Annotated in this window: 43 protein-coding genes, 2 tRNA genes, 3 rRNA genes, 1 other RNA gene and 1 pseudogene (2 of these 50 only partly in view); 20 read left to right on the top strand and 30 right to left on the bottom strand. The window is 43.3% G+C overall.

Annotated features, from left to right (window positions below):
- From carB to WDM69_RS06990, 6 genes are all read right to left on the bottom strand, one after another.
- Nucleotides 1-838, bottom strand: the 5' end (the start) of a protein-coding gene (gene carB / locus WDM69_RS07015) for a carbamoyl-phosphate synthase large subunit (RefSeq protein ID WP_338755199.1). The gene continues 2420 nt to the left of window position 1, outside the view; only the first 838 of its 3258 coding nucleotides appear in the window; its start codon is at nt 836-838; its stop codon lies beyond the left edge, outside the window.
- A 38-nt stretch (nt 839-876) separates the two neighbouring features.
- Nucleotides 877-1386 (bottom strand): isoprenylcysteine carboxyl methyltransferase family protein, encoded by a 510-nt coding sequence (locus WDM69_RS07010; RefSeq protein WP_083101971.1) that lies wholly within the window; start codon nt 1384-1386, stop codon nt 877-879.
- Nucleotides 1387-1470: 84 nt separating this feature from the next.
- Nucleotides 1471-2142 (bottom strand): Fic family protein, encoded by a 672-nt coding sequence (locus WDM69_RS07005; protein WP_338755198.1) that lies wholly within the window; start codon nt 2140-2142, stop codon nt 1471-1473.
- Nucleotides 2139-3083, bottom strand: a complete 945-nt coding sequence (locus tag WDM69_RS07000; protein WP_338755197.1) for a restriction endonuclease — start codon at nt 3081-3083, stop codon at nt 2139-2141. Before WDM69_RS07000 ends, WDM69_RS07005 begins: the two co-directional genes overlap by 4 nt.
- A 91-nt stretch (nt 3084-3174) precedes the next feature.
- Entirely contained in the window at nt 3175-4404 is a 1230-nt protein-coding gene (gene carA, locus WDM69_RS06995) for a glutamine-hydrolyzing carbamoyl-phosphate synthase small subunit (RefSeq protein ID WP_338755196.1), read from the bottom strand.
- A gap of 269 nt (nt 4405-4673) precedes the next feature.
- On the bottom strand, nt 4674-5765 hold the full coding sequence (locus WDM69_RS06990; protein WP_338755195.1) for a DUF475 domain-containing protein: 1092 nt from the start codon (nt 5763-5765) through the stop codon (nt 4674-4676).
- A gap of 104 nt (nt 5766-5869) precedes the next feature.
- Here WDM69_RS06990 and WDM69_RS06985 point away from each other — a divergent pair, with 104 nt between their 5' ends.
- On the top strand, nt 5870-6424 hold the full coding sequence (locus WDM69_RS06985) for a gamma carbonic anhydrase family protein (protein WP_078308028.1): 555 nt from the start codon (nt 5870-5872) through the stop codon (nt 6422-6424).
- Here the strand turns inward: WDM69_RS06985 and WDM69_RS06980 are convergent.
- Complete coding sequence (locus tag WDM69_RS06980; RefSeq protein WP_338755194.1) at nt 6402-7211, bottom strand: hypothetical protein; 810 nt, start codon at nt 7209-7211, stop codon at nt 6402-6404. The two genes, WDM69_RS06985 and WDM69_RS06980, sit on opposite strands and share 23 nt — an antisense overlap.
- A 230-nt stretch (nt 7212-7441) precedes the next feature.
- On the opposite strand from WDM69_RS06980, the gene WDM69_RS06975 reads away from it, so the two are divergent.
- The gene (locus WDM69_RS06975; RefSeq protein ID WP_078308133.1) at nt 7442-8143 is read left to right on the top strand and encodes an HAD family hydrolase; all 702 of its coding nucleotides are present in this window, start codon (nt 7442-7444) and stop codon (nt 8141-8143) included.
- A gap of 90 nt (nt 8144-8233) precedes the next feature.
- Nucleotides 8234-9329, top strand: a protein-coding gene (prfB, locus tag WDM69_RS06970; protein WP_338755193.1) for a peptide chain release factor 2 whose coding sequence is annotated in 2 segments (ribosomal slippage) — nt 8234-8305 and nt 8307-9329 — 1095 coding nt in all. Because the reading frame shifts where the segments join, the coding sequence is not laid out codon by codon here.
- On the opposite strand, the gene scpB is transcribed toward prfB, so the two are convergent.
- The 11 genes and pseudogenes from scpB to dnaQ form a co-directional block, all read right to left on the bottom strand.
- Nucleotides 9318-9869, bottom strand: coding sequence for an SMC-Scp complex subunit ScpB (gene scpB, locus WDM69_RS06965; RefSeq protein WP_411350818.1), 552 nt, complete (start codon nt 9867-9869; stop codon nt 9318-9320). The two genes, prfB and scpB, sit on opposite strands and share 12 nt — an antisense overlap.
- Nucleotides 9870-9952: 83 nt before the next feature.
- Complete coding sequence (locus WDM69_RS06960) at nt 9953-10768, bottom strand: segregation and condensation protein A (RefSeq protein ID WP_078308130.1); 816 nt, start codon at nt 10766-10768, stop codon at nt 9953-9955.
- A 29-nt stretch (nt 10769-10797) separates the two neighbouring features.
- A complete protein-coding gene (trpS, locus tag WDM69_RS06955; RefSeq protein WP_078308022.1) occupies nt 10798-11841 on the bottom strand; it encodes a tryptophan--tRNA ligase in 1044 nt (347 codons plus the stop codon).
- A 137-nt stretch (nt 11842-11978) separates the two neighbouring features.
- Nucleotides 11979-12962, bottom strand: coding sequence for a lysophospholipid acyltransferase family protein (locus tag WDM69_RS06950; protein ID WP_169832910.1), 984 nt, complete (start codon nt 12960-12962; stop codon nt 11979-11981).
- Nucleotides 12963-13129: 167 nt separating this feature from the next.
- The gene (locus WDM69_RS06945; protein ID WP_338755192.1) at nt 13130-14338 is read right to left on the bottom strand and encodes a metallophosphoesterase; all 1209 of its coding nucleotides are present in this window, start codon (nt 14336-14338) and stop codon (nt 13130-13132) included.
- Nucleotides 14339-14433: 95 nt separating this feature from the next.
- Nucleotides 14434-14784 (bottom strand): DUF3144 domain-containing protein, encoded by a 351-nt coding sequence (locus WDM69_RS06940; RefSeq protein WP_078308016.1) that lies wholly within the window; start codon nt 14782-14784, stop codon nt 14434-14436.
- A gap of 88 nt (nt 14785-14872) precedes the next feature.
- Entirely contained in the window at nt 14873-16039 is a 1167-nt protein-coding gene (metK, locus tag WDM69_RS06935) for a methionine adenosyltransferase (RefSeq protein ID WP_078308014.1), read from the bottom strand.
- A 164-nt stretch (nt 16040-16203) separates the two neighbouring features.
- Nucleotides 16204-16848 carry an endonuclease III gene (nth, locus tag WDM69_RS06930; protein ID WP_240494939.1) on the bottom strand — a complete coding sequence of 215 codons (645 nt, stop codon included), beginning with the start codon at nt 16846-16848 and terminating at the stop codon, nt 16204-16206.
- A 79-nt stretch (nt 16849-16927) separates the two neighbouring features.
- The gene (locus tag WDM69_RS06925; RefSeq protein WP_205760123.1) at nt 16928-17791 is read right to left on the bottom strand and encodes an RnfABCDGE type electron transport complex subunit B; all 864 of its coding nucleotides are present in this window, start codon (nt 17789-17791) and stop codon (nt 16928-16930) included.
- A gap of 50 nt (nt 17792-17841) precedes the next feature.
- Complete coding sequence (locus WDM69_RS06920) at nt 17842-19533, bottom strand: hypothetical protein (protein ID WP_078308008.1); 1692 nt, start codon at nt 19531-19533, stop codon at nt 17842-17844.
- Between the two features lie 165 nt (nt 19534-19698).
- Nucleotides 19699-21299 (bottom strand): annotated as a pseudogene (dnaQ, locus tag WDM69_RS06915) (DNA polymerase III subunit epsilon).
- A gap of 212 nt (nt 21300-21511) precedes the next feature.
- On the opposite strand from dnaQ, the gene WDM69_RS06910 reads away from it, so the two are divergent.
- Together WDM69_RS06910 and WDM69_RS06905 are read left to right on the top strand one after the other, a co-directional pair.
- Complete coding sequence (locus WDM69_RS06910; RefSeq protein WP_078308002.1) at nt 21512-22081, top strand: hypothetical protein; 570 nt, start codon at nt 21512-21514, stop codon at nt 22079-22081.
- Nucleotides 22082-22107: 26 nt separating this feature from the next.
- Nucleotides 22108-22437 (top strand): hypothetical protein, encoded by a 330-nt coding sequence (locus WDM69_RS06905; RefSeq protein WP_078308000.1) that lies wholly within the window; start codon nt 22108-22110, stop codon nt 22435-22437.
- Between the two features lie 55 nt (nt 22438-22492).
- Here the strand turns inward: WDM69_RS06905 and uvrB are convergent, their stop codons facing one another.
- Together uvrB and WDM69_RS06895 are read right to left on the bottom strand one after the other, a co-directional pair.
- Nucleotides 22493-24622 (bottom strand): excinuclease ABC subunit UvrB, encoded by a 2130-nt coding sequence (uvrB, locus tag WDM69_RS06900; RefSeq protein WP_338755191.1) that lies wholly within the window; start codon nt 24620-24622, stop codon nt 22493-22495.
- Between the two features lie 79 nt (nt 24623-24701).
- Nucleotides 24702-25343, bottom strand: coding sequence for a DUF2059 domain-containing protein (locus WDM69_RS06895; RefSeq protein ID WP_338755190.1), 642 nt, complete (start codon nt 25341-25343; stop codon nt 24702-24704).
- Nucleotides 25344-26130: 787 nt separating this feature from the next.
- Between WDM69_RS06895 and WDM69_RS06890 the strand changes: the two genes are divergently transcribed.
- The 4 genes from WDM69_RS06890 to WDM69_RS06875 all read left to right on the top strand — a co-directional run bounded on the left by WDM69_RS06890 (nt 26131) and on the right by WDM69_RS06875 (nt 32228).
- Nucleotides 26131-28317 carry a RelA/SpoT family protein gene (locus WDM69_RS06890; protein WP_420845517.1) on the top strand — a complete coding sequence of 729 codons (2187 nt, stop codon included), beginning with the start codon at nt 26131-26133 and terminating at the stop codon, nt 28315-28317.
- 236 nt (nt 28318-28553) lie between these two features.
- Entirely contained in the window at nt 28554-28949 is a 396-nt protein-coding gene (locus WDM69_RS06885) for a Rid family detoxifying hydrolase (protein ID WP_078307994.1), read from the top strand.
- Between the two features lie 51 nt (nt 28950-29000).
- Nucleotides 29001-31433 carry a primosomal protein N' gene (locus WDM69_RS06880; protein WP_338755189.1) on the top strand — a complete coding sequence of 811 codons (2433 nt, stop codon included), beginning with the start codon at nt 29001-29003 and terminating at the stop codon, nt 31431-31433.
- Nucleotides 31434-31586: 153 nt separating this feature from the next.
- The gene (locus WDM69_RS06875) at nt 31587-32228 is read left to right on the top strand and encodes a peroxiredoxin (RefSeq protein WP_338755188.1); all 642 of its coding nucleotides are present in this window, start codon (nt 31587-31589) and stop codon (nt 32226-32228) included.
- Between the two features lie 72 nt (nt 32229-32300).
- Here the strand turns inward: WDM69_RS06875 and ruvC are convergent, their stop codons facing one another.
- A complete protein-coding gene (gene ruvC, locus WDM69_RS06870) occupies nt 32301-32897 on the bottom strand; it encodes a crossover junction endodeoxyribonuclease RuvC (RefSeq protein WP_078307989.1) in 597 nt (198 codons plus the stop codon).
- A gap of 244 nt (nt 32898-33141) precedes the next feature.
- On the opposite strand from ruvC, the gene WDM69_RS06865 reads away from it, so the two are divergent.
- Nucleotides 33142-33777 (top strand): FxsA family protein, encoded by a 636-nt coding sequence (locus tag WDM69_RS06865; RefSeq protein WP_078307987.1) that lies wholly within the window; start codon nt 33142-33144, stop codon nt 33775-33777.
- A 147-nt stretch (nt 33778-33924) separates the two neighbouring features.
- On the opposite strand, the gene ssrS is transcribed toward WDM69_RS06865, so the two are convergent.
- Nucleotides 33925-34119, bottom strand: a non-coding RNA gene (ssrS, locus tag WDM69_RS06860) — 6S RNA.
- Between the two features lie 203 nt (nt 34120-34322).
- On the opposite strand from ssrS, the gene gpmI reads away from it, so the two are divergent.
- On the top strand, nt 34323-35936 hold the full coding sequence (gene gpmI / locus WDM69_RS06855) for a 2,3-bisphosphoglycerate-independent phosphoglycerate mutase (RefSeq protein WP_422393276.1): 1614 nt from the start codon (nt 34323-34325) through the stop codon (nt 35934-35936).
- A gap of 73 nt (nt 35937-36009) precedes the next feature.
- Complete coding sequence (locus WDM69_RS06850; protein ID WP_338755186.1) at nt 36010-37617, top strand: S41 family peptidase; 1608 nt, start codon at nt 36010-36012, stop codon at nt 37615-37617.
- A gap of 85 nt (nt 37618-37702) precedes the next feature.
- Here the strand turns inward: WDM69_RS06850 and WDM69_RS06845 are convergent, their stop codons facing one another.
- The 3 genes from WDM69_RS06845 to WDM69_RS06835 all read right to left on the bottom strand — a co-directional run bounded on the left by WDM69_RS06845 (nt 37703) and on the right by WDM69_RS06835 (nt 42238).
- Nucleotides 37703-39595: a sigma 54-interacting transcriptional regulator gene (locus tag WDM69_RS06845; protein ID WP_338755185.1), complete on the bottom strand. Its 1893-nt coding sequence runs from the start codon at nt 39593-39595 to the stop codon at nt 37703-37705.
- A 56-nt stretch (nt 39596-39651) separates the two neighbouring features.
- Nucleotides 39652-41520, bottom strand: a complete 1869-nt coding sequence (locus WDM69_RS06840; RefSeq protein WP_338755184.1) for a HAMP domain-containing sensor histidine kinase — start codon at nt 41518-41520, stop codon at nt 39652-39654.
- 82 nt (nt 41521-41602) lie between these two features.
- Entirely contained in the window at nt 41603-42238 is a 636-nt protein-coding gene (locus tag WDM69_RS06835; protein WP_078307981.1) for a response regulator, read from the bottom strand.
- A 567-nt stretch (nt 42239-42805) separates the two neighbouring features.
- Between WDM69_RS06835 and WDM69_RS06830 the strand changes: the two genes are divergently transcribed.
- Nucleotides 42806-43915, top strand: a complete 1110-nt coding sequence (locus WDM69_RS06830; RefSeq protein ID WP_338755183.1) for a serine hydrolase — start codon at nt 42806-42808, stop codon at nt 43913-43915.
- Nucleotides 43916-43984: 69 nt separating this feature from the next.
- On the opposite strand, the gene WDM69_RS06825 is transcribed toward WDM69_RS06830, so the two are convergent.
- Nucleotides 43985-44314 carry a TraR/DksA family transcriptional regulator gene (locus tag WDM69_RS06825; protein ID WP_078308117.1) on the bottom strand — a complete coding sequence of 110 codons (330 nt, stop codon included), beginning with the start codon at nt 44312-44314 and terminating at the stop codon, nt 43985-43987.
- Between the two features lie 238 nt (nt 44315-44552).
- On the opposite strand from WDM69_RS06825, the gene WDM69_RS06820 reads away from it, so the two are divergent.
- The 7 genes from WDM69_RS06820 (at nt 44553) to rrf (ending at nt 52664) form a co-directional block, all read left to right on the top strand.
- Complete coding sequence (locus WDM69_RS06820) at nt 44553-45455, top strand: 23S rRNA (adenine(2030)-N(6))-methyltransferase RlmJ (protein WP_078307977.1); 903 nt, start codon at nt 44553-44555, stop codon at nt 45453-45455.
- A 152-nt stretch (nt 45456-45607) separates the two neighbouring features.
- A complete protein-coding gene (gene pssA / locus WDM69_RS06815; protein ID WP_078307975.1) occupies nt 45608-46489 on the top strand; it encodes a CDP-diacylglycerol--serine O-phosphatidyltransferase in 882 nt (293 codons plus the stop codon).
- Between the two features lie 692 nt (nt 46490-47181).
- A 16S ribosomal RNA gene (locus WDM69_RS06810) occupies nt 47182-48712 on the top strand.
- 129 nt (nt 48713-48841) lie between these two features.
- Nucleotides 48842-48918 (top strand) — tRNA-Ile (locus tag WDM69_RS06805).
- A gap of 5 nt (nt 48919-48923) precedes the next feature.
- Nucleotides 48924-48999, top strand: a tRNA-Ala gene (locus tag WDM69_RS06800).
- 263 nt (nt 49000-49262) lie between these two features.
- Nucleotides 49263-52424 (top strand): 23S ribosomal RNA (locus WDM69_RS06795).
- Nucleotides 52425-52550: 126 nt separating this feature from the next.
- A 5S ribosomal RNA gene (gene rrf / locus WDM69_RS06790) occupies nt 52551-52664 on the top strand.
- The 16S, 23S and 5S rRNA genes sit together here with 2 tRNA genes alongside, the layout of an rRNA operon.
- A gap of 45 nt (nt 52665-52709) precedes the next feature.
- Here the strand turns inward: rrf and fhuB are convergent.
- The 4 genes from fhuB to WDM69_RS06770 form a co-directional block, all read right to left on the bottom strand.
- Nucleotides 52710-54680, bottom strand: coding sequence for a Fe(3+)-hydroxamate ABC transporter permease FhuB (gene fhuB, locus WDM69_RS06785; protein ID WP_338755901.1), 1971 nt, complete (start codon nt 54678-54680; stop codon nt 52710-52712).
- Nucleotides 54681-54756: 76 nt separating this feature from the next.
- Nucleotides 54757-55719: an ABC transporter substrate-binding protein gene (locus tag WDM69_RS06780; protein WP_338755182.1), complete on the bottom strand. Its 963-nt coding sequence runs from the start codon at nt 55717-55719 to the stop codon at nt 54757-54759.
- Nucleotides 55716-56489 carry an ABC transporter ATP-binding protein gene (locus tag WDM69_RS06775; RefSeq protein ID WP_078306944.1) on the bottom strand — a complete coding sequence of 258 codons (774 nt, stop codon included), beginning with the start codon at nt 56487-56489 and terminating at the stop codon, nt 55716-55718. The genes WDM69_RS06780 and WDM69_RS06775 overlap by 4 nt, the downstream gene beginning before the upstream one ends.
- A 172-nt stretch (nt 56490-56661) precedes the next feature.
- Nucleotides 56662-57671, bottom strand: partial view of a DUF2470 domain-containing protein gene (locus WDM69_RS06770; protein WP_338755181.1) — the 3' portion only. It continues 70 nt past the right edge of the window; only the last 1010 of its 1080 coding nucleotides appear in the window; its start codon lies off the right edge, out of view; the stop codon is at nt 56662-56664.

Genomic DNA, 57671 nt, shown 5'->3' with positions numbered 1-57671 from the left:
CTGTCTCCACACCAATCTCACGCAACACAGCGATGGACGCATTACGCATGATTTGGTATTCTTTGTCGGTTAAGGTTTGGGCAGGGGCGACGGTGATGGAATCGCCTGTATGTACGCCCATGGGGTCAAAGTTTTCAATGGAACAGACGATGATGCAGTTGTCGTTTTTATCACGCACCACCTCCATCTCATACTCTTTCCAACCGATTAAACTCTCATCAATGAGCAGCTGATGGGTGGGTGATAAGTCAAACCCACGCTCACAAATCTCAATAAACTCCTCACGGTTATAAGCAATGCCACCCCCAGAACCCCCCATGGTGAATGATGGGCGGATAATGCACGGAAAACCAACCTTAGCTTGAATGGCAAAAGCATCGTCCATGCTCTGTGCAATTTCTGCTTTGGGGCATTCCAGACCGATTTTTTTCATGGCTTTATCAAACAATTCACGGTCTTCGGCTTTTTCAATGGCTTCTTTGGTTGCCCCAATCAGCTCACAGCCATATTTGGCAAGCACGCCATGTTTGTCAAGGTCAAGCGCACAGTTAAGTGCCGTCTGTCCGCCCATGGTTGGCAAAATGGCATCAGGACGCTCTTTGGCAATGATTTGCTCTACCGTCTGCCAGGTAATCGGTTCAATATAAGTGGCATCAGCCATGGACGGGTCGGTCATGATGGTGGCAGGATTTGAGTTTACCAAAATCACCCGATAGCCTTCTTCTTTTAAGGCTTTACAGGCTTGGGCGCCTGAATAGTCAAATTCACAGGCTTGCCCGATGACAATGGGGCCTGCCCCGATGATAAGAATGGATTTAATGTCGGTACGCTTTGGCATGGTGGCTCTCTTTGTTGATAAATTATTGATAAAATGGGTTAAAAAAGTGTTGCCATCGCTTGTTCTTCTTGACGGATACGCTTAAATAAGACCAGCAAATAAATGGGCAAGCCAATCAATAACACATACCACGCTTGACACAATAAGGCGATGCCAATTAATTCAGGTATGATGTTTAAAAAATAATTGGGGTGGCGAAATGTTTTAAATAACCACGAACGATTAATTTGATGTTCTGGTAAAATATAGATTTTAACCGTCCAAATCTCCCCCAACTGCTTGATAATCAATGCCAATATCACAAATGAAGCACTTACCATCAGCGTACCAACCAAGGATATGCCATTAAAAGCAGTGTCAAAAAGCCATACCGAGATAAAACACGCCAGATAATAAAGCGTATGAACCACCGCAAGCACCGTGGAATTGGTTTTTCCGTATTGTTTCGCCCCTTTGGCAATCAAAGCTTTTTCATGTTTAATGGAGACGGCTAAAAATAACAGTCTGATGATAAAAAATAGGATTAAAATGCTTAAAATCATTGTCATTGATGTTTTTTCCATTGAAATTAAAAATATAAATCGGATTAATGGTATTTTAATGAATGATGTTTTGGTTTAATGAATGATATTTTAGACCGTCATGCCATATAAACAATTCTCATAAGTCCACACCACAATCTTGTTATCATCATTGTTTTCATAAAATGCTGATAATAATGTGTGCCATGTTTCAAGCTGATTTTCATTGATATTTAACACGCCACAACCTGCCATGATAAGTTCGTAATTGGCACAAATCATTGCTGTGCGTTTATTACCGTCCCAAAATAATTGATGTCGCATCATATAATACATGGTTTTTAAAATACGATGCGTGTTTGATATGGGTAAGTGATTCAATTCATTTAACGCTTGTTCAACCTTATTTTTAAGCGGAATGTCTGGCACAAAACTCACGCCACTAATGCCAACATTGCCAGTTCTTAGCTCACCCCACGCCAAACTTTCATTGTATGCCACAAAGCCATTGACTTTGCACGCAAATGCCAGGTCAAATTGACTGTCCGATGATAAAATAAATTGCCACGCATTTTTTAGATTTAACAGCACTTGCATGTCATGGGTTGAAATGCCGCTCACACTCATGCCATCAATAATGGTTTTGGTCTGGGGAAAAGTGGTATTGACCTTTTCCAAGCGTGACATGCTGTGAATGACTTCAACGATGTTTTTTTTCGCCAAAAACCGATTTTGTTCAAGGCTTAGGTTGAATTTGTCAGCAAACATGATGGGCACATTCATTCAAAAAAATCTTCATCAATTTCACAAATTTCAAGTACTTCTTTGACTTGAATGCCCACTTTATATTTAATCATTAAACCAACCAGCTCTTGCCCATCAATCAGGACAATTCTGCCCAATAATTTTTGAGAAAATCCTTGGGCGGATTTGGTAAATGATGATGTGGTGATAAATACACCCCGTTCCACGCCATTGCCCTGTAATGCCCCTGAAAAGGATTGTAATTCTTTTGAACCAATCATGTTATCACTGGCATATCTTTTGGCTTGAATGTAGATATTTTGAATGCCTAATGGGTCTTGTTTGATGACCCCATCAATGCCACCATCGTGTGATTTGCCAGTATGTTCAAACAAATTTTCTTTACCGCCATATCCCATGGCAAGCAATAACTTTAATACTGATTTTTCAAAAAATAAAGGCGTGCCTTGTTGCAATTTATTTAACAGTTCAACCGAAATTTCTGTTTCAAGATTTTTAATGGCATTTTTAGCTTGGGTTTCAAAATCCATGTCATCATTATCATCAGTTTTAATGGCGGATTTGCCTGATGATTTTTCTTTATGTTTAATCTCTGCTCTACTTTTTAAATAACTTTTCCAATTAGGTAAATCAGCTTCATCATACAGTTTTTCGCTAATTTCTGTTTTATCTTGCCAAAGCTGTGCCATTTTTAAACCAATGGGTGTGATTTGATAGGTGGCTTTACTGATGCGATTTAAGATGCCTGCTTTGGTTAAAGAGGTGATTGACCAAGCGATGGCATTTTCCACTTTTGGCTGACCATGATTAAAGCGTAGGGTCAAAATTTCCTCAGAAAATTCCCCCAATTGAATGACGCCTTGATAAATCTCTTGGCGTTTACGAACTTTATTATCACCCATCAGTTTTAATGTTAAAGCACGGCATTTATCACGGTATTCACGATTATTAAAATTCATAACAGTTTTCCAAAAGAGCAAGTTATTTTAGATGGTGCGTTTTATAAAGCAAATGCACCCAATTTACCGTCCAAAATGTCACTGCCCAAATTCACACTTTCGCCTTTTGCATTTCCATAATAAATCTATCAAACAAAGCTGAACAATCATGCGGGCCGGGGCTGGCTTCTGGGTGTCCTTGAAAGCCAAATGCAGGTTTATCGGTCAACTCAATGCCTTGATTTGTGCCATCAAACAGTGAGCGATGCGTGGCTTTAACATTGGCAGGTAAGGTCGCTTCATCAATGGCAAAGCCATGATTTTGAGAAGTAATCATCACCGTGCCATCTGCCAAATTTTGCACAGGGTGGTTTGCCCCATGATGCCCTGATTTCATTTTGATGGTTTTTGCCCCACTGGCCAGCCCCAATAATTGATGCCCCAAGCAGATACCAAAAGTTGGAATGTCCGTTTGCTCAATGATGTGTCTGATATTGTCAATGGCATAGGTGCAGGCGGCAGGGTCAGCAGGGCCGTTGGAGAGAAAAATGCCATCAGGATTTTTTGCCAAAACCTCGCTAATTGGTGTTTGGGCAGGGACAACCGTCACATGACAACCCCTATCCACCAACATGCGTAGAATGTTGGTTTTTGTGCCAAAATCATAGGCTACCACATGAAATTTTTTATCAATGTGTTTGCCAAGCTGTTTAAAATAACCCCCTGTTGGGCTGTCTGTTTTGCCATATTTGGCGGTGGTGGCAGGGTTGTCAGCAAGTTCCCAAGTGCCTTGTGTCCATTCAAATCCTTGTGGGTGGCAGCACTCTTTTGCCAAATCAAGCCCCGTCAGACCTGCAAACTCTTTGGCAAGTTGCACCGCTTTGTTTTCATCATCAGCTGTGATGTCCGTGTCGCTGTCTATGGTATAAATACAACCGTGCTGAGCTCCTTTATCACGCAAAATTCGGGTCAGCTTTCGGGTGTCAATTTCGGCGATGGCAACGGTGTCATGGCGTTGTAGAAAGTCGGTGAGTGATTCATCATTGCGAAAACTTGAACTGATGATGGTGGCATCACGGATAATCAGCCCTGATGCCCAAATGCGATGTTCACTGCCAGACTCGCCGTCTTCGCTGTTGGTGCCTGTGTTGCCAATGTGTGGGTAGGTTAAGGTAACCAGCTGTTTGGCATAGCTTGGGTCGGTTAGGATTTCTTGATAGCCTGTCATGGCGGTGTTAAATACCACTTCGCCAACGCTACTGCCCATTGCACCAATGCTGATGCCGTGAAAAATTGTACCGTCAGCGAGGGCTAAAATGGCTTTGGTTGTCGCTTTGGTCATGTCTCATCTCCCGTTGACGAATAAAGGGGGTAAAAAAAATAATAAAGGGCATAAAAATAGGGTCATTTAAAAACAGGGGCAGTTTATGGTCAGTCATGATTGGTTTGTTTTTTGGTAAATTTTGTTAAAATTTACCCACAAAAAAACGAGAAGACTATAAAAAAAGCAACCCTAATCCAGTATGAATACGTGGACAGGCGGTTTGCTTTTTCATAGGTCAACTCGCTGTTTTAGATTTTGCGTATTATAGCGACAATCACACCTTTTGGCTACCCATCAGACAACTTTTTATTATATGCAATCGAATGCCACAATGACAAACCAATAAACACAATGCCGATACTGCCTGTTACCAGCTCAGGAATGTGAAAACGAGCTGACAACAGCATGATGATTGCCAACGCACCGATGGCATAGTGAGCCCCATGCTCCAGATAAACATATTCACTCAGCGTGCCTTTATCCACCAAAAAAATGGTCATCGAACGCACAAACATCGCCCCAATCGCCAAGCCTAACATGATGATGATCACGTCATTGGTGATGGCGAATGCTCCAATCACCCCATCAAAACTAAACGACGCATCTAAAATCTCCAAATAAACAAAGCCAACCATGCCCCCCTTTAAAATTGCAGGAGACAGTCCAGCTGTGCCATGATTTTGCTTACCCGTATTGGCATCAGTGTCATTCTCCGTATGAACATCATGGTTGTCATTGCCTTCTAGTAACGCAGACAGTACTGACACCGCCAAATAAATCAACACGCCCCATACCCCAGCACTGAGAACCACGGCTTGCTTGCTGTCATCTACCAAAGTCAATGACAGCATTAACACACACAATGCCACAAAAATAGCAATGGCATCAACACTGCTAAATTGTAAAAACTTACGCTCAAGCCAAGCAAACCATAAATGTTCTTTATCCCCAAACATAAACTTTAAAAACACCAATAATAAGAACATGCCTCCAAAGGCACTGATTTCAGCGTGGTGAGCATTGAGTTTATCGGCATAAACATCAGGTTGCTTCAGTGCCAACTGCATGACTTCCATCAACCCTAAGTCTGCTGTTACTGCCACAATGACAATGGGAAACACCAATCGCATGCCAAACACCGCAATCAAAATACCCACGGTTAAAAATATCTTTTTCCAAAAAGCATTCCACCCTTTTAGTACCGACGCATTGACCACCGCATTATCAAAAGACAAAGAAATCTCCAATATCGCTAGCATCAGCGTCACCGATAACGCAGTGATAAGCCCTGCCATGCCACCATGAGAAAACCCCCACCAGCTGGCGACCAACAAGCAAATGAGCGTAAAAATGATGTCAAAACCAAAGTGTTTTAGCATAAAAAATCTCGTCAAATAAACTTATAAAATAAATTTGGCAGAATTTTAGCATGACGATATGATAACAAAGATAAGATTTGTTATATATTTTTAAGGAAATCATCATGTTATACACGTTTAAAGACCTTTCACCAACGCTGGCCACCCCATTTAACGGCTGGATAGCACCGACCGCTCGAATCATCGGTGATGTTGCCATCGAGCAAGATGTCAGCGTGTGGTTTGGGGCGGTCATTCGTGGGGATAATGACCACATTCACCTTGGTAAAGGCAGTAATGTGCAAGAAAACAGCGTCATTCATACCGATGTGGGCATACCTGTTAATGTCGGTCGTTATGTGACCATCGGACACATGGCGATGTTACATGGCTGTGAAGTGGGAGATAACAGCTTAATTGGCATTGGTTCGGTGGTGCTGAATCATGCTAAAATAGGCAAAAACTGTGTCATTGGGGCAAAATCGCTGGTTACAGAAAACAAAATCATTCCTGACAATTCGTTGGTCATGGGCAGTCCTGCCAAAGTGGTTAAAACCTTAAGTGAAGAGCAAATCACCATGTTGCAACAATCTGCCAAGCAATACATACAAAAGGCCAGACAGTTTGCTCAGACACTCACGCCCATGCCATCTGACATCATGCCATCATCATCAACATAACATAGCCTAAGCAGGATAACATAAGCCCAAAACCAATGGCTTTAAAAATCCCTGCATCATCATTGTTGCCAGGGAAATTATCCGACCCGAAGACATGAAACAGCTGCATGGCATGCCCGCCAGCATGATTGCCAGCGAACAATCCCAACAGCACGCCCATCACTGCCAAAATGGGGGTAAATAGCCACTGAATTGTTGATATGGTGGTGGTTAAAGAACCAATGACCATCAACATCACGTCAATCAGTCCACCAACCATGCCTAACATCACGCCACAGATAAACGCATAAAACAAATGGTCGGTCACACCTTGTTGTTCTTGTTGTTGGGTGTGGGACTGTCGTCTTCTGGCAGATGCGTTGACCACAGCAGGGCTGTTGCTCACATGTTTAGGCATGGTGGAAGTGGACGGGGTATAAGTAGAGACCGATAGAGCAGAAGCGGATAAAGTAGAATCAGATAACGTGGAAGCCTTTGATTTTGATGTGCTGGGGGCTGTTGAATTCATTAAGCTGGTTGATGCAAAGCTGGTTGATGCAAAGCTGGTTGATGAAAAGGTGCTTGGTAAAGCCACGATTTTCCCCGTAGGTTGCCCCACAGAGTACTTTATAAATGGTTGATTTGAACGGGTGTCTTTATTTTGTGTAAAATCAATCTCAATGTCGACCATGTCGTTATCAACCATGTTTTTATCAACCATGTCAACAACTGTCGGTAAAATGGGTTGCTCTAAATCGGTAGGATTGTGCTGGGTATGATGGTGGCTGGTGTGGTTTAATGAATTCATGATGTTGAGCGTTTAATCAGCTAGATGATAAATGTTGAGTAATTTGATTGTATCCTATTTGCCAAATGATTTGCTAAATTTTTTGCTAAAAAGTAAGCAGAATTATTTTTTTTGTTGACTAAATTTAATGATTTCTTCTGTTATTATGAATCGTTATGAATACACGATAAAGCGTCTTAGAAAACATCATGTTGATGTTTGCTGATAAAACTGATAAAAGGAGCGCCGTCATGCCAGAAAGACACAAACCGCATTCAAGCTCTGTATTGGCATTGTTTGATTTAGACCACACCATTTTAGACATTGATAGCGACCATGCTTGGGGGGAATATCTGGTTAAAAAAGGGTTGGTGGACGAAGCCAGCTACCGCACCGCCAATCAAGCGTTTTATGAACAGTATGTGGCAGGCACGTTAGATGCCACCGAATATAACGAGTTTGTCGCCCAATTTTTGGCAAGTCTGCCGTTACCTGAGTTGTGTCGCATTCGAGCCGATTATCTGCAAAGTGAAATCTTACCCCATGTTCGCCCACAAGCCCTTAATGCCATGCGTTGGCATCAAGGGCAAGGGCATGACGTGGTCATCATTTCTGCAACCAATGACTTTGTGGTCAGTGTCATTGCCGACGCAGTGGGCGTGTCAGCTGATAAGGTGTTGGCCACCCCACTGGAAATCTGCAACGAACGGTACACAGGCAAGCTCACCGATAAACCCAACTTTCAAACAGGCAAGCTATATCATTTACAAAAATGGCTAGATACCAAGGCAAAAAAAGGCATCACCTTTGATAAAACGTATGCCTATTCGGATTCAAAAAACGACTTGCCATTATTAAAATGGGCGGACGTGCCTGTGTGCATAACTCCTGATGATGTGTTGCAAGCCCATGCCTTGGCTCATGGCTGGGCGGTGGAAGATTGGTCGATTTAGCAAAAGCTTGCCAATTTTGCTACACTATGTCTTTTTTATTTACCCGTTTTTATTTAACCCCCTTTTTATTTGATATTTTGGAATGGCATTATGGAAATCAACAGTTATCAAGAGCAAATTAAAGACTTAAGCCAACGTGGGCAAGCGTTACGGGGGTATCTTTGACATTGCTGGTAAACAAGAGCGGTTAGAAGAGGTGAATTTGGAGCTAGAAAATCCAAATATTTGGCATGACCCTGACCTTGCCACCAAAATCAGTAAAGAAAAAGCCCAGTTAGATGGCGTGATTGACGTCATTAACCAGTTAGACAGCATTTTAGAAGATGCCAAAGCCATGCTAGAGTTGGCAGTAGAAGCGAAAGAAGCAAGCTTGCTAAAAGACGTACAAGCCGAGTTGGACAAAGCCCAAACCCGAGTAGAAGATTTGGAATTTAAACGCATGTTTAATGGTGATATGGACGCTAATCATTGTTATTTAGACATTCAGTCAGGCTCTGGCGGTACAGAAGCCCAAGACTGGGCTCAAATGCTGTTAAGAATGTACACCCGCTGGAGTGATTCTCACGGCTTTAAAGTTGATGTGGTGGAAGTGTCAGATGGTAGCGTGGCAGGCATCAAGTCAGCAACTTTGCATATTAAGGGCGATTATGCCTTTGGTTGGTTGCGTACCGAAACAGGGGTACACCGTTTGGTGCGTAAATCACCCTTTGACAGCAACAATGGTCGCCATACATCTTTTGCATCGGTGTTTGTGTCCCCAGAAATTGATGACAACATCGACATTGACATCAATCCAGCAGATTTACGCATAGACACTTACCGTTCAAGCGGAGCAGGTGGTCAGCACGTCAACACCACTGACTCAGCGGTACGCATCACCCATGAGCCTACAGGCATTGTGGCGGCGTGTCAAAATGAGCGTAGTCAACATGCCAATAAAGACACCGCCATGAAAATGCTCAGAGCCAAACTTTATGAACGAGAAATGCAAAAACGCATGGAAACTCAGCAAGCCTTAGAAGACAGTAAATCTGATATTGGTTGGGGAAGTCAAATCCGCTCTTATGTGCTTGATGATTCACGCATCAAAGATTTACGCACAGGTGTTGAAAGCTTTAACACAGGAGCGGTGCTAGATGGTGATTTAGACCAGTTTATTGAAGCGAGTCTAAAATCAGGGTTGTGAGGCTTGCATATCAGGCAGTGGTGGCAGTTGAGCCAAACTATCTAATCCAAATGCCACCAAAAATTCATCGGTTGTGTGTAATAAGGCAGGGCGACCGATGCTTTCACGATGACCTTTTTCAATAATCCATCTTTTATCAAACAACTGACGCAAAATATGTGACGATACCGTTACCCCACGCACCATTTCAATATCACCACGAGTCACAGGCTGTCTATAGGCAATCACGCTTAAGGTCTCAAGTAGGGCTTGGCTTAAGTTTTCTTGGCGTTGTGGAAAGACTTTTTGGATAATTGGGCTAAATTCGTTGGCGATTTGCAATCGATAGCCTGTGGCGGTGTGTGCTAAAGTCAATGCACCAAGGGACAACCGTTCTTGCAACACCATCAACGCCATGTCCAGCTGATTTTGGCTGATGTTAAGATGTTGGCGTAACTGTTTGGCAGGCATGGGGGTTTCTGATGCGTGCAAAATCGCTTCAATGGCTTTGCTGTGGCTTTGGGCAGATTGGTGTTGTTGGTTAAACGTATGCAATGCGATGGTCAATATTCTGTCCTTATTGAGAGTATGTTATTGAAAGCATATGGTGTTTTTGTCTGTGCTGATTTTAATTAAAAAAAATCTCAATTTAATTTACCCAAATCTTGATTTACCCAGATTAATGTGAAACCATTCATCTCAACCGCATTTTTTTCATCAAGCAAAAATTCAATCATTCGCTGTTTTGCCAGTTCCAAAACTGCCACAAAACTCACCACAATGCCAAGTTTGCCTTGTGATTTATCCAAAATATCAAAAAATGTGCTTTGCCCTTGAGTTGCCAGCATTCGGCTAATCGTCGCCATACGGTCAGCAAGGGGTACGATATCAGCCTTAATATGGTGCATGTGATGATTGGGTTTTAATTGCATTTTAAGCAAACTATCAGTCAGCAGGGTTGCAGGGTAGGGTGGCTGATTGTCTAAATGAGCTTTTGCCAACGCTTCAGGATTGGGCAAACTGGCAAATGCCAAAAACACATCTCGCTCAAGGCGAACCAGTGCGTCTAAACGGCGACTGGCTTCTTTGATTTGGGCGTATGCTTCTAGTCGCTCAATTAGCTCAGCTTTTGGGTCATGCTCATCGTCATTGACATCTGGTTTGGGTAATAGCAATTCTGATTTGATGGCAATCAATGTCGATGCCATCAACAGATAGTCCCCTGCCAGTTCAAAATGGGCTTCGTCCAGCTCTTTGATATATCCAAGGTACTGCTCAGTAATGGGCAAAATGGCAGTTTCGGTGATGTCGAAGTTATTTTTTTTTACCAAATACAACAAAAAATCCAGTGGCCCTTCAAACTGCTCAAGCCAAATGGCAAAGGCTTGTGGCGGAATGTATAAATCTTCAGGCAGTGACTGGACAACAGTTTGATAAAGTCGAATGGATAGATTGGTCATGGGCGGTTTGAACCATTGATGAGCCACAATTAATTTTTTAACTTCGCCAACGGTTTAATGCCAATCGCTCGGCGTGTTTTATCCAGTTGTTTTCGGCTATGGCGACGTGCTTTTTCTGCCCCCATTTGTAAGATGTGTTCTAATTCTTTAGGGTTTGCCATTAAATGATGGTAACGCTCACGAAATGGGGCAATCTCATCATTGATTTTGTTAAATAAAATCTCTTTGGCTTCACCCCACCCAATGCCTTGCTCAAAATGATGGCGTAATTGGGCAATCTCATCTGCCGTGGCAAACGCCTTATAAATCTCAAAAATCGTGCTGTCATTGGGGTCTTTGGGTTCTTCGGGCAGTTGTGAGTTGGTAACAATTCGCATCACTGCTTTTTTTAGGGCTTTTTCGCCATCTGTGTGTGGATTGTCGCCAAATAGTGGAATGGTGTTGCCATAGCTTTTGCTCATTTTGCGGCCGTCTAAGCCTGTTAATAATGGCATGTTTTCATCCACCACAGCGGTGGGCAAGGTAAACAACTCGTTGTATTTAAAGTTAAATGTGCCAGCGATGTCACGAGCCATTTCAATGTGTTGTACTTGGTCTTTACCAACAGGAATGTGGGTGGCGTTGAACATCAATATGTCTGCTGCCATCAACACAGGATAACCAAACAAGCCCATGGTGATGCCATGGTCAGGGTCAACATCAGATTTATCAGCATTGGCATCGACAGTGGCTTTGTAAGCATGGGCTCGGTTCATTAGCCCCTTAGCACAACTGCAGTTGAGTATCCACGCAAGCTCAGGAATTTCTGGTATGTCAGATTGGCGATAAAACGTTACTTGCTCAGGGTCAAGTCCACACGCCAACCATGTGGCAGCAATGGCTTTGGTAGAAGCGTGAATTTGTTCAGGGTCATGGCATTTGATGATGCCATGATAATCTGCCAAAAAGAAAAAGGCATCATCGTGATTTTGTACTGAACGAATGGCAGGGCGAATGGCTCCCACATAGTTGCCCAAATGGGGAATGCCTGTGGTGGTGATGCCAGTGAGAATGCGTTTGCTTGCAGTGGTCATACTATATCTCGTCTCTTAATGTTGTCTTTTAATGTTCCAATATGTCAGTATTTCAGTGTGTTTCTATTGTCTATTGATGGATAAATGCAACACCATCACCGATGGTCAATTATTGATAGCCAATTATTAATAGCCAATTATTGATAATAATCCGTACCATCAGGTTGGGTTTTATAGCGTTTATGAAACCACATCCATTGCGTGGGGTCAATGCAAATCAAGCTTGCAAAAATGTCATTGATTCGCTGAGCATCTTGGGCTTCATCATCACTTGGATAATCATCTAAAGCAGGGGTAACGCTGATGTGATAATGTGGACGCTTGCCACGAGGCAGATTATCTGGTGTTTGTCGATAAAAATGCAGTACCATGACGGCAGGGGGGGTGGTTTTATTCCCCATCTTGGCTAAGCGACGCTGTGCTGTCAATGTGGCGGCAGGCACACCAAAAAAGTCTGCCATAACCCCTTGTTTTAGCCCATAATCTTGGTCTGGACTGTACCAGATGATGCGACCTTGTTTGATATGGCGAATCAGTTGACGCATGTTGTTATGGTCAATCTGTTGCCCAAAAATCTTACGGCGAGCGTTAAATACCAACCATTCAAATAGGGCGTTGTTCTGTGGTCGATACACGCAATCAATCGGATAAAATTGGCTAAACAGCAGTCCGCCTAAGTCCAACATGGTGTAGTGAGCCCCAAGTAAAATCACCGCTTGGTTGTTTTTTTGAGCCGTCAATAGGTGTTGCATGCCTGATACCGATACGGTACGGGTAAATAGATTGGGGCGATACCATGCCGATAGGCTTTCAAAAATACCAATCCCTTGATTGACAAATACCTGTTTTGCCATTCGTTGATGCTCATCATCTGATTTGTTGGGGAATGCCAACTTTAGATTAACCAAAGTTACCTGACGGCGGCTGCCTGCCAAGGCATAAAACACCCTGCCTAACTGTCTCCCAAGCCAAAACTGCCCACGTAAAGGCAAAAACACACACGGTAATAATAGCGACATGCCCAACCAAATACTCCAATATTGCGGCAATAAAAACCGCCATTCAAATGGCTTTGAGGCTTGTGTTTCAAGCTGTTTATGTGTGTCGATAACGCTTGGCATGTCTGTGATGGTGATTTTTTTAACACGGCTTAGTTGAGTATGTTGAGCGTGTTGAGTGCTTGGAGCATGACTGTCTTGATTGCTGGTTTTTGGGTAATGTTGTTGAGGTGCTTGCATGGTATTGCTCTTTTTATCAGACAGTTTATCAGACAGTAAGACCAAGTGGGTTATTGCGGTTGTCCAGTCAGCTCAGTTAGCCCAGTCAAATCAATTATCCACACTTCAGACTGTGAGCCAAGTCGCAAGGGCAAATGCCAAAAGCCATAGCCAGAAGACACCAGATAATGCCCTTGTCCAATTTGTTCGTATCCATAGCCAATGCGGTTGATGGCTTGTACTATCAAATTGGCAGGGAATATTTGCCCATTGTGGGTGTGTCCAGATACCTGTAAATCAATCGGTAACGCTTGGTGTTGTTCAATCTGAGTCGGACGATGGTCCAACAAAATCACAGGCTCACGCACGTTGGTGTGTACCAATGAGTCTTGTGTATTGGCACGGTCTGAGTGATGGTCATCATAGCGACCGACCAGCCAAATGCGATCTTGTTCGTTGAGATTTAAGGACATCACCTCATCAACCAGCAGATGTATGCCAGTGTTGCGAACGGCTTGACTGATTCCTGCTTCATCTTGATAAAGGTCATGATTCCCTAGGCTGGCAAAGACTCCCAACGGCACACTATTCACCACTTGTTCAAGAGCAGGCTGCATGTTCTGCTTGGTATAGGCGACGATGTCATCGTCCATGATATCGCCTGGTATCAATAGCATGTCGGCTTGTTGTTCTTTTAATATCTGAGCCAAACGCTCAAGCTCATTAACCCCAACCCGATTGCCCAAATGCAAATCGCTGACCATCGCCACACGCAACGGCTGTGATAAGGGTTTATCAATCTGTATTGCCAAATGCTTGACCACAGGGGTGTATGCGTTATGATGGCTTAGCCAAAACAACCCCACAAAACTGGCAACTGCCACCATTTTACCAACCAGCATTTTTTTACCAACCAGCATTTTGCTGACAGTGTTCGCCTTTGTGGTTGCTTTTTTTGTTGATTGTTTGTCAATTTTTGTTAATTTTCTGTCAATGTGCTTAACCAACTGATGGGCAATGATTGCAAACACAGTGGCAAATTGGGCGTATAACATCACCACCAACAGATAACTCAACCAACGAAAGCCAAATGGAATGATGCCTGACATGGCAAACACAACACACACATTCAGACATGCCAAAAGTCCCCAAAACAGCACACGCCATCTATGGGGGTTGTTAAGCTTGTTGATGCCCAGTAACCAAAGCAATTCTTTAATGGTCAAATAGCCAAACAGCTCAACCAGTAAAATCACCCCACCGATAAACAACCAACGCATGCCATGCCCCTTAAATCAATATTAGCCAAATCAATTCAGTGGCATGTTTTAATGACTGATTTGAATTCATGTGATTTAAATTCGTCTGATTTAAATTAATTTTGTTGATTTAGTTGTACATAGTCATCAAAATTATTGGCATAATCTTCCAAATTATCATTGAGCATCTGTCGGTATTGCTTGGCATAAAACTCAATGATGTCTTCTTTTTCTTTTAATAAGTCATCACCTTTAACAAACCCAATGGATGCCACCGACGCACTGTAGCGAGCAGCAGCATACAGCAGTGATGCCCCTACCTGACCAGAATGCGATTGCGAGCTAAGCTGACTGTTTGCCAATTCAATGATGGCATCGGCACGCTGATAAAATGCTTGCATTTGTTCGGTGATTTCTGGCTCAGTATTGCCAGATTGGTTGGGGCTGGCATTGTGATTGTTTGTCATTTGGGTGTTCTCGATGGCTATGGGGCTTAAGTTTTATGGGGTATTACTATGGAGTTATGGACTATTTAATAGATGCCAACTTGATGGCTTACAAATTGGCATCGGCTTTTAGGGCATCGGCTTTGTCGGTCAATTCCCAAGTAAAGGCGGTGTTGCTACCCACACGCCCAAAATGCCCATAAGTGGCGGTTTGTTGGTACATGGGTTGTAATAAGTTTAACATGCGGGTGATGCCATAGGGTCGTAAGTCAAAATGTTGAGCAATCAAGCGAATGATGACATCATCGTCAATCTTGCCTGTGCCAAAGGTATTGATGGATATCGATGTAGGCTCGGCAACACCAATGGCATAACTGACTTGTACTTCACAGCGGTCAGCAAGTCCTGCTGCAACGATGTTTTTGGCAACATAACGCCCTGCATAGGCGGCACTTCGATCAACCTTAGAAGGGTCTTTGCCACTAAATGCACCCCCACCATGACGAGCCATGCCACCATAGGTATCGACAATGATTTTACGCCCTGTCAGACCAGCATCGCCCACAGGACCACCGATGACGAATTTGCCTGTTGGGTTGATGTGGTAGCGAGTATTGGTATGTAACAAATTGGCGGGAATGACTTGTTTGATGATTTCTTCCATGACCGCTTCTTTTAGGTCAGATTGGCTGATGCTGGGGTCGTGTTGGGTAGACAGTACCACCGCATCAATGGCAGATGGCAGTCCGCCGTCATATTTTAAGGTAACTTGGGCTTTGGCATCAGGGCGTAACCAAGGCAATTTTCCTGAGCGTCTCAGCTCTGATTGGCGTTCCATTAAGCGGTGAGCAAACTCAATTGGAGCAGGCATCAGTACGTCAGTTTCGTTACTGGCATAACCAAACATCAGGCCTTGGTCACCTGCTCCTTGCTCTTCTGGTTTGGCACGGTCAACACCTTGAGCAATCTCTGGCGACTGCTTGCCAATCATGTTGATGACCGCACAAGTTTCTCCATCAAAGCCCAAGTCCGAATGCTGATAGCCGATGCCTTTGACCGTATCACGCACGATGCGTTCAATGTCCACATTGGCAGTTGAGCTGATTTCACCAGCCAGCACCACTGCGCCTGTTTTTACCAAGGTTTCACACGCCACACGAGCATGAATGTCTTTTTGTAAAAATGCGTCCAATAAGGCATCGGAGATTTGGTCTGCCATTTTGTCAGGATGACCTTCGCTGACAGATTCTGATGTGAACAGTTGATAATCACGCATAAGGACTTTTCCACTGAAATTTGATGATAAACAATTTGACGATAAATCTGACCATTTTACTCAATTTTACCAATAATCACCATAGCTAAATTTGGCTGGATTTTATTGGGCTGATTCAAAATTTAAAGACCATCAAAGTTTAAAGACGATTGCTGAGCAAACAATCATCGCTGAGCAAAGGTGGCTTTATCTTTAAACATACATTCTTGATAAACAGGGCAAGCATCACATTTTGGTGTGCGTGCTTGGCAAGTATAGCGACCATGCAAAATGAGATAATGATGGGCATCTAATAAAAATGCTGGTGGGATTCGCTCAAGCAGATGGTTCTCCACTTCTCGGACGTTTTTGCCCGTTGCCAATCCTGTGCGATTGCCTACTCGAAAGATGTGGGTGTCTACTGCCATGGTTGGCTGTCCAAAAGCGGTATTGAGTACCACATTGGCAGTTTTACGCCCCACACCAGCCAAACTTTCTAAGTCGGGTCGATGATTGGGTACTTGACTGTCAAATTTCTCAATCAAATCTTGACAGGTTTTCATGATATTTTTGGCTTTGGCGTTATACAAACCAATGGTTTTGATATGCTCCTTTAAGCCATTTTCTCCCAACGCCAACATCGCCTCTGGCGTGTTGGCAACTTTGAACAGCTTAGCCGTGGCAATATTGACACTGACATCGGTGGCTTGAGCAGATAAAATCACTGCAATCAAAAGCTCAAAGTTGGAAGTATGATGAAGCTCAGTCTCTGGTTGCTTGATGGTTTGGGCAAGTTTTTCAAAAAAGAGCTGTACATTGGCTTTTGACATTCGCCGTGATGGGGGCGTGTCGGCAGTTTTGTGGCGAATAAGGGGTTTATTGGATTTCATGCGTGATATCAACATAACCTTATGTCTGAAGTAATGACGATAATTGTGCTTGTAAGTTAGCCAATTCTTGGCGTTTGTTCATATTGTCTTTGACCGACAGTTGCTTTTGTAATTTTTTAATTTTGCTTCGTAATTTGGCGGTCTCAATGGTGGCTTTGGCATCGTCAGCATCAATGCTAATTTGGGCATTGACGGCATTATTCAGCTTACTTTGTACCATGCTGACCACAGGTTTGGCATTGGCTTTATCTTGTATCTGAGCTTGTACTCGGTGCAAGTGGGTGTGATAACGTTGACGTAAGTCATGCTGTTCTTGCTCTCGTGCTTGTTGGCTTAATGTGCGTTTGATTGGCACAAGTTTGATGCAATCGACAGGACAAGGGGGCAGACACAACTCACAACCTGTGCATAGGTCGGTGAAGATGGTGTGCATGTGTTTGCCCGTCCCCACAATGGCATCAACAGGGCAGGCAGGAATGCACTTGGTACAGCCGATACATTCATCTTCAATGATGACCGCTCGCATTTCTTGGGGGCGGTTGGTGGCAGGGTCAATGGGGTGTTTAGATGGGGTGGCAATGGGGGCAGCAGTGGGGGTGATTGTTGAATTGGAGTGCTGGGTCGATGATGCCAACGCTTCAGCGATGGCATCAGTAACAGGTTGCCCGCCTGGCACACATTTGTTGATGGGTTCACCATGCACAACGATGGCATGGGCATAGGGCAGACAGCCATCTGGATGCTCACACAGCCCACATTGCGTTTGTGGCAGGCAGGCATCAACCGTGGCAATGAGCTTTTGAGTCTGTGCATTTAACGCATCAAGTTGCAATGCTTGCAGTAGTGTTGGCAGGTCAGTCATTGTCCATGGTTTATGTATCATTGATAAAAATTAACACAATCAATATGAATAAAAATCACACAAACCGAGCATCACGCCGCCAACAAGGTGTTTAAGCTGTGGTGTCCAACATTCAACACATGCTTGCCAACAGGGCGGTTGTTTTCTAAACCGTCAAGTTGATAATCCACGGCTGCCACAATGTCAGCAATTTTTGCCAATACGTTGTCGTCATATGGTTTTGGCTTGTCAAGCAGATGCACTTGCACATAATTTGCCAAGCGATTAAGCATGTTGCCTGAATCTTTCATGGATAAAAAACGCACCGAACCTGCCACTTGCTTGAGCATTTCTGGCAAATTGGCAATGTGTAAGTGGTCGTGATTGTCATCAGCGATGTAGTCATTGATTGCTTGCTCAACGGTGGCAAGGGTGGTACGGCTCTCCAGCACCAGTTTTTGATGGGCGGTGTCAATCTGATGTAGCGATACTTTTTTGTTTGATGGCAACATGTTCACAGCCCCTGGCGTGTGCAGTTTTGCCATATGAATGGCGGCATTTTCTGCCACAATCATGGATACCAAAAATTCATCTAACTCATCAGGGTCAGCGGACTGCCATTGACTCACTCGTTGGGATTCGTTGATGACGGTTTGAGCTGCGTCATCTAAGTTGAGCAGTTTTAGGGTAGATGCCAATTTGTTGAGTTCAGTGGCGATGTCTTCCACCCCAAGCCCTTGGGTATTGATGTTGCCATCACCACGAACAAAGCCATCAACTTGGTCTTTGATGCTGTTGATTTGTTCTTGAATCAGTTGGTTTAATGTGTCGGTTACTTCTCGGTTAGGACCAAATAAAAAGCGATTTAACTGCTCTTGTTGTTCAACGGACAAAGCGTTGTTGGCGTATTGCTCACGAATGCTCTTTGACAAAGGATTATCACGCTTGAGTGCAAAACTGACCAAATCGGCAAATCGTTTGTCGTTAATTGACAGATAATCATGGAACTGCTGTTCGATAAAGACAAACATGCGTTTTTGTTCATGGGTTAAGGGCAAATGTTTTTCAATGTCCATCACCGCTGCGGTCGATGCTTGCCAAAACAAGCTGTTACTTTGTTGGGCAATGATTTGGCTGGCTTGTTGCATGGTGTGGATTTTTTTAAGTTGTGGCTCACTTAAGGCTTGTCCGTGATTAGCAAGCAATACCGCCAAGCCTGCACGATAGGCATGGCTGAGTGTGTCAACTTCCACAGGCAACTGAGATAAAGATTGATAGTTTTCTTCAGGGTTAGAAATAGAAATGCGACCACTTTGACGTTGGTGGAAGTTTTGTTTGTCAAGTTGCGACTTGCCTAGGTGGGTGTACAGTTTATTGATGATGGGCAGTAATAAAATAGGTTCTAGAGTTTCTTTTAATAAGACAAATTCAATATAGCGGTCTAAGGTCATGATGGCTTCAGAGATGTCCATGATAAGTTCATCATCGGTGTTATCGCCATTATCATGAAGCAGTTTTAGGCTAAGTCCTAGGGCTTCAGATAAGTCACTGCCACCATCTAGGCTCATTAAGTTAAGCACTTGAGCCAACTGTAGCATGACTTCATAAGAATCTAAAAGTAGAGGGGCTTGTTCTTCATCATCGTTAAATTCACTCAAATGACTTTCTGCATCAGACAAAGCCACATTAATCTCAGTTCGCAATATGTGCAAAGAAGGTAAATCAAAGTTGGTGGCACTGGTGGTGCTGTGAGTTGGCTGAGCAGTGGGGAGGGTGCTGTTCATGAACAAAATTCCTATTGTTTGTTATTGTGTCGTATGGTGCTTTTTTAAGCGGTCATGGATACGGTAAAGACAGATTTTTGAATAAATTGCTAGCATTACATCATGAAGCATGCTGTGATGCAAGGTGGATATTGATGGTGGTTGTGATTTTTTTGATAAAAAACATCACGACCATGGTGCCACCACATCAGGGTATTGGGTTTTTAAGGCGTTTATCCAATCTTTATGGGCGGTGTCATCGTGGTTGTCTTTGATAAGCAGATTGGCAAGTTTGGTAAATTGTGCATGTGGTTGTCCGCCTTGGTTGGGCAGTGCGTCATCAATGGCAAGGGACACTTGCCCGCCTGTCAATGCCAGATAAACTTCCGCCAAAATCTCTGAGTCAAGCAATGCTCCGTGAAAAGTACGGTCTTGCTTGCCGACATTTAGGCGTTTTACCAAAGCATCTAGGGAATTTTTTTGTCCTGGATAGAGCTGTTTGGCGATGGCGAGTGAGTCGGTAATGGTTACACGCTTGGCAAAATCAGTCAGACCCACTCGGTTGAATTCAGCGGTTAAAAAGTTCATGTCAAAGTCAGCGTTGTGGGCAATGACTTCTGCACCAATCATAAAATCATAAATTGGCTGAGCAACTTTATCAAAGGTAGGCATGTCAGCCACAAAGGCGTTACTGATGCCATGAATTTTTATGACCTCTTCACTCATTTGCATTTGTGGGTTGATGTACACATGCAATTTTTCACCTGTGGGCTTGCGTCCAATAAGTTCAATAATGCCCACTTCGACAATGCGGTCGTCGGTAAAGTTCATGCCTGTGGTTTCAGTATCCATGATAAGCTGACGCTCTGACTGTCCACGGTTGATGGGTGGGGGCAGTAAGGGGCAAAAACTAGGATTGGCTCGGCTGGTATCACCGTTAAAAGTCATGGCTGGCATGTCTTGTGGCATGTTCATATTGGCTTGTATGTTTGGCTGTGCGTTGGTCTGTGTGTTGGGCATGTGGTTGGTATCATTATTTAAGCCATCAAAACTTGGGTCATCAAAACTTAGAGTATCAAGATTTAGAGTATCAAGACCTAATGGATCAATATGTAGCCAGTCGTCTGTTGAGTGGTTCATTGTAGGGTTGGCATGGTTGATTGTGTGGTTTGTTACGTGCGTTTGACGTTGCTGAGCCAAATGGTTTTGGGCTTTTTTTTTACGTCAGACTTTTTTACGTCAGACTTTTTTTCTACATCATTATTACCTGTGTTGCCTGTGGGACATTGCACACCTAAGTTGGCAAGTTTGTCTGCCATTTCGTTGCCTGCATGTCCTGCATGTCCTTTAACCCAATGCCAATGAATTTGGCGTTTATGCTGTTGCTTATCTTGTTCACAAAGGGCATCAAGCTGCTGCCATAAATCTTGATTAAGCACAGGTTTGCCATCGGCTTTTTTCCAGTGTCTTTTTTTCCAGCCATGTATCCAAGTGGTGATGCCTTGCTTTAGGTAGCCTGAGTCTGTCCACAGTTCGATGTCATGTTCGCTTGGGCTAAGCTGTATGGCTTTAATGGCTGCCATCATCTCCATGCGGTTATTGGTGGTGGGATTATCGCCTCCATAATATTGGCGTTGTTTGCCATCTGACAATACCAATAACACGCCCCAACCGCCTTGACCGGGGTTACCTTTACACGCCCCATCGGTATAAGCAATGGTGGTGTTGGTTTTGAGTGTGATGTTAATGACATCTTCAAAAAATGGATTGGTGTGTGCGTCAGTCATAAGAAGAAGTGTTAAAAAACCATCTATAAAAGGTAATGATTTGTCATCATCGGTCTTAAGGGGTGAACAATGTGCAAATTTGCTATACTATGTTTTAAACTTGGTTTTTGGTTTTAAACTTGGTTTTTGGTTTTAAACTTGGTTTTTGCATTTGGTTTTCAAACTTGAACAGCAACATGATAACAGAAAATACCCTCCAGTCTATAGTAAAAATGATGATGACAAAAATAACATTGATGTTTGTTTGCTTGGCAACGCTTGTGGGCTGTGATTCTCAAAATGACCAACATTCACCAATGCAATTTGATGCCAATACAACTAACACAGTGTTAACTTTATCTGACTCTGATGTGGCACAAATGTTTGTAGGGTGTTACACCATCAGTCATGATGAACCTGCTCAAATCAAAATCAGCACCCATGCAGGCAAGCTTGTGATGCAAATGAAAGAACCTGCCAATGCCAATCGAGTTTGGGATAACCCTGAACCATTAGAAATTTTGACAAAAAAAGACGTGGCAAATTACTTTGCCATTGATGCAAAGAAGCTAGATGCCATCATTGCTCGCCCTGATAAGCTCATGGTGTTGGCTAAAGTACAAACCAGCCATGCCAACCTTGATCCACTGCTTGATAGTGAATATTTGGCATATATTTATCGGGGGGCAAATACCATTTATAAAGTGGTGTGTGATGATGCCCCTGTGGATATTGTTGTGGATATTGCCAATGCACCACAAACAAATTCAGTATCTTTAAGCAATCAAGTCATACACAATTAATAACTAACAAGTAAAAAAAGGAACGTATGGGATTTTTAACTTATTTGCTGATGGGAGTGATTGCCTTAGGGTTGGGTTGGGCAGTGCGACTTTATTATCTAGAAAAACATCATCTAAAAAAACATGATTTAGAAAAAATGCCCAAATTCCAAGCCAATCAATCTTATTTTGACTTAACTCATCCTAAGGTTATTCGTATTTTGATGGGATTTTTTGTGCTGATGTTGGTTGTGTCATGGGCGTTGGGACAATTTGTGTTGCATCATCAAGGCATTGATTGGGCGTTTGTCATTGTCAACAGTTTGGTGGCGACCTTTATTTTTTCATTTGGTTTATGCCCTGATGGTTTGGCTTGATTGTATTATATGATGAATTGCTGGTAAGGTAGTTTATACGCTTTGGTTGATGTGCTTACTGTATCACATACGCCTTTAACGTCAGTACTTTGTCTCGCACTTGGGCAGCTTCTTCAAACTTTAGCTCTCTTGATAAGGTTTGCATTTGTTTTTCTAGGCGATTGATTTCTTTGGCGAGCAAATCTGGGCTACGCAAAATGGCAATGTCCACATCGGGTAGTTTGGACTGATTGGCAATGGTTTGATTGTCATTGACATGAATATTGACATCATCTAAATGTTCACCTGTGTCAATTTTATCAGTGATGTTGCGACGAGCGGATTTTGGCGTGATGCCATGTTTTTTATTAAACGCCATTTGTTTGGCACGGCGACGTTCAGTTTCATCAATGGCTTTTTGCATGCTGGGGGTGATGCTGTCAGCGTATAAAATTGCTTTGCCATTGACATGACGAGCTGCACGCCCAATGGTCTGAATCAGCGAGCGTTCTGAGCGTAAAAAACCTTCTTTATCAGCGTCAAAGATGGCAACAAGGCTCACTTCTGGTATGTCTAAACCTTCTCGTAATAGGTTGATGCCAACCAGCACATCATGTACGCCTGTTCTTAATTCATGGATAATTTTCATTCGCTCTACTGTGTCAATGTCTGAGTGTAGATAGGCGACGTTGATGTTGTATTCTTTTAGATAGCTGGTTAGGTCTTCTGCCATGCGTTTGGTCAGTGTGGTGATAAGCACTCGTTCGTCCAGCTCACGACGAATATGAATCTCTGACAGCACATCGTCCACTTGTGTCAGTACAGGGCGAATTTCTAACATGGGGTCAACCAAGCCCGTGGGTCGCACCACTTGTTCAACCACTTGTTGGCTATGCTCAAGTTCATATGAGGCAGGGGTGGCGGACACAAAGATGGTGTGCGGGGCGATGCGTTCCCATTCTTCAAACTTCATGGGGCGGTTATCCATGGCACTGGGCAGTCGAAAGCCATATTGTACAAGGGTTTCTTTGCGACTTTTATCACCTTTGTACATTGCGCCGATTTGTGGTACGGTTACGTGACTTTCATCAATAAACAGCAGGGCATCAGGTGGAATGTAGTCAAACAGGGTGGGTGGTGCTTCACCAGCAGGCCTGCCAGACAGATGGCGTGAATAGTTTTCGATGCCGTTACAATAGCCAAGCTGCTGTATCATCTCAAGGTCGTATTGGGTGCGTTCTTTGATGCGTTGGGCTTCAATCAGTTTGCCATGTTCTTGAAAATAGGTTAAGCGTTCTTTTAGCTCTGCTTTAATGGTTTTGGCAGCGGCTTCCAGTTTGTCTTTGGGGGTAACATAGTGCGATTTTGGATAAATGGTGATGCGTGGCACACTGCGGACACTTTTGCCTGTTAATGGGTCAAACCAAGCAATTTTTTCGATTTCATCATCAAATAAGCTGACTCGCACTGCCAACTGTTCGCTTTCAGCAGGATAGATGTCTAAGGTCTCACCTCGCAACCGATACGTTCCTCGACCAAAGTCCAGCTCATTACGGGCATATTGCAACTCCACCAAGCGTTTGATGATGGCATGACGGTCAATACAATCGCCCACCACAAGGTGTAACAACATTTTTAGGTAGCTTTCTGGGTCGCCCAAACCATAGATAGATGACACTGATGAAACGATGATGGCATCACGTCTCTCCAGCAAGGCACGAGTGGCAGACAGTCGCATTTGGTCGATATGGTCATTGATGGCACTGTCTTTTTCGATAAAGGTATCGCTGGCAGGCACATAGGCTTCGGGCTGATAATAGTCATAATAACTGACAAAATATTCCACCGCATTATTAGGAAAAAATGCCTTAAACTCACCGTATAGCTGAGCGGCAAGGGTTTTGTTGTGTGCCATGATGATGGTGGGTCGTCCGCAACGGCTGATGACTTTTGCCATGGTATAGGTCTTGCCAGAGCCTGTTACGCCAAGCAGTAACTGACCGTGCATGCCAGATTCAACCCCTTTGACCAGTTTGTCAATGGCTTGTGGCTGGTCACCTGATGGCACAAAGTCAGTGACCATATCAAAAGCACGGCTAGAGATTTGTGTGCCACTGGCATTTACCCCAGTGATTTGAGCCTCATCTTGCAGTTGGCTGGCAAGCTGGTTGAGTTGGCGACTGCTTCTTGGTTCTGGCATTCTCATGGTGTGGTTTTTTACGTTGTTATCAGTTTGTTGTCAGATGCTCGTGCCATCAGATGCTTACATCATCAGTTACCATCATCTAAGACCCTGCCAATATTTGTTGCACTTCTTGTTTTAGACTGGGTAAAATTTCATTGAGATTTTTTTGTGTCTGTTGCATCAAGGTGGGTAACAGATGCTGCATATAAGATTGCATGACCTCAGGTTGTTTTTTTAAGATGGCTTGACCTGTGGTAGAACCATAAAACTCAATTTGAGCATCTACTTCTGCTTGGGTAAAGTGCGTTTGAGCAGCTTGCACATAGCTTTGGCTCATTTGTTGGCGGATTTGTTGGAGATTGGTTTTACGATTTAATTGAGTGACGTATTTGTCAACCAAGGCATCTAGCTGAACCAAGGTATGTATCTGTTTGTCTTGTGCTTGGCTAAGTGGTTGGTTATTTTTGATGACCTCGGCTGTGATGACTTGATAGATAAGGTCAGCTGATTGGGCTTGGATGTCATCTGCCATGTTGTCCATTTGTAAAATACGCATCAGTTTTTCTACCGACTGCTGACTTGGGGTGGCGGCGGTTGCAAAACTTGGTGATGCTGACAAAATAAAAACCGCAAAAGACATTGCCAACATCGATGAGATAGAGGTGGCTTTATTGGTTGATTTGGTTCGTTGTTGGCTTGTTTTGCTTAAGTCAAATTTGGTTAAGTAAAAAGAGGTCATCATGTCTCCTATGTGTTCCTATTGGCTTGCGTCATGTGGCTAAATAATCCCAAATCTTAGCAAATTCTTATCTGTTTGTCCGTATCGATTTGCAACTGATTTTATCGGTCATTTTTTATCATCATTTTTTTGCCTGTCAACTTTGCCTATTAACAAAGTGAAAGCAGGTAAAATAAAGAAAGACAGAAGCATATGACAAAAAATAAGCGATAAAGAACAAGCGATGAAAAAAGGGCGATTGTCGATTAACAGCATCACTATTTAGATAAAAGGCATTGACTAAATATGGGATAATGAGTAGTTTATAGGTTTATCACTCGTATTACCGCTGAAAATATGACTGTTAAAAGAATGAAAGGGACTGCGTTAAATCCATAAAATTCAATGGTTATCCCTGTCTTTGGTCTGTTTTTCTCGTTGCGGTTTTTTTTGTCATTAATTTTGTCAACATTAAATTTTATCAACATTGTGTCAATCACATGACAAAACTAGTAACAACAAGATTGTACAACAAGGCTTTAAGAAAATTTAACAACATCAACATCTTCAGTAGCTGGATTTATGGTAGATAATAGGGCAAAACATCATGACCGACAAAGCATTACAAGCGGTATCTCAAGCGGTTATGACCACCGCCAAACAGCGTAGTGAACAAGATAAAACCATTCATTTACAAGACATTGAGCAGTATTCATTCACCGATGATGGTGGCTTGCCAGTGGCAGTTTTGCCAAAAAAGTCTTTGTTTAAATTTAGTCATACTTTGGTTGATGAAGCCTATCACAGTTTGATGCTGGCGACCAGTTATCTGAGCGAAGCCGAACAAGCAGATATCTTAGCAGCGGCTCACTTTGGTGACAAAGCACACATTCAAGACCGTCGTAAATCAGGTGAGCCGTATATCACCCACCCATTGGCGGTGGCGGAGATTTTAGCAGGGTTTCGCTTGGATAGAGATACATTGATTGCAGGCATTCTACATGACACGGTTGAAGACACGCCTGTCACCCTTGATGAATTACAGCAGGTATTTGGTGGGGACGTGCCAAAATTGGTCGATGGTGTGACCAAATTAAAATCATCTGGCCACAATAAGCATCAAAACAAACTGGCAACCTTTTATAAAATTGTCGATGCCACTTTAAAAGACCCACGAGTGCTTATCATTAAGTTGTCTGACCGCTTGCACAACATGTCCACGTTAGGAGCGGTCAAACCTGAAAAGCAACGTGCCACCGCACAAGAGACGCTGTCATTTTATATCCCGCTTGCCAGAGTCATGGGGCTAAATGACATTGCCAATGCCATTGAATTGTTATGCTATCGTAATTTGGATAATGACATGTATGGCAAGTTGTCTGATAAACTGATTCAACATGGCTTGGGGCGTCATTATAAAAAAAATCTCATTCAAGAGAACTTACAGCACGTGCTACATAAACAGCACATTAAAGGGCATGTGCAGGTCATTGACCATCAAGTATCCATGTTTCGTCAGTTTTTTCGCAATCGTGGTGAACTCAATGCCATCTTACGCCAATATGCCTTTGAAGTGGTGGTGGAGACCATCGAGCATTGTCATCAGCTGGCGAACTTTTTTATTGAACGCTATGACATTCCCAACGAGCAGGTGGCAGATCACATCAAGCATCCGCCAGCAGGTGGCAATCAGTCTTTAACTTTGACTTATCGTTATGACACTGACACCATTCAAGTGACTATTTTGACCAAAAAAATGCAACAATCCGCTCGTCTTGGGGTGATGGCGTTAGAAAATGCGTCTAAAGTCAGTCAGTCGGTTATTCAAGCATCGTTGAGTGCCATGAAAGACTTGGTGAGCAGTGAAAACGCCATCGGACTTTTAGGGTCTGCTGATGAGGCTGACTCTAGCGAGCAAGCGGTCAATGACCTTATTCATTATCTCAATGGGCGAAAAATCCTGATTTATAGCCCACAAGGGCAAGTGTATGAATTGCCACGCAGTGCCACCGCCTTAGACTTTGCGTATGCAGTTGGTCCTAAGATTGGAGATGCGGCTGTGTCGGCGGTGGTGAATGGGCAAGCGGTCAGTCTCTCAACGGTGCTGACAGGCACACAAACCGTCGAAATCATCACCGACCCTCAAGGTATGCCTAAAGCAGAATGGCTTGGTTTTGTGGTAACAACTAAGGCACGCAATCTGATTGGTAAATGGCTCAGAGCCTTGCCTGATGTCGAAAAATGCCAGCACGGTGAACAAGCCCTTGAGCGGGCATTATCGACTTATGATAAGCATTTAAGTAATCTGAGTGATGATGATTGGGCAGATTTGCTTGAGTGGCAAGGAGTAACAGACAAACAAGGGTTGTTTTTACAAATCAGTTCAGGGGCATTGTTGCCACAGTTGGTGGTGACTCGCTTGTTTAGTGACCACATTGCCGTAACTGAGCAGGATAATGCCAACTTAAGCCATCCCCGTAATTTATTGGCAAACATGAGTGGGGTAGAGATTAACTTTGCCAAATGCTGTAATGCCATTTATGGTGATGAAATCTTAGGCTATAACTCTGTCAATCAAGGCTTGATTGTGCATAGACACAAATGTTTTGAAATACTAAACACCAAAAAAGAACAGCCTAACCGAGTATTTCCATTGTCTTGGCGTGACAAAGACAGTCTAAAACAGGTTACTCAAGGCGAACGGGCTCAGTTCACCGCTTATTTGGGCATTCAAGTGTTGCTTGATGAAGAGCAAATCAGTGAAGGCATGATATTGCTAAAACAGCTTAACATTGGTGTGGTGCGTTATGTGACCTTTATCAACCATAGCGTGTTTTATGTGGTGGTGCGTAGTCGCAGTCATGCCCAAGAAGGCATTGACGCTTTAAGAAAGCTGTATAACTTCATCAGCATTAAACGATTGTACGCACCCAACCGCTTTGATGACCATCAAGCCAAGAAACCCAATAAAAGAAACCCAATAAAAGAAACCCAATAAAAGAAATCCAATAAAAGAAATCCAATAAAAGAAATCCAATAAAAGAAATCCAATAAAAGAAATCCAATAAAAAATCCCAACAAAAAAACTCAATAAAACTGCCAAACGCTTCACAAACAAACGCTTCACAAAAAAGCATCGTTAATTGGCATCAATGTCAATCATCAAAGTCAATAAAGATGTGATGATGTTGATGCCCATAAATTACCCTTAAGCCACACAAAAGGAGCATTCCCATGAAAAAGCAAACCATTCACACAGACAACGCCCCTGCTGCCGTTGGCACATATTCACAAGCGGTCAAAATCACCCATCAAGGGGTTAATACTGTGTATATTTCAGGGCAGATTGGCTTTGACCCAAATACCATGGCCTTACAAAAAGGCTTTGAAGCACAAGCTCGACAAGTGATGGACAATATCGAAGCGATTTGTCAAAAGGCAGGTGGTGGCTTGTCTGATGTGGTGAAGTTCAATGTGTCGTTGACTGACCTTGATAACTTTGCTGCTTTAAATGAATTGTTTGTTGATAGATTGACCGAACCATATCCTGCTCGTGCTGCTGTCCAAGTCGCTGCCTTGCCTAAGGGAGCGGTGGTTGAGATTGAAGCAATCATGGTGTTTGAAGAATAGGTTTTGGTGGGTTATACAATCCCATTCACACATGCTCATTCACACACATCAATGTCTTCCCAATCCATATCAAACACGGCTTGTGGCAACTTAGCACAGCAGTCACTTATCCAAGTGGCTTTACCTGTGCCTTTGTACCGCTGTTTTGATTATTTACCTGTCCAATCCAACCCCCCAAGCTCTCCTTTACCAGGCATTGGCTCACGGGTGCAAGTGCCATTTGGCAAGCGTACCTTAATTGGGGTTGTTGTTGCTCATGTGTCAGCCGATGACAGCGATATTGCCACTGGCAAGCTAAAAGCCATTGATGCTGTTTTGGACACATCACCCCTCTTAGACGTTCAGATGATGAACTTTGCCAAGTGGTTGGCGGCTTATTATCATTATCCATTGGGAGATGTATTGGCAGTCATGTTGCCAAGTTTCATTAGGCAAGGTAAGCCAATTCAGCGGTTGACAAGACACTGGCGACTGTTGCCAGAAGTTTTGATGCGTATTGATAATCAAGGCATACAGGCGTTGGACAATGTCAGTGGCAGGGCTAAAAAACAGCTGAAGTTGATTAATTGGTTGGCACTGCACCAGTACCATGGTACGAGTGAAGAGGTGTTGATGCTGGAAGGTTTTGACCGACAAACGCTAAAAACGTTGCACAAAAAAGCCCTTATTGAACATTTTGAAGAAGAAAAAACCGCCCCTAAGCCTGTGCGACTGCTTAAATTGCCCTTGCCATTAAACGCTGAGCAACAACAAGCGGTGAATGCGGTATTGTCTGTGTATGCTGAAACTCAGCCAACTGACATCACCAGTCGTTATCAAGGATTTTTGTTAAATGGCGTGACAGGCTCTGGCAAAACTGAAGTGTATTTACAAGTCATGCAGGCCGTCTTAGAAGCAGGTCGGCAGGTGTTGATACTGGTGCCAGAGATTGGCTTAACGCCACAAACGCAGGCTCGTTTTGCTGGTCGTTTTTCGGCACGGTTGTGTCTGTTGCATTCAGGATTGTCCGACAGTCAGCGTATGCAAGGGTGGCTGGATTGTCAAAATGGGCAAGCTCAAATCATCATTGGCACACGTTCCACCGTGTTGTATCCTTTTGCCAATTTGGGCATGATTATTGTTGATGAAGCTCATGACAGCTCTTATAAACAACAAGATACCTTGCGATACCACGCTTGTAATGTGGCATTGTATCGTGGGCATCAATTGGGCATTCCTGTCATTTTGGGCAGTGCCACACCAGCACTTGAACACCTTAAACTGGTTGATGATGGCAAATTAACTGAGCTAAAACTGACCAAACGGGCAGGGCAGGCGTTGCCTCCCATGTTTGAGTTGATTGACCTTAGGCGTGGTGCTAAACCTGATAAAAAGCAAGCACACACCGAATATGTCAAACAGCCCTCTTTATTCAATTTTGCTCAAACCAATGATAAAGCGGTGTTTGATAAACCCACTGATGACACAGGGCTTAGCCCCATTACCATCAATCACATCGCTAAGACATTAGATGCTGGTGAGCAAGTATTGGTGTTCCTTAATCGGCGTGGCTATGCGCCCATCTTGCTGTGCGATGCGTGTGGCTGGCAAGCCGATTGCCCTCGCTGTGACACTCACATGACCGTGCATCACCATAAGCTTACTCAGCAAAAAGGACAGCTCAAATGCCATCATTGTGATTGGCAAAGTGCCATGCCATCATCTTGCCCCAGTTGTGGCAGTCGCAATCTGACTGCCCTAGGCATGGGAACAACCCGACTTAGCGATAATTTACATGCCCTATTTGCCAACCCACAAACCAGTAAACGCACCTACCCCATCATTCAAATAGACAGAGACACCACACGGCGTAAAGGCAGTTGGGAGCGGTTATATCAAAAAATCAATGGCGGTGAGCCAGCCATTTTAGTGGGAACTCAGATGCTTGCCAAAGGGCATCACTTTGCTAATGTTACCATGGTGGTGATGCCTGACGCAGATAGGGGGTTTTTATCAGCAGATTTTCGCTCACCTGAGCAGACTGCTCAACTAATCATTCAAGTGGCAGGGCGAGCAGGACGTGGCAACAAATCTGGACGAGTGCTTATCCAAACTCGCCAACCTGATAATCCTTTACTTCTTAAGCTGATGCGTAACGGCTATTCAGCCTTTGCTCGCATGTTATTAACAGAGCGACAACAGCTGGGATTACCACCATACAGTCATGCAGCCTTGATACGCTGTGAAGGCAAATCATTAGCCAGTGTACAAAATGTACTGCAACAAGCCAAATGCTTATTACCTGCCAATAATTTGGCAATTTTAGGCCCTTTTCCTGCCCCAATGGCAAAAAAAAACAACCGCCATCACGCTCAGTTATTGTTGCTGTCGCAACAGCGTCAGACCTTACACCAATTGTTATTAACATGGTGGTTGCCAGTCAAAGATTTATCCGATGCCAAATACATGCGATTAACCCTAGACATTGACCCCATCAGTTGGTAATCAGCAAGGTTTTAGCCAAAATTGTCATCAGCTGTTACAAATATCAGTGGTTTGATGCCATTAAGTTCGTTTACACTGGTTTAACTGTTTGAATAAAGATTCAAACAGTTTTTAAGCCAATTAAAACTTTGAATCAAAAATAGGAACACCATCATGGCGAATATTCAATTAGGCGACATTGCCCCAGACTTTGATGCTGACACCACAGAAGGTCAGATTAACTTTCATGATTGGTCCAAAGGTAAATGGGTGGTGCTGTTTTCGCACCCTGCTGACTTTACCCCCGTTTGTACCACTGAGTTAGGTCGTGCTGCTGCTTTAAAATCGGAATTTGACAAACGTAATGTCAAGCCCATTTGCTTGTCGGTAGATAATGTGGACGATCATAAAAAGTGGGCAAGCGACATAGCTGAGACCCAAGGCACCGCACCCAACTTCCCCATCATCGGTGATGAAAACAAAAAGATTGCTGAATTATATGGCATGATACACCCCAAAGCCAATGCCAACGTCACCGTACGCAGTGTGTTTATCATTGACCCTGAGCATAAAGTCCGTCTGACGCTGACGTATCCGCCCAGTGTTGGACGTAACTTTGATGAAATCGTGCGTGTCATTGATGCCCTACAACTGACTGATGACCATCATGTCGCCACACCAGTGGATTGGAAAGATGGCGACGATGTCATCATTCCACCAAGCATTAAAACTGAAGACATCAAAGATACCGACTATCCCAAAGGTTTCACTGAAATCAAGCCTTACTTACGCATCACCCCAGCCCCTAATAAATAACCTTAATCGGGTCAAATAAATGACATGATATGGTCTTCAACAAACGCCATGTTTGTTGAAGACCAGTCCGTTTTAGCGTAACTGCTTAAGTTCTTCTTCGGTCAGTCGCCAACGCCCCTTTTTCTTACTGCGATTGTGTCCACCACCGCCTGTATTGCCCAACATATTGCCCATCAGCTTATTAACAGAGTGATTAGAATGAGCATGGCAAATGGCACATGCCAGCCCATCAGCAGCATCAGCCTGTGGGGTGATGTCCAAGCTTAAAATTCGACACACCATCGCTTGAATCTGCTCTTTATCAGCTGCCCCATAGCCACAGACGGCTTGTTTGATTTGTCTGGCGGTGTATTCAGATACCTTGAGTTGATTGGACACCAAAGCGGCAATGGCAGCCCCCCGCGCCTGTCCAAGTTTTAAAGCAGAATCAGGATTAGATGCCATGAATACCTGCTCGATGGCAGCGAGAATGGGTTGATGATGATAACGCCCATAATGATGCACAATTCGTTCAATGCCAAAAAAAATCTGTTGTAACCGCTCAGGCATGGCGTCGCTGTCGGTGCGTATCGTGCCTGCATCAATGAATGTCAAATTATCACCTATTTGCTGTATCAGCCCATAACCTGTCATTCGAGAACCAGGGTCAATGCCCAAAATCAATGCCATAAACTTATCACCCAGTTGATATTAGGGACATGCCCTAAATACTATCTTAAACCCAAACACCTTCTTAAACCCAAACATCATCTTGAAAAAAACAAGTCTTAATAAACAAGAAAATATGTTGACTTGCATCGTCACAGATTGAATGTCATTATAACAGCCCCCATATGATGGGCGTAAGCGTATTAATTGATTTAATTGATTGATTCACACAAATTCACACAAAAATTAGGACTTAGGATAGAGCATGGGTACAGCGGTAGGCGTTACTTTGGTTTGGTTTATTATTGAAATGTTGATTTGGTATCTGATTGCCCAATTTATCAGCGGTTGGTGGGTATTTGCTTGGTTTGTGGCGGCAGCAATTATTGGCATCATGCTGATGCGTAAAGGCATGGCGGTACTAAACCCAATGGCTAAACAAATCAAGTCAGGTGGTATGTTCAACCCTGCCATGCGACCACCTGAGTCCACCATCATAAAGACAGTGGCGATGGCATTGGCAGGGGTGCTGTTGCTCATTCCTGGTCTTATCAGCGATGTGTTGGCGGTCATTGTGCTGTTGCCACCTGTTCAAAATAAGTTTAAAACCTTTGCCAATAATTATGTACAAAAAAACCAAGAAAAAATGATGCAAATGATGGCAAAGCAAATGGGGGGTATGGCAGGATTTCCCAATATGGGCGACTTAAACCAAATGGGGGGCATGGGGCAACAAGGTCAACATCCATTTGGCAATAATCCCTTTAATCATGCTGGTAAATCACCATTTGGCGGTGGTTTTGCTAAAGGCAACTTTGGACGCACGACCACCACAGTAGAAGGAACAGCAAAAGATGTCAAAAAAAACATCAAAAAACTGTCTTCTGCCAACGACGAGTAATCAACCTGATAAATGATAAAGATAAACAATAAAAATGATGAATAAAAATAAATAAGCACAAACCAAAAAATCCCCAAAACCATAAATTTTGGGGATTTTTTATTAAAAAAAACCAAACATCACAACAACAAAAACCGCACAATAATAATAAAAACCAGAGTACCGCTGTGAGATGAGAACCCATGAACCGTAAAGTTCAGGGCGGACATGACACTGTCTTTTTAGGTTTCCTGATATATCAAACATGATGCAGGCATACACAACAAAACAGTAGGTTGCATGTCCTAAGTGATGCGTATCGGCTCAGGGAATACCATTCACTGGCGAATACTCCAGAAGGAGACTATGGTAATCAAAAACAGGCTCAGATGCAAGTGATGTGATGACCAACTGGCGTGATAACTGGTGTGACATGCTGACATGATATGTTTAGCTAAATATTAAACTAAAGTCGGTTAATTAGCTTTTGTGGGGTGGCTGTGCTATCATGGCAACATTTAATTTATAACAAAAAATGGAGCAATATTATGAGCCAAGACAACTTAATGAATCAAAAGAATGTGGCTAATGTGGCTAAAGAACCACACGCAAAAACCCCCCATGTTTTGATGATTTTAGATGGATTTGGTCATCGTAAAGAAAAAAATGACAATGCCATCGCCCATGCCAATACGCCTAATTTAGAACAACTTTATCAAGATTATCCACATGGGGTTATTTCAGGCTCTGGTGAAGATGTGGGTTTGCCAGCAGGGCAATTTGGTAATTCTGAAGTGGGTCACATGAACCTAGGGGCTGGACGGATTATTTACCAAGAGTCTACCCGCATCTCCAAAGAAATTGACTCTCGTGAGTTTTATCAAAACCCTGCCATTGATGTTGCCATTGATAAGGTCAAGCAGGCAGGCGGTTCGGTGCATGTGATGGGGCTTTTGTCTGATGGGGGCGTACATGCTCATATTGACCACATCGAAGCCATGTGTCATAGTTTGGTGGTGCATAAGGTTACCAAAGTGTATGTGCATTGTTTTTTAGATGGGCGAGACACCCCACCAAAGTCAGCGGATAAATACATTGAGCGGTTTCGAAGATATCTTAATGGCTTAAACGACCATTATGGTAGCCAAGTACAGATTGCCAGTATCTGTGGGCGGTTTTTTGCCATGGATAGGGACAAACGCTGGGATAGGGTGCAACAAGCTTACGAGCTGTTAACCGAAGGTAAGGCAGAACGCATGGCAACCCGTGCCGATGGGGCGATACAAGCGGCGTATAAATCACGAGAAACCGATGAATTTGTCAGCCCAACCACTGTGATTGAGCATGGTGAAACACCTTTTACCGTCAATGACCACGATGCGGTGTTTTTTATGAACTTTCGGGCTGACAGAGCCAGAGAGTTGTCAGCAGCATTTTTGTTGTCAGACAGAGAGTTTTCGGGTTTTGCCCGAGAAAAATGCCCAAAATTGTCCGCCTTTGTGATGATGACCCCTTATTCTGATTTGCTTAGCAGTCAGCCTAATGTCTTGGTGGCATATCAGCCCGCCAAATTGACAAACAGCTTAGGCGAATACTTGCAAAACCAAAAAAAAACCCAATTACGCATTGCCGAAACCGAAAAATACGCCCATGTCACTTTCTTTTTTAGTGGGGGTCGTGAACAAAAGTATGAAGGTGAGACACGCATTTTAATTCCATCACCCAATGTGAAGACGTATGATTTACAGCCCCAAATGAGTGCCAAAGAGGTGACTGATGCACTGGTTGAAGCCATTGAATCAGGGCAATATGATGTGTTGGTGGTGAATTATGCCAATGGCGATATGGTGGGTCATACAGGCGTATTTGAGGCAGCGGTTCAGGCGGTAGAAACTTTGGATGGGTGTGTTGGACGGGTGGTTGATGCCATAAAAAAAGCCAACGGACATCTGCTCATCACCGCTGACCATGGTAACTGTGAGCAGATGCAAGATTATGTGAGCGGACAGGTGCATACTCAACATACCACCGAGCTTGTGCCATTGATATACGTGGGTAATAGAATTGTTAAGGTGGTGGAAGGTGGTCGTTTAAGCGATGTTGCACCGACATTGCTTGACTTGATGGGGCTTGATAAGCCTGATGAAATGACAGGTCATAGCTTGTTAGTCAATATTTAGGTTGGTCAATATTTGGGTTAATAAGTATCTGTCTGGTTTTTTGATTGGGTGTTTTTTTGATTGAGTACTGTGTATGAATGAATGTCGAACATTTGCCTTGATAAAATCTTGTTCGATGAATCACCTTGTTAGCCACCGTGATATAAGACGTTCAGTGGTTGGCATCACTCATTCAAATAAAGCATGGCGATGGGGGATATCGCTGGTTTTACAGATGGCCATCATGCCCATTGCCTTGGCTTCTTCTGCCATCAATCCCAACCCTTTATCATCACTACTGACCAACCATCAACATGGTTTTTCTGTTGAAGAATCGCTTCCTTCTAATGATGGTTTAGATGTGGAAGTTCTGGGGCAAAAAGACCTAAGTTGGCAGGCAGACACCGTTGACTCTGCCCAACCATTGCCTCCTGTTACCCAAAGCGTGCCATTAAATGCCATCTCGCCAAAGACGTTGGCCATGTTTGTGGATTTGATAAATACCATCAGAACCCAATATCTATATGCTGTTAATGATGAAAACTTGTTTGTTCAAGCGATGAAAGGCATGTTAAAGGGGTTAGATCCTTATTCTGAGCTATTGGACAGACAACAATATGATGACCTACAGACAATCACCCAAGGGGGTTTGGGTCAGGTGGGTATTGATGTGGCATATCATGACGACTTGGCTCATTGGGTGGTCGAAGCCGTGTTGCCTGAATCGCCAGCAGAACAGCAAGGCATCAATGTTGGGGATTATCTTCATGCCATTGATGGGGTTAAGCTGACCAAAATGCTGAATCCTGAGGACGTCAAAGCCAAGTTAATAGGGCTGATTGGCTCTTACGTTGAGCTGTCGGTGTCGATGGCAGGCAGACAAAAGCGTCAAGTTGGTTTGGCACGTAGCATCAATACAGACGCATCGGTGTCTGTGTCTTGGCAAGATGGCATTGCCATTATTCGCATACCTGTGTTTCAAGAAGTGAGCCGCCAACAAATTTTGCAAGAGCTGTTGCGTTACCCAGAACCTGTGCGTGGAGTCATATTTGATGTGCGTAATAACCCTGGTGGGGTTTTGGAATCGGCGGTTGCGATTGTCAGTTTGTTTCAAAACAATCATAAGCCCATCGCTTATCTCGAAAATCGGCAAGGCATCAAAGAGGCGTTTTATCCTAAAGGTAGGGCAATATTGGCAGGCTTACCCGTGGTGGTGTTGCAAAATCGCCATTCAGCATCTGCCAGTGAAGTCATGGCAAGTGGTTTAAAAAACAATCCCACTACCCTTATCATGGGTGAAACCAGCTATGGTAAAGGTTCGGTGCAAAGTGTGTTTGAGCTTGACCAAGATTATGCCATTAAATTGACGGTTGCTCATTATCTTGATGCCAATCAACAAAATATTCATGGTCAAGGTGTCATGCCTGATGTTGCCTTGTTACCATTGCCTATCCAAGCAATGTCTACCAAAGCAATGCCCACCCAAGCAGATGACAATAAGTTTATCCCCAAACCTTTTAATCCTCTAGACAGATTAGATGGGGCAGATGACCCTTGGCTACAACAAGCCCTACTTTGGGTAACAGGTCAATCATTAAATGCAGAGCTATTAGATGCCAAACAACCCCAAAATCGCAAAACTTGGCTCACACATTTTCCCCATGGCATACGCTTATCTGAGCAGATAAACAACATGCCTTAACTTTGATGTGATGACATTAATATTTAACACTGTCATCTTGTTAGAATTTACTTAAGCTTCTTTGCGTTTGTTTTTTTGTATTTAATCACATGTCAGCATCATCGGCTTCATAGTCAATTTCCAGCTTATCCATGCGATAACGCAAAGAACGCATGGTCAAGTTAAGCAATCTGGCAGCTTCTGTTTTATTGCCTTCAGATAATTTGAGTGCTTCAGCAATTAGGATTCTTTCTTGTTCTTGTAAAAACGCTTCTATGCCGTATTTGGGCAGATTATTTGGCTTTAGATGTTCATCTAAAAAGCTCTGCCAAATGGTCAGATTAGCCCCCACTTTATTATTGGCACTCAATCGATTCATCTCTTTTTGGTGTGTGTTTTTATCATTATTTTGTTCGATGTTGTTTTGTCCAGTATTGTGTTTATCGTCATGCTGGCTTGTGGGTGAGTGGCTTATGGGAAAAAGATAAGCATCAGTTTGGTGTTGGTTTTGTGTATTGTTTGTATTGTTTGTATTGTTTGTATTGTTTGTATTGTTTGTATTGTTTGTGAAATTAGGGGAGGTGTTGGGGGCTGTGCTGACGGTGATGGAGCTTGGCATGTTGACATTGGCATTGCCATAGCGTGGTGTTAAAGCATTGGCATTCATGCTGATGTTGGGTTGGGGTGGCAATAAAGTACTGGTTTGGTTCGGTCTTAGTTTATTATTTATGGTTGGGCTGTTTGCCATTTGGTTGTTGAGTTGATTGGCTCTGTGAGTGTCTTGCTGAGTTTGTTGGTGTTGTGTTGGTGCGTTGCGAGACAGATGTGTGGGCTGTAGATGAGTGACGTCTATGTCTGTGCTGTCGGTCATGGTTATCGCCCGTTCAAGCAAATTTCTTAATTCACGCACATTACCCACAAAGTCATAATGTTGTAAAAAATCAATGGCAGTGTCAGTGAGATGTAATGGCTCCTCAAGTTGCCATTCTTGTTCAATTAAGCGTAAAAAATGACCTGCTAACATTGGCACATCACTCCTGCGTTGGTTTAATGTGGGCAGTTTTAGCTCAATGACATTGATTCGATAAAATAAATCTTGGCGAAACTGTCCTTTTTCAACCAGCTCATATAAGTTTTTATGGGTGGCAGATAGGATACGGATATCAACAGGCACTTCTTTGGTATCACCAATGGCTCTGATGGTTTTTTCTTGAATGGCTCTTAGTAGCTTAACCTGCATAGATAAAGGCAAATCTGCCACTTCATCTAAAAATAACGTACCACCATTGGCCTGTTGAAACAAACCCATTTTGTCCGTGGTTGCACCTGTAAAACTGCCTTTTTTGTGGCCAAAAAACTCTGATTCCATCAGCTCAGATGGGATAGCCCCACAGTTGACAGGGACAAATGCCCCTTCTTGTCTGGGGCTTAGTTGGTGTATCATGCGTGCCACCACTTCTTTGCCTGTCCCCGATGCTCCCCATAAAAACACAGGGGCTTGTGAGCGAGCAAGCTTGATGATGGTGCTTTTAAGCTGTGTCATGGTATCAGATGTGCCAATCAGATGTTTGTCCAACAATTGTTGGCTGGGAGATGGGGTGTTCTTAAGCGTGTCTGTCGGCTGGGCTTTGAATTCTTGACCGACTTTTAGGGCATGATACACAAGTTGTTTTAACCTTGGTAGCTCTAGTGGCTTGTTAACAAAATCAAATGCCCCAAGCTTTAAGGCTTCGATTGCCAAGTCCATGTTGCCATGAGCGGTGATGACCGCAACGGGGGTTAAGGGATATTCTTTGGTAATGAGTTTCACAATGTCTAACCCTGAGCCATCAGGGAGTTTTAAGTCAGTCAAACAAAAATCATATGCCTTATTTGCCAGATTGGTTTTGGCATGCTCAAGTTCATAGGCAATATCGCTGGTGATTCCCATTTTGGTTAGGGTCATTTGCATCAAACGGCACAAATCTGCTTCATCGTCAATTACAAGGGCGTGGGGCATAGATGGATATTCCTTACTATTGCTGTGTTTTTTTATTTTTACTGTTCATTCACTGTTCATTTTAAAGGTGATGATTGCGTCATGTGTCCTGTTGGCGATTGCACCGCTTTGGGTATCATCAAGCGAAAGCACGTATGCTCATGTTCTGCTTCATACGATAACTGGGCGTGATTGGCATGGGCAAATGATTGCGACAAATATAGCCCAAGTCCTGTGCCTTGATTATCGGTGGTGAAAAATGGCATAAATAGCTGTTCTTGTTGTGCTTGGGTTACCCCAACGCCTTCATCAATGACATCAATGGTAACATGCACATCACAACCCACCTTAAGAATAACAAAGGCATGGGCGTGTACCTTACCGCTAAATTTTAGACCGTTATTAATCAGATTGATTAAAATTTGTTCAAGATGATGGGGGTCAAAAAATATTTGACAATCACATTGACCCTGTAAAAACACATCATGTCCTTGAAAGTGATTGGCAATAAAGTCTGTTAACCATTCAATCAAATTCAATACTTGCAGGTTGGGCTTGTCTTGTCTTGACAATCTTAACACATCTTCAATAATACGATTGACCCGTTTGGTCTGCTTAAAAATCATCTGATACAACCCAGCGTTAGCATCATTGCTGGGGCTGATGGCAGAGGCGGTGATGGTATTGGCAGTCAACTGCCATTCGTCAGCATCAGCAATCAATAGCTGACTGGCTTGGGAAATGGCGGCAAGTGGGTTGCGAATTTCATGGGCAATGCTGGCGGTGAGCTGTCCTAAGGACGCCAGCTTGAGCTGTTGGGCGTTATTGCGTTCTCGTTTGACATCTTCGATGATGACAAGCAAGCTATTATCTTGTAATAAAGTGGTGTTAAACCGTAATGGTTGGTCAATGTGTTTAAACGGTTGTAGCTCAAATTGTGATTGTTGCATAAGACGGGCAGCATCAAGCTTATCTTGTAGCCTAGGCAGTTGCTCTTTGATGAATTCATTGAGCTTAAGATTGTTTTGATTAACGGCTTTTAGCTGTTCTTGTTCAAACTCTTGGCTTTGACTGCCGATGAGCCGTTTAAATCTTGCTGACATTTTTTTACCCAATCTTGTTTTACCCAACCTTACTGATGAAATGGCTGGTTTATGCTGAGTATCAGAAAAAAAGGCATTATTTGTGGTGGTAACATACAAGTCAGTAACATGTAACAAACTGGTAACAGCATGATTGTGCAGTAAAATGTTATTTTTTGTGTCTAACACCAGAACCCCATGATTGATTTTACTGATGACTTCGGTGTTGATGCGGTTGAGTGTTGCCAATGTCTCAGCATGCTGACTGGCAATCTGTTCAACTTGAGCCAGCCGCTTTGACAACGTCCAGCTCAAAAAACCCACACTGATAAAGCTCAATGCCATAAGCATGGCATCACTAAAGCGAAGTAGGGTCATGCTCCCTGCGATGGCATAAAAAAACTGCTGATAAATGATTAAAATCACCGCCAACATGGTGATGACAACAGCTTGATAAGAAATCAACAGCATAAAGCTGGCTGCCACCACCACCATGATAAGTAGCATCATCTGAATGTCTGCTGCCCCATTAATGAATATCAAAAAATTAAAAAATATCACATCAACCACAAACGCCACCAACAACTGACGCTGTGATTTATGCTTAACCAACACAAATAAAGTCATGGCAAACAGACTAAACAGAATATAAAACATCAGTATCAACTGCTGAAGTAAAGATGGCAGTCTTACCATGATGCGTGAGGCATCATATACCAACGCATAGCTGGTAACAAACAATATCACACTGATGAACAAGCGATAAGCGTAATAAAGTAACCCAATTCTGCGTATTTGTGAAAGTGGCAAAGACAGCTTAGATTGTGTTTGCCAATGCTCAGATAAGGACTTAAATAACGCCATGATTTTTATTACCTTTTTATGGTTTGATATGCCCTTTTGCCATCATTATGTGTCATGATGAATGTATCATGATGAGTCATCATTATGGTGTTATTAACCCATGACGCATCGCCAAATGGGTAAGTTTAACATCGCTGTCCACGCCTAACTTTTCAAAAATACGATAACGATAAGTATTGACGGTTTTGACACTGACAAACAGCTGATCAGCAATTTGTTGTGGACTTTGGCAGTTCACCACCATCATGGCAACTTGCTTTTCACGTTCGCTGAGTATGTCAAAGGGTGATTGGGGCGTTTCGTTTAACACGGTCTGTGCCAACTGTTCTGCCACATCACTGCTAAAATAACGGCCACCTTGAGCCACTTTTTTGATGGCTTTAATCATCTCATCAAACCCTGTGCCTTTGGTGATATAGCCATGCACACCAGCTTTTAACAACATGGACGGATACGGCTCAGCACTTAGACTGCTCACCGCCAGCACTTTAATGCCATTATCAAGTTGTAATAGTCGTTTGGTTGCTTCCACACCACCAATGTTAGGCATATTGACATCTAACAGCACCACGTTGGGGCGTAATTGGCGAGCCAACTGTAAGGCGGTGCTGCCATCACCAGCTTCTGCCACCACGTTGATGTCTGCATGGTCATGCAACATGTGACTGATGCCAGTACGCACCAAATCATGATCATCAACCACCATCACTGTAATCATAATTGTGTCTCTTTTAGTTACTGTATGGATTAGTTACCGTGAATTTATTTGCTATTTATTATAACATCTGTGTCATCAGAACTTGATGGATTAGCTGATAAGTCATCTTTTTTTTATGATTTATTGCTTAAATTTATCGTAACGTTGGATTTTTTTATACATATTTTGTGTGGTTGAAAATGATTCACTCAATCATGAATAAAATCGTGAATAAATCAATAGGTATGATGCGTGGTGATTAACACAGTTGCTTTAGGTCAAACGACTTGACACACAGTAAATTTACACAAAATAACAAAGTTAATCTCTGTAACAAACCAGCAAGAAAGTCTGAAAAATCAAGGTTTGTGATGATAAGAGACTTGTAAAATACATGATGATAAGTTATGTTATTCACACAATTTAACACACGATTTAACATTGGTTTTTTACCAATAACGCATGTGCTTAATTGATGGTAAGAAGCAATGACACAATAATTGATGTTGTTTAAAATTGACGGTTATTTTTTGTTATTTAGATATTTATTTAGACATTATGGCATGGCATCAACAAGGAAAGCTCAGCATGGCAAACACAACCCCATCTTTTGACAACACCACAGCGAAGGCAAGAAAAACCGCTTTTTTAACGTCAATGATATCGGTTGGGGTAGTATGCTTATCAACGACAGCACAAGCAGGTTTAAGCATCAATGGTGTCGACCAATCATCTCACCAAGCATCACCCCAAACATCACAAGGTCGTATTGCTTGGGGTGGTTCAGATAATCTAGAACGTGCTCGTAGCATTATGTACAACAACAGTGATGGTGGCACTGGCTATGGTGGCAAAAACACTGATGCTAACAACATCACCGCTTATTCTTATCCCAGTGAACCACGAAACTTTGCCAATTATAATGCCTTTGAAGAACTTGCCATCAGCACAGGCTCTCGTGGGGTCATGGTCTATGACTTAAGCACAGGGCGTAGTATCTATGAAAAAAATGCCCATCAATCTCGCCCGATTGCCTCTATTTCTAAAATCATGACGGCGATAGTTTTGCTAGATGCTGAGCAAAATATGGGCGAAGAGATTGTGCTTGAGCCAATTGATTTTGTAGGACCAAAAAAAGCATCATCACGCCTACAATCTGGCGATCGTATGAATCGTGCTGAATTGATACTGATGATGCTGATGAAATCTGAAAATCCAGCAGCCAAAACGTTGGCACGCCATTATCCGGGGGGGTATGGTGCTTTTATCCAAGCCATGAATCAAAAAGCTCAATCATTGGGCATGACATCTACCTACTTTGGTGATCCAACAGGGTTGGATAAGCGCAACGTGGCATCACCCAGTGACTTGGTCAAACTGGTGCAAGCAGCAGGGCAATATGATGTGATTAGAAGCTTTTCAACCACACCAAAGTATGATTTTTATGTTTCGAATTACAGCAGTGGCAACCGTCGCTATTATGCCACGAATACAAATTATTTGGTGAAAGATAAACTATACCCAATTGGCATCTCTAAGACAGGATTTATTAGCGAGGCGGGTCGTTGTGTGGTGATGGAAACTCGCATTAACAACCGCCCTGCGGTGGTGGTGCTGTTGGGTGCAGACAGCTCAGCGATACGTTGGCGTGATGCAGAAAACATTATCCAAAGTTTATCGATGCGTCGTTATACCTAAATATACTTAAACCATGCCCCAATTCATACACCAACCACTGCCCATACACCAACCACTAAATGCCCCCATTTATTGGGCATGTTGCATACATAAAGTGGCGTATGGCACGGCTTCAAGCCGTTTAGGCTCGATGGCTTCCTCACAGACGCTACATTCGCCATAAGTGCCATTTTCAATTTGGCTTAGGGCGTTATAGACGTGTTGTAACTCTTGTTTGGCTTCAACCAGCAAGTTTTTACGCATGTCATTATCTCGCATGGCAATGGCTTGGTCATCCCAATGTTCGTTCAACTCATCTTGAGGATTATATAAATGGTCTTCAATTTTACGAATACGAGTCAGCAACTCTTCTTTTAAGCTCTCTAAAGTCTGTTTGGCTTGACCATGGTCGTTGTTCATGTTAGCTCCTTGTTTTGTGTCTTGTCTCATGCTTTTTTTTGTTTCATCATGATGCTGTCAAACAGCATGTTATTAATGCCATAGTTATTAATGTCATCTGATGACTTTTTTTGCAAGTGGTTTGTATTATATCATAATTTGGCATCATAATTTGGTGAAGAAATTTCTTAAGCCAATCCTTGAGTGTGTTAACATGATAAAATAGTTACAATTCACATAATCGACTGGATTTGCTGTTATGAATTACCGACACGCCTATCACGCAGGCAATTTTGCAGACGTTGTCAAGCACATTTTATTGATACAACTGCTCACCCAAATGAATCACAAAGGTAAGCCTTACTATGTACTAGATGCCTATGGTGGTCGTGGCTTATACTCCTTAAAAAGCAACGAAGCCACCGCCACCAACGAATCTAAAAACGGCATTGGCAAACTTGAGCAAGCTGTCCACACCCAGCAGAGCAACCAACCCATGCCATCAGCAATCACAACCTATCTTGAACAACTTGCTCAAGCTCGCAAGTTTTATGACAAAAATGTCTATCCAGGTTCTCCTTGGTGGATAGCCAACAATGCCCAAAATAACAATGCCCAAAACCAAGACATTCTTATCCGAGCAGAAGCCTTTGAAAAACATGCCGATGAATTTGATGCCTTAAACTATCAACTTCACCAATTACCCATAGGTGTTCATCATCGTGATGCTTACGAAGGAATCATGGGCGTTATTCCCCCAAAAGAACGTCGAGGCATGGTGTTTATTGACCCACCGTTTGAACAAGAACATAAAGATTTTAGCACCTTGGTTGCCTTATTAGAATTGGCATACCATAAATGGCAACAGGGTATCTATGTGTTATGGTATCCCATTAAAAATATAGATGCCGTACAAATTTTTCATAAAAAAATGAAACGCACAGGCATCAAACGTCAGCTGATTTGTGAACTGAATGCCTATCCTGTTGACGTGCCAGTCGGATTGAGTGGCACAGGCATGTTGATTATTAACCCACCTTGGCAGTTTGACCGTCATGCCAAAGACATCACAAGTTATCTTGCCCCCATATTAAAAGCGAATGATGCCCCTGCCATGACTGCCGAACAGAGCCATCAAGTCAAATGGTTGGTTGGTGAATAAAGCAAAAAATGAATAAAGCAAAAAATCACGACATCACGATGACACAGTACTCATCTCACATGGCTGACAACCCAAATCACTTAAAATCAGTAGCTTAAAATCAATTACCTAAAGTCAATCGTTTAAAACCAAATCGCTTAAAAGACACCACCATGACAGAGCCAAAAACCTCCAAACCCAACAGCACCACACACAAAGGCAATACCACATATCATGCCGATACCGAACACGAACACAATCTTCGGTTAGCAGACACTGATGACTATGACGGATTGACTTTTGAAGTCATCGAAAATGAAGCACACACCAATGGACAACGTGCCAGTCGTGGAGTCTATCTTGCTCCCAATCTCATCACCACCATCTCACTCTTATCTGGATTTTTTTCCATCTTATCGAGTACCAATGGACAATTTTACAAAGCTGCATTGGCAATTTTTTTATCTGCCATCTTAGACGGTATGGACGGACGAGTCGCAAGAATGCTCAATGCCCAAAGTCCTTTTGGCGAACAGTTTGACTCACTTGCTGACATGTTGGCGTTTGGTGTTGCCCCAGCCATCTTAATTTATAGCTACGCTTTAAGCGGATTTGGACGCATTGGCATCGCCTGTGCTTTTGTTTTTACCGCCTGTGCGGCATTTCGTTTGGCACGCTTCAACGTACAAATTGGTGTGGTTGATAAAAAATACTTTGTTGGCTTAGCCAGCCCTTTAGCCGCCATTTTGGTTACCAGCTTTGTTATGGTTGCCATTGATCACAGTGAATTGGTTGGCACCTCTGGTCTGACCATCTCCATCATTGCAGCGGTTTGGGTGGTTATCTGTGGTTTACTGATGGTCAGTAATGTTAAATACCATAGCTTTAAAGAATTTGATAAACGCAAAGTTCCCTTTGTCGCCCTTATCGTTGCTGTCCTTGTGATGGGCATTGTCATCAATGACATTCCTGTCGGCATCCTTGCCATTGGCATCATCTATGCCATTTCAGGATTTATCACCACCATTAAACAAAAAATACAGTCAAAACAATAGCTCCCGGCTGACACCTGCCATCAGCCAGGCTCAAAAAACAGAATTTTTTTAAAAAACCCCTTGACACCATCTCACAACCCTATATAATACCTCGCACTTAAAGCAACAAACCAAGCCAAAGGTCAAGCAGACCGAAAGCGGAAGCGAACAACTTAAGAGCAACAACTTAAGTTAAGAAACAAAAAAGGTAAAAAACTTTAATCAACCAAACTTCAAGTTAAAGTTAAACATAAAGTCAAACATCAACTTAAAGTCAAAAAATTAAAGCAAAAAACCTTAAAAAAAAGCTTGACAGAAAATCAAACCATGATAAACTGGTCAGCTCACAATGACAAAACGTATCAAACTGATATTGATAGTTGCTAACAACAAACAGCAACCAAACAAAACAACATTGTAATAAAAAAGCAAAACAACAAGCGACGCTAATTATATTAACAACATAATATAGTAAAGCGAAGCAAGCAAGTCTAGTGGACGACACAGACAGAACTATATAACAACGAACCAAGAAACAACTTGTGTGGATTTTTACTGACAAAAAAATGGCTTTTAAAGAAACAGTCTTAAGCAAAGCTAACTTAAGCAAAAGCTTAAGGCGAAAGAAACAAATCATTCGAATCAGTAAATGACCAAGTTAATTCAAACAAATGAACAAACGAAGCGAATTTGCTAGTAAGAATGAGTCGATTAAACTGAAGAGTTTGATCATGGCTCAGATTGAACGCTGGCGGCAGGCTTAACACATGCAAGTCGAACGAAGAGGTCTAGCTTGCTAGACTGATTAGTGGCGAACGGGTGAGTAACATTTAGGAATCTACCTTATAGAGGGGGATAGCTCGGGGAAACTCGAATTAATACCGCATACGACCTAAGGGTGAAAGGGGGGCTTTATAGCTCTCGCTATAAGATGAGCCTAAACCAGATTAGCTAGTTGGTGGGGTAAAGGCCTACCAAGGCGACGATCTGTAGCTGGTCTGAGAGGATGATCAGCCACACTGGGACTGAGACACGGCCCAGACTCCTACGGGAGGCAGCAGTGGGGAATATTGGACAATGGGCGAAAGCCTGATCCAGCCATGCCGCGTGTGTGAAGAAGGCCTTATGGTTGTAAAGCACTTTAAGTGGGGAGGAAAAGCTTATGGATAACACCCATAGGTTCTGACGTTACCCACAGAATAAGCACCGGCTAACTCTGTGCCAGCAGCCGCGGTAATACAGAGGGTGCGAGCGTTAATCGGAATTACTGGGCGTAAAGCGAGCGTAGGTGGTTTATTAAGTCAGATGTGAAATCCCTGGGCTTAACCTAGGAACTGCATCTGATACTGATAAACTAGAGTAGGTGAGAGGAAAGTAGAATTCCAGGTGTAGCGGTGAAATGCGTAGAGATCTGGAGGAATACCGATGGCGAAGGCAGCTTTCTGGCATCATACTGACACTGAGGTTCGAAAGCGTGGGTAGCAAACAGGATTAGATACCCTGGTAGTCCACGCTGTAAACGATGTCTACCAGTCGTTGGGTCTTTTAAAGGCTTAGTGACGCAGTTAACGCGATAAGTAGACCGCCTGGGGAGTACGGCCGCAAGGTTAAAACTCAAATGAATTGACGGGGGCCCGCACAAGCGGTGGAGCATGTGGTTTAATTCGATGCAACGCGAAGAACCTTACCTGGTCTTGACATAGTGAGAATCTTGCAGAGATGCGAGAGTGCCTTTGGGAATTCACATACAGGTGCTGCATGGCTGTCGTCAGCTCGTGTCGTGAGATGTTGGGTTAAGTCCCGCAACGAGCGCAACCCTTTTCCTTAGTTACCAGCGACTTGGTCGGGGACTTTAAGGACACTGCCAGTGACAAACTGGAGGAAGGCGGGGACGACGTCAAGTCATCATGGCCCTTACGACCAGGGCTACACACGTGCTACAATGGTAGGTACAGAGGGCAGCTACACGGCGACGTGATGCCAATCTCAAAAAGCCTATCTTAGTCCAGATTGGAGTCTGCAACTCGACTCCATGAAGTCGGAATCGCTAGTAATCGCGGATCAGAATGCCGCGGTGAATACGTTCCCGGGCCTTGTACACACCGCCCGTCACACCATGGGAGTTGATTGCACCAGAAGTGGTTAGCCTAACTTAGGAGGGCGATCACCACGGTGTGGTTAATGACTGGGGTGAAGTCGTAACAAGGTAGCCGTAGGGGAACCTGCGGCTGGATCACCTCCTTAACGAAGCATTTAGGTAAGTAAAAATCCACAACAAGTTGTTTTTTGGTTAAAAGATTAAGTTAAAAAAAGAGCATAAGCATTTTTTAAGTTCAGACCAAAAATTGCGATGCAATTTTTTAACGGCTTTCGGGGTCTATAGCTCAGCTGGTTAGAGCACCGTGTTGATAACGCGGGGGTCATAAGTTCAAATCTTATTAGACCCACCATTTATGGGGCCATAGCTCAGTTGGTAGAGCGCCTGCCTTGCACGCAGGAGGTCAGGAGTTCGACTCTCCTTGGCTCCACCAGGCAAGCGAACAAAAACAAAGCATACATAAGCAATTTAAATAAGATTTCTTATTTATGCTTTCACAAAATAAACTGACGAAGTTTATCACTTACTATTTAACAACATAGAAATGAGTCTGGGTTAATAAATTAACCAACGTAATTTATTAACCATGGTGATTGTACCCAATACAATCACCTAAAGTAAAGAGAACTGAATCAAGCGTAAACACAGGTAAAATCGTTACTACAATTACCCAAACAAGACTAATTAGGATTGTATGGTCAAGTAATGAAGTGCACATGGTGGATGCCTTGGCAGTCAGAGGCGAAGAAAGACGTGACAGCCTGCGATAAGCGTCGGTGAGGTGGCAATATCCTGTGACCCGGCGATTTCTGAATGGGGAAACCCAACCAACACAAGTTGGTTATTACACAATTTACTGTGTAAGGCAAACCGGGAGAAGTGAAACATCTCAGTACCCCGAGGAAAAGACATCAAAAGAGATTCCCCAAGTAGCGGCGAGCGAACGGGGAGGAGCCGATCAATTTTACAGTAGCAAAATGGCGTGGGAAAGCCAACCATAGTAGGTGATAGTCCTGTATGCGAAACTGTTTAAGCGACACATTAAGTAGGGCGGAACACGAGAAATTCTGTCTGAAGATGGGGGGACCATCCTCCAAGGCTAAATACTCCTGACTGACCGATAGTGAACCAGTACCGTGAGGGAAAGGCGAAAAGAACCCCTGTTAGGGGAGTGAAATAGAACCTAAAACCGTGTGCATACAAGCAGTCGGAGCCCGACCACTTAATCGTTTTGAGGATAACAATGAATTTTTACTACGTCTATGTCATACAAAACATGGATAATCATGATGAGTTTTATGTTGGTTTTACCACCAATTTAAAACAAAGAATTGATGACCATAACAATGGCACAACTTACTCAACCAGAGCAAGAACATGGCGTATTGTTTATTGTGAAGCCTACATTAACGAACAAGTAGCAAGAAAGCGAGAACGAACCATAAAAAATAATGGTCGTATGAGAACTTTCTTGATGAATCGTGTCAAATCACAATTTGACAATCAGAACGATTAAGTGGTCGGGTGACGGCGTACCTTTTGTATAATGGGTCAGCGACTTATATTCTGTAGCAAGGTTAACCGAATAGGGGAGCCGTAGGGAAACCGAGTCTTAAAAGGGCGAATGAGTTGCAGGGTATAGACCCGAAACCGAGTGATCTATCCATGAGCAGGTTGAAAGTGCCGTAACAGGCATCGGAGGACCGAACCCACTGTCGTTGAAAAGCCAGGGGATGACTTGTGGATAGGGGTGAAAGGCTAATCAAACTCGGTGATAGCTGGTTCTCCCCGAAAGCTATTTAGGTAGCGCCTCGGACGAACACCATTGGGGGTAGAGCACTGTTTCGGCTAGGGGGTCACACCGACTTACCAAACCGAGGCAAACTGACGAATACCGATGAGTGATATCCGGGAGACACACGGCGGGTGCTAACGTCCGTCGTGGAAAGGGAAACAACCCAGACCGCCAGCTAAGGCCCCAAATTCCTAGTTAAGTGGGAAACGAGGTGGGAAGGCACAGACAGCTAGGAGGTTGGCTTAGAAGCAGCCACCCTTTAAAGAAAGCGTAATAGCTCACTAGTCGAGTCGGCCTGCGCGGAAGATGTAACGGGGCTCAAACTAGGAGCCGAAGCTGCGGATTTAATTGTTTCAATTAAGTGGTAGGGGAGCGTTGTGTAAGCCTGAGAAGGTGCACTGTAAGGTGTGCTGGAGGTATCACAAGAGCGAATGCTGACGTGAGTAACGACAAAACGGGTGAAAAGCCCGTTCGCCGGAAGACCAAGGGTTCCAGTCCAACGTTAATCGGGGCTGGGTGAGTCGACCCCTAAGGCGAGGCCGAAAGGCGTAGTCGATGGGAAATCGGTTAATATTCCGATACTTGTTTATGATGTGATGGAGGGACGGAGAAGGTTATGCCAGCCTGGCGATGGTAGTCCAGGTGGAAGGATGTAGGTAGGTTTGGTAGGCAAATCCGCCAAACTAATACTGAGATCTGATAGCAAGCGGTACATGTACCGTGAAGTGGCAAATACCCTGCTTCCAGGAAAAGCTTCTAAACGATGGTCATAAACGAATCGTACCCGAAACCGACACAGGTGGTCAGGTAGAGAATACCAAGGCGCTTGAGAGAACTCTGCTGAAGGAACTAGGCAAAATGGTACCGTAACTTCGGGAGAAGGTACGCTGCCGATGGTGATAAGACTTGCTCTTTGAGCTGTTGGCAGTCGCAGATACCAGGTGGCTGCAACTGTTTATTAAAAACACAGCACTCTGCAAACACGAAAGTGGACGTATAGGGTGTGATGCCTGCCCGGTGCTGGAAGGTTAAATGATGGGGTTAGCGTAAGCGAAGCTCTTGATTGAAGCCCCAGTAAACGGCGGCCGTAACTATAACGGTCCTAAGGTAGCGAAATTCCTTGTCGGGTAAGTTCCGACCTGCACGAATGGCATAATGATGGCCACGCTGTCTCCAGCAGAGACTCAGTGAAATCGAAATCGCAGTGAAGATGCTGTGTACCCGCGGCTAGACGGAAAGACCCCGTGAACCTTTACTACAGCTTTACATTGAACTTTGACCTGACTTGTGCAGGATAGGTGGGAGGCTATGAAGCAGATACGCCAGTATTTGTGGAGTCAACCTTGAAATACCACCCTGGTCATGTTGGGGTTCTAACTTAGATATTCACAATATCGAGGACAATGTATGGTGGGTAGTTTGACTGGGGCGGTCTCCTCCTAAAGAGTAACGGAGGAGTACGAAGGTGCGCTCAGAACGGTCGGAAATCGTTCAAAGAGTATAAAGGCAAAAGCGCGCTTAACTGCGAGACCCACAAGTCGAGCAGGTACGAAAGTAGGTCTTAGTGATCCGGTGGTTCTGTATGGAAGGGCCATCGCTCAACGGATAAAAGGTACTCTGGGGATAACAGGCTGATACCGCCCAAGAGTTCATATCGACGGCGGTGTTTGGCACCTCGATGTCGGCTCATCTCATCCTGGGGCTGAAGCAGGTCCCAAGGGTATGGCTGTTCGCCATTTAAAGAGGTACGCGAGCTGGGTTTAGAACGTCGTGAGACAGTTCGGTCCCTATCTACCGTGGGCGTTGGAAATTTGAGAGGATCTGCTCCTAGTACGAGAGGACCAGAGTGGACGAACCTCTGGTGTTTCGGTTGTCACGCCAGTGGCATTGCCGAGTAGCTATGTTCGGATGGGATAACCGCTGAAAGCATCTAAGCGGGAAGCCCACCTCAAGATGAGATTTCCCTAAAGAGCCGTTGTAGACGACGACGTTGATAGGTTGGGTGTGGAAGTGTAGTGATACATGTAGCTAACCAATACTAATTGCTCGTTTGGCTTGACCATACAATGCCTAATTGGTTTTATAGGGTAATGTGGTTGATGTTGATTTTACCTGTGGTTTTATGGCTTTGATTTGTCCTTTTTATCAGATTCATTTCTATTATCCTGTGTTTGCAGGATTCCCCCTTTGCTGACGACAATGGCAAGATGGTACCACCTGATCCCTTCTCGAACTCAGTAGTGAAACGTCTTAGCGCCGATGGTAGTGTGGTTTAACCATGTGAGAGTAGGTCATCGTCAGCTCCCTTTATATACCCCCCCCCCTTCAATAGAAGGGGGGGGTTTTACCTATTCCTTGGACATCATTCTCATTAGATATAACAGATATATTCCTCCGATGACTGACGCAATGATACCTGTTGGGATTTCGTATGGAAAAATGACATAGCGTCCAATCCAATCTGCGATAAGCATCAACCCTGCTCCTAGCATTGCTGACAATGCCAGCTGTTGAGATAAGCGTACCGCTCCAAGCGTCATTGCCAAATGCGGTGTCATCAGTCCAATAAAGCTTAAAGGACCGACAACAAGGGTCGAGATGGTACTAAGTAATGCAACAAGAATTAAGGTGATAATTTTGGTGCGTTTAATTGATACGCCTAAATGGCGAGCCATGGTCTCATTTAGGCTCATTATTTGCAGTGGTTTTAGTATGAATAAGCTGATGATGAATAGTACCAATGCCGCTATGACCACCCACCAAGCTGAGTTTGGGTTGGCGTAATAGGTTGTGCCAGATAGCCAATTTAATATTGCTTGTAATCTGGGATCACCTGATATTTTAATCAATGTTAAAACGCTGGTCATCATCGCTGAGATGGCAACCCCAACCAATAACAATAAAGAAGGTGATAATTTTCTGGCTAGCCATATGACCAAAAGAAGCACCAAGCCTGATCCAATCATGCCTGATACCAATAATACAGTAATGTCTGCATTTTTTTGATTTTCTAATCCCAGCATTGCCAGTAATAATGGGTTGAACAAAAATGCCAATATGACGCCTAATGCGCCACCTGAGCTAATTCCCATCACCTCAGGGCTTGCCATGGGGTTGCAAGTGAGTTTTTGTAATAGGACACCAGCACAGGCGAGCATGGTACCTGTTGCCATTGCAGATAATGTGCGTGGTAGACGAAATTGTTCAATTAAATAAACATCTGTTTGAATGGTTAAATGACCCATGGCATTTGGGGCAATATATAATGCAAGCCCGCCCATGATGGCCAATATAAGTGCCATTACAAACCAAAAAAAGCGTGTTTTTTCACTTCTTTTTATGGTTAAAAAGGCGAAAGATTCTTCGTGATGAATTTGCTGTTTGCTTTGATGGATTACCAGCCAAATAACCATGCCTGATCCTAAAATGCCTGTCAATGCACCAACAGGTAAATTAAGCTGAATCATGGGTTTAAGCCATGTTGTGAGTAGTGTAACCAAGTTGTTACTTAGCCATAAGAATACCGCGCCAAATCCAAATCCTGCCAACAATCGCTGCCAAATATGGCGGATTGCCAATAGATTGACCATGCTGGCTGAGGCAAGTCCAACAAAACTTAAGATGCCAACCCGACTCACCACGCTGGCTGTGATGATGGCGACCAAAATTATTGCCGCCAATCGTACCTGTGCGACAGGCACACCCAGACTTTTGGCTTGTCGGTCATCTAAGCCCATTAAGGTTAATGGTTTGAGCAATAAAAATAGAGCTGGGGGTAAAAATACGCTGATTGCTAATAAAAATTGGCCAGTTTGCCAGCTTGATTGAGTTAAGTATCCACTGCCCCAAACCAAAACCCCCATCGTCCAATCAGGATAAAATATGATGAGCAGTTGGGCAATGGAGAAAAATAAGATGTTCACCACTAAGCCACTTAAAATTAATATCACAGAGTTCATATGGCTTTTGGTAGAAATGGCAAAGACCAGCACCATGCCCAGCAGCGACCCAAAAAATGCAACCCAAAAACTTCCATGTAGCCCAAAACTTGGTGCAACGATGGCAACAATTAATAACGATAATTCAGCCCCTGATCCGACTGCCAGCGTGGTATCTGAGGCTAAGTTGTTTTTGACCAGTTGTTGTAGTAACACACTTGCCACGCCAAGCAAACCACCTGATAGCATTGCCACAAATATGGTTGGTATGAGTTGTAATTGTACAACCATCTGATTTAGGCTAAGTGATTGTGATGGTAAAAACAACCATACAAATGGATCATGCCAGGCTGTTTTTATGACCAAGCTTGTGCTTACCATTGCCAAACATAACAAACAGACAAACCATAAAATGACAGGGGCTTTTGGGGTGATTACTTGTTTTATTGCTGATATTTTATTGGGCATTGGCTATTTTTCCTTGAAAGGTTGCTTCATTAAGCCGTTCACCGAAGGTAACCATGGACGATATGCCACCGTATACCCACAGTGGTTTTATGACCGTCATACAAAGATTGTTTGCATATCCAAGCCTTTGCCATAATAAGGTGTCTCTGAGATCTTGGTAAAGCATGGGGCTAAAAGGTTCAACCACGACCAGACAAGTCTGTTGGTCTAATTTTGCCAAATCTCCCAATGTGATTGATAAAAATCCCCACATGTTCGCTTGTCCCATTTTATCTTCAAGCGTGATTAGACTCAGCCCCATTTCTTGAGTGGCAGGTTTAAACAAGCTGTTGTTGGCATAAATTCGTAAATTATTGGCATCTGCAAAATTCACCACGGCAATTTTTTGAATATCGGGATTTTTTTGTCTAAATATTAATCCCAGTTCATGCAGTTTTTGTTTAGATTCTATTAAAAATACTTCGGCTTGTTTGGGCTGATTGATGATTTCTCCCAGTTTTTTGGTTGTCTCGGCATAATTTTGCCAAGTTGCAATGTCGCCGTATGAACCAAAAAAGACGCTGGCATGAGGCGTGTCGCCATACAAGGGACGCAGATGAGCGTAAAAATCATTGTCAATAATCATATCAGGCTGTAATTGTGCCAATCGTTCGGGATTTGGATAAGACCTTGCTCCCAAGTCAATGGTTTGGCTTGGTAGTTCAGGTTTGCCAACCCAATCAGGATAAATTTTAACATCACCGACTGCCACGGGTGGATAACCCATGGCGGTTAAGGTGGAAGCAATCGCCCAATCAGGGGTGATGATTTTAAGAGGCTGGTTTTGTGTGGTGGTTGAAGAAGTGTTTTTCTGGTTGTGTTGAGTGGCTTGATGGGTATTTTGCTGATGGTTTTGTGGTTGGCAGCCAGATAGCAGTAAACTGATGGCGAACAGTAAGCTTTTTTGCATCATATGACCGCCACCTTTTTGCCATTCATGGGGTGGCTTAGTAAATGTAAATGAATGCCAAAGATACGCTCAAGCACCTTTGGTTGCATTGTGCTGGCAATATTACCAATATGGCACAGTTTGCCATTTTTTAGAGCAATGACTTCATCACAAAATTGTGAAGCAAGATTAATATCATGAATAATAATCATAACTGCCTTGTTTTTTTGTTTTGCCAAGTGTTGGATTAGGCGAAGTATTTCAACTTGATATACAATATCAAGTGCAGCAAGTGGTTCATCAAGCAAAAGATAAGGCGTATCTTGGGCAATACACATGGCAAGCCATGCTCTGGCTCTTTCGCCACCTGACAGCGTTGTCATCGACTGCTTGGCAAATTGTTCAATTTGAGTGTGTTGCATTGCTTGGCATAAGATGGCGTGGTCTTGCGAAGTGGGTTTTTGTAACCATTTTTGGTGGGGATACCGACCAAGCATCACAAGCTCAGAAACGGTAAAATGACTGGCATCAGGCAGCTTTTGTGGCAGATAGGACAGATATTGAGCAAGCGTTTTGGGCGGTAAATCAAAAATTGATTGATTTGTCAATTCATCTAATGCCACATGCCCACTGGTTGGTGTTATTTCACCTGCTAAGGTTTTGATAAGTGTTGATTTGCCTGACCCATTATGCCCAATTAAAGCATATATTTTTCCTTTTTCTAGGGTGATATTAATATCATGCAGTAAGGTTTTTTCTTGGCGAATAACCGTAAGTGATTGAGTAAAGAGCATAAATTAACCAAAAAAGATAACTTAATCAAAAAAGATAACAAATGGTAAAAAATCATGGTAAAAAATAAGGCAAGTTGTTAAGCCAGTCAGACAAAACAAAGCAACATGGGGCAAAATGAACCAAGCAGGCCTGGCAACTTGGTAACTTGGTAAAACGGTGTGTTTATCAGTCTTATTCATCTCGCCAATATACTTTTAGCACAATGTCGCAATTTGAGCCCAAAAAGTTGCGAAGCATTGGTCGAAGATGTTTGGTTGTGGCTGCCCCAAGTCCGCCCCAAATAGAATCAATTTTGATTGGCGTGTGCTGTAAAAAATCGATTAATTGGGCAAAAATTTGTTCGTGTGGTGCGTCATTTATCTTTGCAATCACGGGTAGAACTGTGATGCAAGATGATGGTAATGCTTCATCTAAATAAGCCAGTTCCTGAGCGCTTTGTAAAAAAAGCAGTACAATGGGCATTTGGGGGTTTTGCCAAAGTTCTATCAACCTTGCTACCGTAGGTAGAGAGGTTTCATCAGCAATCAATAAACTCTGACCATTTAGATGCTCAATTTTTTCAGGAAATTCTCTTTCGCTGGTAATGATGTCATTGATTTGAACTGACTTTACCCATGTTTCACCAAGACTAAACTCACCATTTTTTTTGCCATGACAATATATGTCAATCCATGCCAAATGTTGTTTCTCTCCTTGGGGGGATATGGCTTGCCAAGCTTTTCGAAGTGTGTAGTAGCGATAAGGTCGATTGGAATTTTGCTTGGTGGCAGATGAGCTAAGATTTAGTAAAAATGCGTAACCAGCAGGCAGTTGGGATAGGTTTGTTTTTGACTGTAAGGTCAGGCGATACATATTTTGGCTAACTGCTGATACCGCCTGTAAAACAAAGTGGCGCTGTCTAATTTCGATGGTTTTTTTACCTTGTTTGCGATCACTGCGTTGCAGCAGGGCGATGTATTGCTCATTGAATTGCTCGGCGGATTGAATGGCGGTATCAAATTGCAAAAACCAAATTTTTTGTTCTTGTTTATTAGGTTGATACCAGTCTTGCCCAAACTGTAAATCCAAGACAAAACCTTCTTGATAAATTTGTTTTAGTATCACAGATTGTAGGTTTTTGCATTGATTTTGAGTCAGCTCAAGCAGACCGATTGCCATACTTTTGATGTCATCAAGGTGAT

It is taken from the genome of Lwoffella lincolnii (genome assembly GCF_037201985.1).
Lineage (GTDB): Bacteria > Pseudomonadota > Gammaproteobacteria > Pseudomonadales > Moraxellaceae > Psychrobacter > Psychrobacter lincolnii.
The sequence above is the reverse complement of the archived record's forward strand: the minus strand, read 5'-3'. Positions and strand labels throughout refer to the sequence as shown.

Bases quoted from the DNA above. Each gene is read 5' to 3' on its own strand.
- WDM69_RS06845 (WP_338755185.1), bottom strand. From the start codon at position 39,595: ATGCCCCACGCCCTTGTAATTGACGATGAAGCAGATTTGTGCCGTTTG.
- WDM69_RS06905 (WP_078308000.1), top strand. From the start codon at position 22,108: ATGGGATTTTTAACTTATTTGCTGATGGGAGTGATTGCCTTAGGGTTG.
- nth (WP_240494939.1), bottom strand. From the start codon at position 16,848: ATGTCAAAAGCCAATGTACAGCTCTTTTTTGAAAAACTTGCCCAAACC.
- WDM69_RS06865 (WP_078307987.1), top strand. From the start codon at position 33,142: ATGGGTACAGCGGTAGGCGTTACTTTGGTTTGGTTTATTATTGAAATG.
- metK (WP_078308014.1), bottom strand. From the start codon at position 16,039: ATGCGTGATTATCAACTGTTCACATCAGAATCTGTCAGCGAAGGTCAT.
- carA (WP_338755196.1), bottom strand. From the start codon at position 4,404: ATGACCAAAGCGACAACCAAAGCCATTTTAGCCCTCGCTGACGGTACA.
- WDM69_RS06990 (WP_338755195.1), bottom strand. From the start codon at position 5,765: ATGCTAAAACACTTTGGTTTTGACATCATTTTTACGCTCATTTGCTTG.
- WDM69_RS06980 (WP_338755194.1), bottom strand. From the start codon at position 7,211: ATGAATTCATTAAACCACACCAGCCACCATCATACCCAGCACAATCCT.
- WDM69_RS06945 (WP_338755192.1), bottom strand. From the start codon at position 14,338: ATGCGTTGGTTGTTTATCGGTGGGGTGATTTTACTGGTTGAGCTGTTT.
- WDM69_RS06960 (WP_078308130.1), bottom strand. From the start codon at position 10,768: ATGACCAATCTATCCATTCGACTTTATCAAACTGTTGTCCAGTCACTG.
- WDM69_RS06875 (WP_338755188.1), top strand. From the start codon at position 31,587: ATGGCGAATATTCAATTAGGCGACATTGCCCCAGACTTTGATGCTGAC.
- WDM69_RS06890 (WP_420845517.1), top strand. From the start codon at position 26,131: ATGCTGGCGACCAGTTATCTGAGCGAAGCCGAACAAGCAGATATCTTA.
- fhuB (WP_338755901.1), bottom strand. From the start codon at position 54,680: ATGGTAAGCACAAGCTTGGTCATAAAAACAGCCTGGCATGATCCATTT.
- trpS (WP_078308022.1), bottom strand. From the start codon at position 11,841: ATGACCACTGCAAGCAAACGCATTCTCACTGGCATCACCACCACAGGC.
- uvrB (WP_338755191.1), bottom strand. From the start codon at position 24,622: ATGAGAATGCCAGAACCAAGAAGCAGTCGCCAACTCAACCAGCTTGCC.
- WDM69_RS06975 (WP_078308133.1), top strand. From the start codon at position 7,442: ATGCCAGAAAGACACAAACCGCATTCAAGCTCTGTATTGGCATTGTTT.
- WDM69_RS06910 (WP_078308002.1), top strand. From the start codon at position 21,512: ATGATGATGACAAAAATAACATTGATGTTTGTTTGCTTGGCAACGCTT.
- WDM69_RS06985 (WP_078308028.1), top strand. From the start codon at position 5,870: ATGTTATACACGTTTAAAGACCTTTCACCAACGCTGGCCACCCCATTT.
- WDM69_RS06830 (WP_338755183.1), top strand. From the start codon at position 42,806: ATGGCAAACACAACCCCATCTTTTGACAACACCACAGCGAAGGCAAGA.
- WDM69_RS06820 (WP_078307977.1), top strand. From the start codon at position 44,553: ATGAATTACCGACACGCCTATCACGCAGGCAATTTTGCAGACGTTGTC.
- gpmI (WP_422393276.1), top strand. From the start codon at position 34,323: ATGAATCAAAAGAATGTGGCTAATGTGGCTAAAGAACCACACGCAAAA.
- WDM69_RS07005 (WP_338755198.1), bottom strand. From the start codon at position 2,142: ATGAATGTGCCCATCATGTTTGCTGACAAATTCAACCTAAGCCTTGAA.
- WDM69_RS06940 (WP_078308016.1), bottom strand. From the start codon at position 14,784: ATGACAAACAATCACAATGCCAGCCCCAACCAATCTGGCAATACTGAG.
- WDM69_RS06825 (WP_078308117.1), bottom strand. From the start codon at position 44,314: ATGAACAACGACCATGGTCAAGCCAAACAGACTTTAGAGAGCTTAAAA.
- WDM69_RS06925 (WP_205760123.1), bottom strand. From the start codon at position 17,791: ATGATACATAAACCATGGACAATGACTGACCTGCCAACACTACTGCAA.
- WDM69_RS06780 (WP_338755182.1), bottom strand. From the start codon at position 55,719: ATGATGCAAAAAAGCTTACTGTTCGCCATCAGTTTACTGCTATCTGGC.
- WDM69_RS07000 (WP_338755197.1), bottom strand. From the start codon at position 3,083: ATGAATTTTAATAATCGTGAATACCGTGATAAATGCCGTGCTTTAACA.
- WDM69_RS06840 (WP_338755184.1), bottom strand. From the start codon at position 41,520: ATGGCGTTATTTAAGTCCTTATCTGAGCATTGGCAAACACAATCTAAG.
- WDM69_RS06920 (WP_078308008.1), bottom strand. From the start codon at position 19,533: ATGAACAGCACCCTCCCCACTGCTCAGCCAACTCACAGCACCACCAGT.
- pssA (WP_078307975.1), top strand. From the start codon at position 45,608: ATGACAGAGCCAAAAACCTCCAAACCCAACAGCACCACACACAAAGGC.
- WDM69_RS06850 (WP_338755186.1), top strand. From the start codon at position 36,010: ATGAATGAATGTCGAACATTTGCCTTGATAAAATCTTGTTCGATGAAT.
- ruvC (WP_078307989.1), bottom strand. From the start codon at position 32,897: ATGGCATTGATTTTGGGCATTGACCCTGGTTCTCGAATGACAGGTTAT.
- WDM69_RS06775 (WP_078306944.1), bottom strand. From the start codon at position 56,489: ATGCTCTTTACTCAATCACTTACGGTTATTCGCCAAGAAAAAACCTTA.
- WDM69_RS06950 (WP_169832910.1), bottom strand. From the start codon at position 12,962: ATGCCAAGCGTTATCGACACACATAAACAGCTTGAAACACAAGCCTCA.
- WDM69_RS06895 (WP_338755190.1), bottom strand. From the start codon at position 25,343: ATGATGACCTCTTTTTACTTAACCAAATTTGACTTAAGCAAAACAAGC.
- WDM69_RS06885 (WP_078307994.1), top strand. From the start codon at position 28,554: ATGAAAAAGCAAACCATTCACACAGACAACGCCCCTGCTGCCGTTGGC.
- WDM69_RS06835 (WP_078307981.1), bottom strand. From the start codon at position 42,238: ATGATTACAGTGATGGTGGTTGATGATCATGATTTGGTGCGTACTGGC.
- WDM69_RS06880 (WP_338755189.1), top strand. From the start codon at position 29,001: ATGTCTTCCCAATCCATATCAAACACGGCTTGTGGCAACTTAGCACAG.
- WDM69_RS07010 (WP_083101971.1), bottom strand. From the start codon at position 1,386: ATGACAATGATTTTAAGCATTTTAATCCTATTTTTTATCATCAGACTG.